The following is a 57,671-nucleotide window of genomic DNA, read 5'->3' as shown; positions in this document are numbered from 1 at the left end:
CGACTGACGCGCGACGCGCGCCGCCGTGCGGAGCCGTTGCCGTGCGCGCGGGAAGGTGCGATTCGCGCGGTCGCCGCGACCCCTGCTCCGCGAGGACACTCTGCGCGCGCGTTCAGCACGCTCGAGCGATCGCGGAACCGGCGGCGACCATCGCGCCGAAGTGAGTGTGGGCATATATGCCCGCTGACCAGAGGTTTCTTCGTCTTTCGGGCGGTGTCGGCCTATGATTCTGAACGGAGATTCCGTTATATAGGAGGTCAGTGTGTCGGAGAAGCCGGGTTTCTTTCAGCGCCCCATGTCGCGCATCGTCGGCGCGGTGATCGGAGGTGTGGCGCTCGTGGTCGGGATGGCGGTGGGAGCCGCCATCGGCGCGTCCGGGCAGGCGGACCAGGTGCAGGAGCTCGAAGCGGCGAACGCGCAGGTTTCGGAACGGCTCGAACGGGCACAGGTCGCTGAGAAGGAGGCGGAGTCGGTCGCCGTTGCGGCGGGCGAAGAGGCCGACGAGCTGCGCACGCAGGTCACTGAACTCGAGAACGAACTCGCCTCGGTGACGAAGAAGGTCGGCGAGCAGCGGGAGAAGGCTGAAGAGGCGACGGCTCTCGTGGCGGAGCGCGATGCGCGCATCCAGGAGCTCGAGGCGCAGATGGCCGCGGCGGTCGCTCCGCAGAGCGATGCGTCGCAGCACGACGCCACGCAGAGCGGCGGATCCGCGTCCACCGGGCCATTCCAGAACTGCACCGAGGCGCGCAGTGCGGGGGCGACTCCTCTCTATGCGGGGAATCCGGGTTACGGATCCCACCTCGATCGCGATGGCGACGGTGTCGCGTGCGAGTAGATGTGTAGCGGGCGGTCACAGCGATCGTCCGGGTTCCCTCCCTTTTCCTGGGGCAGAGCGCCGTCGGAACGCGCTCATGAGCTGGTGGGTGGGGCGGCGGTGATCTCGGCGGGCGGGGCGGGCTGAGTGTTGCGCCGAAGCGGGGAATACTCTTCCTGCGGGCCTGTTGTACTTGATACAGATGCGCTCAAGTCGGTAAACTTGAGGCGTAGGCACTCAAGTATCAGGAGGGCTCATGGCCAGCTTCCCGCAGGACGGCTTCGACGACTTCCTCGCCCGCTATCTTCAGGGCGAGCGCGCGAGGCAGTCGCGTTCGTTCGACCTCACCCGCTTCCTCACGAAGCGCACGCAGGAGACCCTGCAGCGTGCCGGGGCGTTCGCGCTCGGCCGCGGCCAGCGCGAGCTCGATGCGCTCCATGTGCTGCGCGTCCTGCTCGACGACGAGACAGTGGCGGGCGCGGCGGCGCGCGCGGGCGCCGATGTCGATGCGCTGAAGAGCGCAGCGGAAGACGGCCTGCCGGCATCCGGGGAGGCCGTCGACGCCGACAACGCATCGCTCACGGCCGCCGTCCAGCGCGCGCTCTTCCACGCGTACCAGGTCGCACGCTCGTCGGGCTCGACGTACATCGAGCCCGAGCACATCTTCTTCGCGCTCGTGCTGGCACAGGACACCGCTTCCGGCCGCATCCTCGCGTCGGGCGGCGTCACGCCCGAATCGCTGACGCAGTCGGCGCGCGAGCAGATGCAGCCGACCGGTGCGCCAGCGCGCGAGCAGGGCGAGGCCGAGTCGATGCTCGCAAAATACGGCGTCGACCTGACGGCTCGCGCCGAAGAGGGCCTGATCGACCCGGTGATCGGCCGCACGGACGAGACCGAGCAGACGATCGAGATCCTCTCGCGGCGCACCAAGAACAACCCCGTGCTGGTCGGCGAGGCCGGCGTGGGCAAGACGGCGATCGTCGAGGGTCTCGCCCGTGCGATCGTCGCGGGCGAGGTCCCGGAGCAGCTCAAGGGCAAGCGCGTGATCTCGCTCGACCTGCCCGGCATGCTCTCGGGCGCGCGCTACCGCGGCGACTTCGAAGAGCGGCTCACCAAGACGATGGAGGAGGTCGCAGGCAGCACGGATGACCTCATCCTGTTCCTCGACGAGATCCACACCGTCGTCGGCGCGGGCGCGGGCGGCGACGGCGCCATGGACGCCGGCAACATCCTCAAGCCGCGCCTGGCCCGCGGCGAGCTGCACCTCGTCGGCGCCACGACGCTGAAGGAGTTCCGCACGATCGAGAAGGACGCCGCCCTCGCACGCCGGTTCCAGCCGGTGACGGTCGGCGAGCCGTCGATCGACGACGCGATCGAGATCCTCCGCGGTCTGCGCGACGCGTATCAGGAGCATCACCGCGTGGTCTACACCGACGACGCGCTGCGCGCGGCCGTCGAGCTGAGCGACCGCTACCTCACCGAGCGCGTACTGCCCGACAAGGCGATCGACCTGATCGACCAAGCCGGTGCGCGCCTGCGCCTGCGCACGGGCCCGGCCGTCGACACGAGCGGGCTGATGCAGAAACTCGCCGAGCTCGAGGCCGACAAGAACGCGGCCGTCGCGGCGGAGCGGTACGAGGACGCCCTGCGCATCCGCGACGAGATCGCCGAGACGCAGCGGGCGATCGATCAGGCGGGGTCCGCCGACCTGACGATCGGTGAGGCCGAGATCGCCGAGGTCATCAGCCGCGCCACGGGCATCCCCACCAGCCGCATCACGGAGGGCGAGCGCGAGCGCCTGGCCGGGCTCGAGTCCGAGCTGCACGAGCGCGTCGTCGCGCAGGACGACGCCGTCGCGGCCGTCGCCCGCTCGATCCGGCGCAGCCGCACGGGCATGGGCGACGCGCGCCGGCCCGTCGGCTCGTTCCTCTTCCTCGGCCCGACGGGCGTGGGCAAGACGGAGCTGGCCAAGGCGCTCGCCGCGAGCCTGTTCGACGACTCCACGGCCGTCGTGCGGTTCGACATGAGCGAGTTCGGCGAGCGGCACACGGTGTCGCGCCTGGTCGGCGCCCCTCCGGGATACGTCGGCTACGACGAGGCGGGCCAGCTCACCGAGCGCGTGCGCCGCAACCCGTACTCGATCGTGCTGTTCGACGAGATCGAGAAGGCGCATCCGGATGTCTTCAACCTGCTGCTGCAGGTTCTCGACGACGGGCGCCTGACCGACGGCCAGGGCCGCACCGTCGACTTCCGGAACACCGTGATCGTGATGACGTCGAACCTCGGCAGCGAGTACCTCGCGGCCCGCGGCGGCGCGATCGGCTTCTCGGCGAGCGGCTCGGAGTACGACGAGCAGGACTTGCGCGATCGCGTGATGGGCAAGCTCCGCGAGGCGATGCGACCGGAGTTCCTGAACCGCATCGACGAGATCGTGATGTTCCGCAAGCTCGGCCGCGCCGAGCTGCAGGAGATCGTCTCGCTCCTGCTGGGCGCGACGCGCGACCGGCTGGCCGCGCGCGACATCGCGCTCGACGTCGCGCCGGCGGCGATCGAGTGGCTCGCCGAGCACGGCTACGAGCCCGAGTACGGCGCGCGGCCGCTGCGCCGCCTCATCCAGCGCGAGATCGACGACCGCATCGCCGACCTCTTCGTCTCGGGCGACCTCGTCGACGGCGGCGCCGTGCGCGTCGACGCCGCGGGCGGCGAGCTCACCGTGACGGCGCCCGAGGAGCTGCCGCTGGCCGCGTAGGCCGGCACGGGAGCCGCGCCTGTCGTTCATCCGGATGGACGACAGGCGCGGTTTCGTATACGCGGGATAACGGATTGCGCGCAATCCGAGACACGCGGCGCCTCCGGCGCTATCTTGAACCTATGAATTCGCTCACAACCGCGCAGTCCGCTGCCCACACCGCGACGATGTACGACGACTCAGGCATGGGGGTCCTCGGCGTGCTGCTCGCCGGGATGGGAGTCGCGAGCTGGCTCGTGATCGTCGCGCTCTACGTGCTGGTCGCGATCGGCCTGTGGAAGATGTTCGCGAAGGCGGGCCTGCCGGGCATCCTCGGCATCATCCCGATCGTGAACCTCGTCTTCCTGCTGAAGATCGCACGGCTGAACATGTGGCTCGCCCTTCTGTACCTCGTGCCAATCGCGAACATCGTGCTGGCGATCATCGTCGCGCTCAAGGTCGGCCGAAACTTCGGCCACGGGGCGGCCTTCTCGGTCTTCCTGCTCTGGCTGTTCCCGGTCATCGGCTACCTGATCGTCGGCTTCGGCGGCGACCAGTACCGCCCGGTCGAGCCGCGCCCGGCGTACTGACGACTCGCGCGAGCGCCCCGGTCCGATCGGACCGGGGCGCTCGTCGTCGCGGCAGGGCGGGCCGGCGTTTTCGCGCGCGGGCGGCCGCGGGCATAGCATCGGTTCGCCCGGGCGCAGTCGCGGGTGCGAGGGGAGTGAGTGTGTCGGGAACCGAGATCCTGCGGCTGGAAGCCGTCGACGTCGTCCGGAGCGGGCGCCGGATCCTCACGGGGATCGACCTCGCCATCCGCTCGGGGGAGCATTGGGCGCTGATCGGAGCGAACGGCGCGGGCAAGTCGACGATGCTCAGCATGTGCGGTGCGGAGCAGCACCCGACGCGCGGCAGCGTGACGGTGCTGGGGCACCAGCTCGGCCGCGTCGAGATCCGCAAGCTGCGCGAGTCGATCGGGCACGTCAACCCCCGCCTGCAGATCCAGCCGCGGCTGACGCTCACGCAGGTCGTGCTCACGGGCGCGACGGGCACGGCGTCGCTCATGAACCGGTGGGAGCCGGATGACGCGCTGATCGCGCGCGCCGGCGAGCTGATCGAGCTGCTCGGGCTCGGCGCGAAGCGCGACGTCGTCTGGGCGACGATGTCGCAGGGCGAGCGGGGTCGGGCGTTGATCGCGCGGGCGTTGCTGAACGACCCTCCGCTGCTGCTCCTCGACGAGCCGTCCACGGGGCTCGACGTCGCCGCGCGCGAGCAGCTGCTCGAGACGCTCGACCACCTGCACCACACCCATCCCGACCTCGCGACCGTGCTGGTGACGCACCACATGGAGGAGCTGCCGGAATCCACGACGCACGCGGCCCTCATCAAGGACGGCCGCCTCACCGCCCAGGGCCCGGCGACGGACGTGCTCACGACAGAGCGGGTCTCGGACGCGTTCGACCACGCCATCCGGATCGACTACGCCGACGGCCGCTGGCAGGCCCGCGCCGGGCGCGCGGTGCTGCTGGCGTAGACCGGGGGCGGGCGGCGCCTACGATGGATCGGTGAGCCGAAAGATCATCCTCGACGTCGATACGGGCATCGACGACTCCCTGGCCGTGCTGACGGCGGCCGTGTCCATCCGGGTCGACCTGGTCGGCTGCACCACGACGTGGGGCAACGTCGACGTCGAGACGGCGACGCGCAATACCGCTGCGCTGCTCGAGCTCGCGGAGATCGACGGCGTGCCCGTTGCTGCGGGTGCCGCAGGGCCGCTGAATGGCGCGGCGCCCGGCTACGCGCGCCACGTGCACGGCGACGACGGGCAGGGCGGGCACGCGCTCGACCTCGACGGCGTTCCGGTGTCGGGCGAGACGGCGGCCGAGCTGATCATCCGGCTCAGCCACGAGCACGCCGGCGAGCTGCACCTCGTGGCCGTCGGGCCGCTGACGAACCTCGCGCTCGCGCTCGAGGCCGACCCGACGCTGCCGGAGCGGGTGCCCGAAGTGACGATCATGGGCGGCGCGTTCGGCGTGCCCGGCAACATCACTCCCGTCGCTGAGGCGAACATCATCGGCGACCCGGAGGCCGCCCAGCGCGTGATCGATGCGGCGTGGTCGTGCACCTTCGTCGGGCTCGACGTCACGATGGAGCACCTGCTCACGGAGGAGCACCGGGCGCAGCTGAACGCGGGCGGCGAGATCGGGCGGCACTGCGGGGCCATCCTCGACCACTACTTCGACTTCTACGCCGACGTCACGGGCACGCGCTGCGCCGCGAACCACGACGCGCTCGCGCTCGGCGTTGCGTGCGGCAAGGCGGCGCTGGGCCTCGCCCCGACCGTCCGGATGCAGATCGACACGACCGACGGCCCCGGTCGCGGCCAGACGATCGCCGACCGCCGCCCGATGTACGAGGGGTGGCCGACCCCGCGCGGTGCCCGCCACCGCATCGCGCTCGAGGTCGACGAGGGGTACACCGACTGGATGGTGCAGCTGCTCGCGGCGGCGTGATCGGTATCGCAGTTGTGACGCCTGAATCCACGGGAATCGAGCAACAAGTGAGATAGCGACGGGCGGGGCCGGGTCAACCCAGGCGGCCGCGCGACGTCAGCGCAGCGCGCACGCGCGCGGCGAGCTCCTCGGGGCGGGCGTAGAGGTCCGCGGTGATCTCGATGACGATCCAGCCCGCGGCGCGCAAACGCGCGAGGCGCTCCACGTCGTGTGCGTAGGTGTCGGCGTGCTGCCGGCCCTGGTACTCCAGCGCGATGCGCTGCTGCTCGTACACCATGTCGACGCAACCGAGGAAGGCCCCTTGCCCGTCGAAGACGTCTCGGTTGAGGGACGGTTCGGGCAGCCCGGCGGCCAACAGGATCAGGCGGGAGCCCGTCTCGCGCGGCGACCACGAGTCGAGCCGCGTCAGGCTCAGCGACTGTCGGAGCCGCGCGGCGCCCCGCCTCTGGCCCGCGTCGAGAGCTCGCCGCATCTGCTCGGGAGTCGCTAGCGGCGGGCGGCCAGGAGAGGGGCGCCCGACCCCTTCGCGCCAGACACGGCAGATGTGGTCGCCGAGGGCGGTGAGGTCGGCGACGCTCCACGCACCCAGCGCGGCCCAGGTCGATGCCGGGGAAGTGACGCGCAGCCCGTTCTTCGTGCACACGGTCGTGAGCCGTCGGTCCAGACGGTGTCCGCGGACTCCGGCCATCCGGCGGACAGAGCCTTCGTGCACCGACACGTGCAGCACGCCGAGGTCGCTCCGGGCAGGGAGGGGAGCGCTCCAGATGACCGCAGCGGTTTCGTGGCTGAAGAACTCATCGGGGCGCAGTGCGGTTGCGAGGTCGCGCGCCCGGAGCAGCAGCTCTGTCCGTGCGGCGCGCGGATCGCTCGGGTATCGGCTGGGAAGCTCTCTGGCGGTACGCACACCGCGGAACGGCGCAGCGAGGTCCCGACCGCGCAGCCGCGACCGCGTGACGCCGAGCTCGCGCGCGTGCGCACACGTGAACCGTTCGCCGAGCTCGGCGGGAATGCGGGTGCGTCGCGGCATGGCACCACGGTGTCACCCCGCAGCCCCGGACCGGCGTTGTCCACACCCCGGTTCACCCCGGGGACCGGATTATCCCCAAGCGATCTGCATCGCTATCGCAGTTGTTGCGCCAGAACCGGGCGCTGTACCGCAACGAGTGAGATAGCGATGAGCGCGGCGGCGCCTGCGGCGGGTGTCCCTCAGGCGATCGCGTCGAGGGGCACCGCTGGGTCGGCGAGGCGAGCGTCCGACACCTCGACGCGGTCGCGGATGAGCCGCTGCACCTCTTCGTTGACGTCCCAGACATTGACGTTCATGCCGGCAACGACGCGGCCGGCTGCGACCCAGAGCGCGACGAACTCGCGAGCGTCGAGGTCGCCGCGGACGATCACGCGGGCGCCCGGCATCAGCGGCGCGTAGCCCGAGAACTCCATGCCGAGGTCGTACTGGTCTGTGAAGAAGTAGGGGATGTCGTCGTGCACGGCGTCGCCGCCGAGCATGTTCGCCGCCGCGACCTTCGCGGTCGCGATCGCGGTCGCCCAGTGCTCGGTGCGCAGCCGCTCGCCGAGCACGGGGTGCACGGGGTTCGCGCAGTCACCCGCGGCGAAGACCCCCGTCACCGACGTGCGCATGTGCTCGTCGACGAAGACGCCGCCGTCGACGGCGGCCCCGGCGGTCTCGGCGAGCGCCGTGTCCGGAACCGCGCCGATGCCCACGATGGCGAGGTCGGCGGGGATCGTCTCGTCGCCCGCGCGCACGCCCGTCGCCGCACCGTCGGGACCCGTCTCGATCGCCGTGACGCGGCGGCCGGGCAGGAACTCGACGCCGTGCTCGCGGTGCAGCCGCAGGAAGACATCGCCCATCTCGTCGCCGAGGGCCTTCGCGAGCGGCACGCGGTCGGGGGAGAGGATCGTGACGTCGTTGCCGAACTCGCGCGCGGCGGCAGCGGTCTCGAGCCCGATCCATCCGGAGCCGACGACTACGACGCGGCGCCCTCCGTCGCTCAGCTCCGCGCGCAGGGCGTCGGAATCGTCGAGCGTGCGCAGCCGCCGCACGTTCGGCGCGTCGGCGCCTGGCACGTCCAGCCGGCGCGCGGCAGCACCCGTCGCGAGGAGGATGCGGTCGTACGAGAGCTCGGCACCGCTGTCGAGGGCGACGACGCCGCCGCCGATGCGGTGCGCCGGGTCGCCCAGGTGCAGCGTGACGCCGTGCGCGGCCTCCCAACCGGCCTCGTGCGCGTAGACGGCGTCGAGCCCTTCCCTGCCGAGCAGGTAGCCCTTCGACAGCGGCGGGCGCTCGTAGGGCCGCCGCGCCTCGGCCGTGACGAGGTCGATCTCGCCCTCGAATCCGCGCTCCCTGAGCTCTGCAACGGCGGTTGCGGCCGCGAGGCCGCCTCCGATCACGACGATGCGCATGATGACACCTTCTTCCCGAGGGGTCTGCTCACGCTATCGCCGGCGGCGCTCACGGGGAACCCCCGCGGGCGCCGGTCAGCCGCGGCGCGCGGTGTACTGCTCCCGGATGACGGGGCGCGGGTCGGTCGTCGGCTCGCCCAGGAGGCTCACGGGCCACTCGGGGCGCGCGCCCGTGAGCGCCCATGCCGCCTGCAGCGCCGCCCCGGCGGCGACGTACTCGCCGGGCTCGGGGCGGGCGACGGGGGCGTCGAAGACCTGGGCAGCGATCGCCGCGACGGCCTCGCTCTGGGCCGCGCCGCCGATCAGCAGGATGCGCTCGGCGTCGACGCCGTGGCGGCGCACGGCGTCGAGGCCCTCCGCGAGCCCGCACAGCACGCCCTCGATCGCGGCGCGCGCGAGGTTCTCGCGGGTCGTCGACGCGAGCGTCATCCCGAACAGCGTCGCGGTCGCGTCAGGCAGGTTCGGGGTGCGCTCTCCCTCGAACCAGGGCTGCAGCACCAGGCCGTCGGCGCCCGGCACGGCCGCGAGCGCCAGGCGTGCGAGCTCGCCGTGGTCGACGCCGAGCAGCCGCGCCGTCGCGTCGAGAACACGGGCGCCGTTGATCGTCGTCACGAGCGGCAGGAACCGCCCCGTGGCATCGGCGAAGCCCGCGACAGTCCCCGTCTCGTCGCGCACGGCGACGTCGGTGACGGCGGCCACGGTCCCGGATGTCCCGATCGAGACCACGACATCGCCCGCGCCCGCACCGAGCCCGAGCGCGGCCGCCGCGTTGTCGCCGGCGCCGGCCCCGACGCGCATCCCGTTCGGGCCGTCGACCGACTCGTCCGGTGCGAGGACGCGCGGCAGGACGACGTCGCTCGCGTCGCGGCGCAGCGCGCGCGAGAGCAGGTCGAGGTCGTACTCGCCCGTCGTCGGGTCGAAGTAGTTCGTGCCGCTCGCATCCGAGCGGTCGGTGACGAGCTCGGTCAGCACGGCCCCGTGCTCCGATTCGCCCGCGGGGCCGTACCCGCGCAGGCGCCAGGTCAGCCAGTCGTGCGGGAGTGCCACGGCGGCGACGCGCGCCGCGTTCTCCGGCTCGTTGTCGGCGAGCCAGCGCAGCTTCGTGGCCGTGAACGAGGCGACGGGCACGAGCGACGTGCGCTCGGCGAGTGCGGCGCGGCCGACCTCGGCGATCAGGTCCTCGGCGGCACCGGCCGACCGGGTGTCGTTCCAGAGCAGCGCCGGCCGGATGACGCGGCCATCGGCGTCGAGCGCGACCATGCCGTGCTGCTGGCCGCCGACGGCGAGCGCGGCGACGTCGTCGAGCCCTCCCGCCTCGGCGATCGCCGTCTCGAGGGCTGCCCACCATTCCTGCGGGTCGACCTCGGTCCCATCCGGGTGCGAGGCGCGCCCCTGGCGCACGATGGCGCCCGTTCCGAGGTCGCGGATGATCAGTTTGCAGCTCTGCGTCGAGGAGTCCACACCGGCAACGAGTGTCATAGCCCCGAGCCTACCGAGGTGCGGAACGAAAACGTTATTCCTTCAGGCGCACGAGGCGCTCGTGGCCCGATTCGCTCAGCTCGGCGATCTCGTCGTGCGAGCGCAGGAAGGCGTTGAACGAGCGGAAGCCGAGGCCCTTCTCGCTGAACGACGGGTCCATGCGGCGCATGTGCTGCTTCACGGCGGAGGCGTGCAGCCACTCGGCGTCGTCGTTCTTGTCGCGACCCCCGAGCTCGAGCGCGCGGTGCAGCAGTTTCGCCGCCGACTCGGCGGGGTCGGGCTCCGGCTCCTCTGCGGGCTTTCGGCGCCGCCGGCGCGGCTTGGCCTCCTCGGCCGCCGGCGCGTCATCGGGCTTCGTCTCTTCGGCTTTCGCCGCCGGCTTCTTGCGCTTCGGCTTCTCGGGCATGACGACGCCGGGGAGCGTGTCGTAGGCATCGAACTCGTCACAGGCGGCCGCGAGCGACTTCGCGGTCGAGCCGGCGACGCCCACGCCGACGACGTGCCGGCCGAGGCGACGGACGCGCTGGGCGAGGGGGACGTAGTCGCTGTCGCCGCCGACGATGACGACGTGCGTCAGGTCGGGCAGGCGGAACATGTCCTCCACGGCGTCGACCGCGAGACGGATGTCGGCGCCGTTCTTCGCGTACGCGGCCGCGGGGAACAGCTGCACGAGGTCGACGGCGCGGGCCACGAGCTGCTGGCGGTAGTCGGCGTTCACGGGCGACGACCAGTCGGCGTACGCGCGCGTGAGCACCATCGTGCCGAACGACGAGGCGTAGTCGATGATCGCGCCCACGTCGATCCTGGCGATCTGCAGCCGCTCCGCGATCTCGGGGTCGGAGGCGTCCTCCGCGATCTTCGCGCGGTCCCTCGAGTACGCGTTGCGGCCATGCACGCGGTCGTACCAGCTCATCACGATGTTGTCGAAGTCGAGATACACCGCAACGCGAGGGTCAGCCATACCTCCGACCCTACTCCGGCGCCCCTGGGGGACTACACCACCCGGTCGAGCGCCTGCCTCAGGTCGTCGATCAGCTCCGCGGGGTCTTCGAGCCCGATCGAGAGCCGGATGGTCGCGAACGAGATGCCGGCATCGGCGAGCTGCTTGCGCGTCATGTGGTTGTGCGTCATCGTCGCGGGGTGGCACGTGAGCGTGCGCGCGTCGCCGATGTTGGCGACGATCCGGATGACCCTCAGCGCATCGAGCACCCGCTCAGCCCGCGCGTAGTCGGCCTCGTCGTCGCCCGTGGAGTGCAGGTCGAACGCGTACACGCTGGGCACGCCCGCGGGCAGCAGGCGCTCGGCGTTCTCGTGCCACGGATTGCCGGCGAGGCCGGGGTGGTGCACGGCGGCGACGGCCGGGTGGGTCGCGAGGAACTCGGCGACCGCGAGACCGGACGCGGCGTGGCGGTGGACGCGGAGGTTGAGCGTCTCGATGCCCGTGAGGATCTGGAACGCGTTGAACGGGCTGAGCGCGGGGCCGAGGTCGGCGATGTACTTCGACTTGATGAGCGTCGTGAAGGCGGCCTCGCGGCCGAAGGCCTCCCAGAGCGCGACGCCGCCGAAGCGGAAGCGCGGTTCGGTCAGCTGCGGCCACTTGGCAGGCTCCGCGCCGAAATCGAAGGTGCCGAGGTCGACGACGACGCCGCCGAGCGACGTGCCGTGGCCGCAGAGGAACTTCGTCGCGGAGTGCACGACGAAGTCGGCGCCCAGCTCCTTGGGGCGCTGCAGCACGGGCGTCGCGACGGTGCTGTCGACGACGAGCGGCACGCCGGCGGCGTGTGCGATCTCCGCGACGGCAGGCATGTCGAGGACCTGCGCGACGGGGTTGGCGACGCCCTCGGCGAAGAACGCGCGCGTCGTGGGGCGCACGGCCGAGCGCCATGCGTCGAGGTCGTCCTGGTCGACGAACGTGACGTCGATGCCGAAGTCGGCGAACGTGTCGTGGAAGAGGTCGACCGACCCGCCGTAGAGGCTGCTCGACGCGACGATGTGCCCGCCGCGGCCCGCGAGCGCGAGCGTCGCGACCGTGGTGGCCGCCTGGCCCGACCCGGTCGCGGCCGCCGAGACACCGCCCTCGAGCTCGGCGATGCGCTTCTCGAGCACCACCTGCGTCGGGTGCGAGTTGCGGCTGTAGATGAAGCCCTTGCGGCGCAGCGCGAACCGCTCGCGCGCCTCACGCAGGTTTGCGAACTGGTACGCCGACGACTGGTGGATCGGCACGCCGACCGTCTGGTGGGTGTGCTCGGCCGGCTCGTACCCCGCACCCAGCTGGGCGGTGACGAAGCCCGCGGGAAGGTGCGTCTGATCCTCGGGATTCACCCCGACATCCTCTCAGCCGCGCCGTATGCGCGCGAACCCCGGTGTAACCGGGGGTCACGCGCGCACGGAACCGGTCCGGGCCGCGGTCGCGGCTTCAGAGGATCAAGGGATTCCGGGTCGACAGCGCGGGAAAATAGCTGAAGTCGCGGTCGGCCGTCCACAGTTCTGAGACGCCGTGCGACAAGCAGATCGCGGCGATGCGCGCATCGTGGACTTTTGGGCCGCGGGCATCGGATGCGTCGAGCAGGCCGGAGAGCCGGGTGAGGTGGTCGGGTGCCTCGGAGAGGAGCGTCGCCGAGGGCAAGCTGCACAGCTCGCGCATCGCCTGCATAGCCAGGGCCGTCGGTGACGGCGGATCGTAGATTCGAGGATGGGTCGACACAGCGAGGAACTCGTGAACGCAGGGCCACGGCAGGCCGAATCGCCGCCCTGATGCGGCGAGTTCCTCGACCGCCGTGCGAGCGCGTTCGTGGTGCGGGCTGTCTTCGCGATGAGCGTAGACGAGGACGTTCGTATCGAGGGCGATCACGATGGCAACCCGTACCCCAGTTCGGTCCATATGCTCGGCTCCACGCCGGGCACGAGGCCGTGCCCGGACACCGTGACGAAGGAGAACGGGTGGGTGGCGCCATGACTCTTTCTGCTCTCGACCGCCGTGTGCAGACCGTCGATCACGAGTTCGCGCAACGTCGTGCCCTGGGCGCGCGCTATCTCGCGGGCCTCAGCGGCGAGTGCGTCGGGCAGATCCACAGTGGTCTTCATACAGGTAACTGTATCAGTGCGCCTGTACTCCCGTACTGCGGGTCTGTCAGTGGGCGGAGCGAGGCGCCGCCGAAAGCCCGGAAGCCGAGGTCGTCGGCCTTCGGACCCGACGCAATTGTGGCGATCCCGTGCGGGTGAACTCCGGCGCAACGGGGAGTCACGGTGGCCCGAGTCAGTTGTCGTGCTCGAACGCGCGCTCGTGCTCACGGGCGTAGCGGATGCGGTCGTTGCCGACGCCCTGGGGGACCATGGGCCAGACCATCGCGTCTCCGCTGACCACGAAATCGATCACAACGGGGCGATCATTGATCGCCAGCGCCGAGTGGATCGCCCGATCGATGTCGACCTCGCGCTCGACTCGCATCGCCGCACAGCCATACGCGTCGGCGAGGCGGACGAAATCTGGGATGCGGACCGATTCATGGCCGGTGTGCAGAGCGCTCTGCGAGTAGCGCTCGCCGTAGACGAGCGTCTGCCACTGTCTGATCATCCCGAGCGCCGAGTTGTTGATGATCGCAACCTTGATCGGGATGCCGTTGATGGCACACGTCGCGAGCTCCTGGTTCGTCATCTGGAACGATCCGTCTCCGTCGATAGCCCAGACGACGCGCCCGGGTTCAGCAGTCTTGGCACCCAGAGCCGCGGGGACCGCGTAGCCCATGGTTCCTGCTCCGCCGGAGTTGATCCACTGACGGGGCCGCTCGAACGGGAGGAACTGCGCTGCCCACATCTGATGCTGTCCGACCCCCGCGGTGTAGACGGCTTCCGGCCCGGTGAGCTCCCCGATGCGACGGATCACGTGCTGGGGTGCGATCAATCCGTCGCTGGTTGGTGCGTAGCCCAGCGGGAACTCCCGTTGGAGCCCGTGCAGTCGTGCCCACCACGACGACAGGGTCCGCGGGGCGCTTCCGGACACAGCTCGCACCGCCTGAGTGAGCTCGGGCAGGGCCGCCCGCGCATCGGCGACGATCGGCACGTCTGCGCGTCGGATCTTGGAGATCTCGGCCGGGTCGATGTCGATGTGGACGACCCTGGCGTTGGGGGCGAACAGAGATGCGTCACCCGTGACGCGCTCGTCGAATCGCGTGCCGATCGCGACGATCAAGTCTGATTCCTGCAGCGCGAGCACCGCTGGCACGGTGCCATGCATACCCGGCATTCCGAGATTGAGCGGGTGCGAATCGGGAAAGACGCCTCGTGCCATCAACGTCGTCACCACGGGAGCGCTCACCAGCTCGGCGAGCTCCACCAGTTCTGCCGCCGCATCGGCGCGTATGACGCCGCCACCGACGTAGAGCACAGGTCTTTTCGCGCGCCCGATCTCGTGTGCCGCGCGGCCGATCTGCGTCGAGCTCACCCGCCCGAGGTTGTCGTCGGCCGTGTCGTGGCCCGGGGGAGGCCAGACGAAGTCGGCGGATGCCGTCAGGGCGTCCCTGGTGATGTCGACCAAGACGGGGCCGGGGCGGCCGGTGTGCGCCAGCCGATATGCCGCACAGAGCACCCGCGGGATATCCGCGGCAGCCGTGACGACCGTCGAGTGTTTGGTGATCGGCAGCGTGATCCCCTCGATGTCCGCCTCCTGGAAAGCGTCTGTTCCCCTCAGCTCCGAACGCACCTGCCCCGTGATGACGAGCAGAGGCACAGAGTCGGATTTGGCATCCATGATGGGCGTGACGAGGTTTGTCGCGCCGGGGCCGCTCGACGAGAGCGCGACGCCGACCCTCCCGCTGGCCGCTGCGTACCCCTCGGCAGCGTGGCCGGCGCCCTGCTCATGACGCACGAGAACGTGTCGCAGTGAGTGCGAACGCGTCAGAGCGTCATACACAGGCAGGACTGCGCCGCCCGGGATGCCGAAGACGTCGGTGATGCCGAGGAGTTCGAGAGTGCGCACCACGGCTTCGGCACCGGTGAGTACGGGGCGGGCACTGGGCGGGTGGCTGCGTCCTACAGGGACACGTGAGGGCCGCGGATCAGGTGAGGCAGGCACGCCGGAAACGGCAGCGCTGAAAGAGGGCATGGAAACAGCTCCTGGACGCAGATGTTCACCACTGACGTCGCTGCCGCAGAGCGCGACGATTTGCGGCGAAGGCGAGAGATGAGCGGCGCAGGCGTGTCGGGATGGAGACTGCCCGTGATGCGCGCACCAGCCGCGGATGTCGTCTCGCGGTGTGGCGGCGGCGTGATCGCCGTGGTGGCCGACAGTGTCCAGGGTAGGAGGCACCGGCTTCTGCTGAGCGTAGCACCCGTCCGGCGAGCTCGATGGGCCGCGGGGCGTGCCGGCAAGTCGGCGTCCGACGGCCTTGCGGGGGCGATGATTTCGCCGGCACCGCTTACGTCAGGGCAGTGGCGAGGGAGGCCAGATGGGCTCGGCTCCGTTCCGCCGCGGCGCGGGAGTCGCCTCGCGTGATGGCTTCCGTGAGCGACGCGTGGGTGTGCTGGTCGTCGTCGCCGCCGTACTCGCCCCTGATCCGGAGCATGTCGATCATCGCCTGTCGGAGGCGCGGCGTGAAGCCGTCGAACAGATCGAGCAGAATCGGGTTGTGCGCCGCGGCAACGATGGCGCGGTGGAATGCCGTGTCGGCGTCGACGTGGTGTTCGATGCTGTCTCGTCGCTCCTGCCTGGCACCGAGCGCACGTCGGATCGCACGGAGATCCGCTGGCGTGCGGCGAGCGGCGGCGAGGGCGGAGGCCTCGGTCTCGATCGCGATGCGGGCCTCGATCACGGCGACGATGTCGGCGTGTTGCAGGGCCCGTTCCCGGTCCTCGCGCACGTCGAGCGCGGTGACGAAGACCCCGGAGCCCTGGCGGGTGGTCAGCACGCCGCGGCCGGCGAGTTGGCGGATCGCCTCCCGCACCGTGGTGCGTCCGACCCCGAGCTGTGCGGCGAGAGTCGTCTCACCGGGGATCTTGGAGCCGAGCGTCCACTCGCCCGTACGGACGCGGTCGAGCAGCACATCGGCCGCCTGGTCCGCCATGGAGGTCCGTCTCACCTGTGCCATCCTCGACCTTCCTGTCTGCTTGTCTGCGGAGTTGTGCTAGATTCTACGCATGTTCGTCCGGGCTCTTCTCCTTCTTCGCCGCCACGGCGGGGCCTAGCACGATCGGCTCCCCGTCGTGGAGCCGAGGGCTGTGCCGGTCACCCGACCAGAAGAAGGAACACCTCGCATGACCACGACGACTTTCCCCTCCCTGTCCACTCCGGCGGGTGCCGTGCCGGCGGCCGCACCCTCGTGGAATCGGCAGCGGCATTCGCAGATGCCGTCCCACAGGTACCGCGATGCGTACTCGCGCGTCGAGGTGCCGCTCGCCGCTGCGGATCGTCAGTGGCCGAACAGGAGGCTCGAGGCGGCACCGCTCTGGGTCCCCGTCGACCTGCGCGACGGCAACCAGGCCCTCGCGGAGCCGATGGACCCGGCACGCAAGCGTCGCTTCTTCGAGCTGATGGTCGCCATGGGCTACAAGGAGATCGAGGTCGGCTACCCGTCAGCGTCCCAGACGGACTACGACTTCGTCCGCCTCGTTGCGGACGCGGCGATCGCACCGGATGACGTGACGATTGTGGTGTTCACCCCGGCCAGGCGCGACCTGATCGAGCGGACCGTCGCCTCGATCCAGGGCATCACGAACCCCGTGGTGATCCACATGTACACGGCGACGGCGCCGACGTGGCGCGAGACGGTGCTCGGGTACGACCGGGCGGGGCTGAAGGAACTGATCCTGGCCGGGGCTCGCGATGTGCTCGGACTCGCCGGAGGCATACCGAACGTGCGGTTCGAGTTCAGCCCCGAGGTCTTCAACCTCACCGAACCCGAATACGTCATCGACATCTGCGACGCCGTCACCGAGCTGTGGGGTGCGACGCCGGAGCGGCCGGTCATCCTGAACCTCCCGGCCACGGTCGAGATTGCCACTCCCAACGTGTACGCCGATCAGATCGAGTACATGCACAAGAATCTCGCACGCAGAGACGCGGTGATCCTGTCGGTGCACCCGCACAACGACCGCGGCACGGGGATCGCGTGCGCCGAGCTCGCCGTGCTCGCGGGCGCTCAGCGGGTCGAGGGCTGCATCTTCGGAAACGGGGAGCGCACGGGGAACGTCGATCTCGCCACCTTGGCGCTGAACCTGCATGCGCAGGGGGTCGACCCGATGATCGACTTCTCCGACATCGACGAGATCCGCCGCACGGTCGAGCACTGCAACCGGATCGAGGTTCATGCGCGGCATCCGTACGTCGGCGACCTCGTCCACACGGCGTTCAGCGGTACGCATCAGGACGCGATCAAGAAGGGCTTCGCCGAGCACCGCGCCCGCGCCGTCGCGGAGGGACGGCGCGAAGCGGAGGTGGAATGGCGCGTACCTTACCTGCCGATCGATCCCGCCGACATCGGGCGCAGCTACGACGCGGTCATCCGAGTCAACTCGCAGTCGGGCAAGGGCGGCATCGCCTACGTGCTCGAGAGCGAGTACGGAATCGAACTGTCCCGCCACGCGCAGATCGACTTCGCCCGCCGCGTTCAGGCGCACACCGAAGCATCGGGCACCGAGATCACCGCGGCCGAACTGCGGTCCCTCTTCGAAGGGGTTCGCGACGACACGGCCGATGACGCAGGGCGCACGATTCCGTCGTAGCGCGCGTCGCTGAACCTGGACCACCGCGCTCAGCGCAGTGCGTCGCCAGGTTCAGCACCGCGCTCAGGCGCCCTCGGGCTCGATGATCAGCTTGCCGATCGCGCCCTGGGCGAGGTCGCGGTGCGCGTCGGCGGCGCGGGCGAGACCGAAGCGGTCGCCGAGCTCGACGTCGAACGCCCCGGCGCCGATCAGGGCGAGGGTCACCGGCAGCGCCTCGGCGCGCCAGGCCTCCTGCTGGTCCGTGAGCGGGTGGGGCGAGCCGCCGCTGAAGGCCCGGATGCCGAGATCGTCGGCCTTGGCGCCCGACACGATCGTGGCGATGCGCTGCCGGTCGGCGAGGAGTTCGAACGACTGGGCGAGCACTTCGTCGGAGCCGAAGCCGTCGAGGATCGCGGTGACTTCGCCCGCATTGCGCACGCGTTCGACGAGGCCCTCGCCGTATCCGACGGGCGTCGCGCCGAGTTGGGCGACGCGGTCGGCGCGGCGGGCGCTCGTGGTCGCGATCACCTTCGCGCCCCACGACACGGCGAATTGGATCGCCGCCTGGCCGACCGAACCGGAGCCCCCGTGGATGAGGAGGGTGTCGCCGGAGCGCACCCCGAGCGACCGCAGCGCCTGGTACGCCGTTCCCGCGGGGATCCCGAGGGCCGCGCCCTGCTCGACCGAGACGCCATCCGGCAGCAGCGAGACGCCGCTCGCCTTCACCGCCGTCTCGCTGGCATACGCGCCGACGCCGTCGCCGATCGTGGCACCGCCGAACGCGACGGGGTCGCCCACGCGGAAGCCGTCGACGCCCTCGCCGACCGCCTTGATGAATCCGGCACCGTCGAAGCCGACGCCGCGCGGCTTGTCGAACGCGGCGCCTGGTCGGATGCCCGCCCGCAGTTTCGCATCGATGGGGTTGACGCCCGCCGCCTCGACCTCGACCACGACCTGCCCCGGCCCGGCGACGGGCTCCGGCACCTCGTGGAGTTCCAGGACCTCTGGTCCGCCTACTGCACTGTACTGAACCGCCTGAGTCATACCCCGAGCCTAGTAGCGCCCGACGGGGTCGGGCATGGGGTTTCGCCGGCGGACTCGTCCGGGTGGCTGCTACGCCTCTTCGCCCATGACGCGCCGCGTCAGTGCGGTGACGTCGCGGTCGAGGCCGTCGAGGCGGCGGTCGACCGTTTCGAAACGGGCGTTCATCACGCCTTCGACGCGGGCGATGTCGGCGCCTAGCGCCCTGATCTCGCCGCGGAGTTCGTGCCGCACCTCGCCGATCTCGCCGAGGAGTTCGTGCCGCACCTTGCCGACCTCGGCGCGAACGGTGCGCAGCGTCAGGCTCAGGGTGAGGGTGAGCACGCCGATGAGCACGGTCGAGAACGTGCCGATCAGCACCCAGATCTGCGGGTCGTTCACGTCCATGCCCTCCATTGTCGTCGATGTCCGTGCGTCTGTCACCGACGCTGCCGACGTCCGTCCCCGGGCGGAAGCCCATCTCGGCGGATGTGGAGACGCAACCATCCGATCCGCCGGTTGTGAGGGAGACGACGAAACGGGTGCCGCCGATCGTCCGGGGCACCCGTTCCACACGGCGTCAGTGCGCGATCAGTCGAACAGGTCCGTCTTCAGGAGGGCGAACATGACGGTGTGCACGCGGTCACGGAGGCCGGCTCCGACGCCCACCGGGTCCTCGTCGTAGACCTCCTCGACCTGCTTCACCGTGCCGTTTCCGAGTACGGCGAGCATGAGGTCGTTGCCGTAGCGCACCGCCAGGGCCGGGTCCATGAACCCGCCGAGCACAGCATCCGACGACACGACGCCGTCGAAGCCCCACTCGTCGCGCAGCACGTCCTGCAGCAGCGCCTCGCTGCCGCCGGCCCAGCGGCCGCCGATGTTGATGAACGAGCTCATGGCGCCGCTCGCATCGGCTTCCTTGACCGTGATCTCGAACGGCTTCAGGTAGATCTCGCGCATCGCCTGCTCGTCGACGAACACGTTCACACCGGTGCGCGCGCTGGTCTCCTGCTCATTCAGGGCGAAGTGCTTCATGAACGTCAGCACGTCCCTGCTCTGCGCGCCCGAGACCATCGCGGCGCTCATCCTGCCCGACAGCAGCGGGTCCTCCGAGTAGTACTCGAAGTTGCGGCCGCCGAACGGGGTGCGGTGGATGTTCATCCCCGGCGCGTACCAGCCCTCCACGCCGTATGCGTTGGCCTCGGCGCCGACGGCCTCGCCCATCTCGTAGGCGAGATCCTCGTTCCAGGTCGAGGCGATCACGACCTCGGTGGGGAAGGACGCCGCGGTGAGCTCACTGAACAGCGCATTCAGGCCGGCGGGGCCGTCGAGCAGTGTCGCCGACGGCACGCCGAGCCGCTCGACCGGCTCCGTCGTGTACGCGCCCTTCGAGAAGATCGCGATGAGCTCGTCGCGCGTGAACTGGTCGAGGAACTCCTCCCACTGCGGGTCGTCGTACTCGAGGCCCTGGAGGTCTTCGAGCATGATGCCGTTGTCGGCGCCGTAGGTCGGCTCCTCGCCCTCCGTCTTCTCGAACGTCGGGTTCATGAACTCGAGCAGCTCATCCGAGGCCGTCGTCTCGACGTCCGACGAGTCGGGGTAGGTGCCCTCCCAGTCGCTGCGCGACAGGTCGGTGAGGTCGCCGTCCGCGTACCCGAAGCGGTTCTCGAGCGCCGTGCCCGTCGCCTCGTCGGTGTCGTAGACCTGCTCGTCGAGCTCGATCGGGAACTCCGCGACCGGCGTGTGCACGTCGGTGCCGATCCGGATGTCGTAGGTGCCGGCATCCAGAACGTACGCGCCCGCACCCTCCGTGACCCACGAGGCCATGTCGCGCACGTCGAAGGTCACCGTGACCGTCTCCGAGGCGCCCGGCTCCAGCAGCGAGGTCTTCGCCGACCCGGCCAGCTCGATCGCCGACTTCTCGGGGCCGCCGGGGGAGTAGGGCGCGGAGGAGTACGCCTGCACGACGTCCTTGCCCGCGGTCTCGCCCGTGTTGGTCACGGTCACGTCGATGCTGATCGACTCGTCGTCCACGACGGGCTCTGCGGCATCCCACGAGAATTCGGTGTAGCTGAGGCCGTAGCCGAACGGGTACTGCACGGCGGCGGCATAGCCGTCCTCGTCGCCCTCGTAGCGCGTCTCGTAGTAGCGGTAGCCGACGTAGATGCCCTCTTCGTACTCGAACACGCCGCGCTCGGCGTTGTCGTACCGGAAGTTCCCGAAGTTCTCGGTCGCGGGCGCGCTCTCGATGTCGTACGCGTACGTGTCGGTGAGGTGTCCGGAGGGGTTGACCTCGCCGGTGAGCGTCTTGGCGAGAGACACGGCGCCCTGCGGGCCCGGCGTTCCGATCCACAGTGCGCCCGTGATCTCCGGGTACTCCTCGAGGAAGCCGAGCTCCATCTGGTTTCCCGAGTTGACGACGACGATCACGTCGTCGAACTCGCCCGTGACGAGGTCGAGGAGCTCCTTCTGCCCGCCGGTGATGCGCAGCTCGTCGGCGGTGAAGTCCGAACCCTCGGTGCCGTCGTTGCCGATCACGATCATAGCCGTGCCGGAATACTCCGCCGCCTGGTCGAGCACGGCGTCGGTGAGATAGTCGGGCGTCGGCTCCGTGCGCTTGGCCTTGCCGGTGAACATGCCGATCATCTGCTCGATGAAGCCGGTCGAGCCGGTCTCGGTCTCGGCGCCGGCATCCTGCGTCGCGGCGTAGAGGTCGCGGTTGTACTCGATCCCCTCGCCCTCGAGTGCGTCGTAGAGCGAGACCGCGGCCGACTGGTCGGCACCGCCGGAACCGCCGCCGCCGTAACGCAGGTTGAATGACTCGAAGCCGAAGACGTTGACCTTCTGCTCCGCCAGGGGCAGGGCACCGTCGTTCTCGAGCAGCACGATGCCCTCGTCCGAGATGCGGCCGGCGACATCGGCGCTGTTCTCGCGCGCCTCGACGCCCTCCGGCGTGGAGGAATCGGTGCCGAGCGCCGTCACGCGCTGCACATCGTTGACCGTCGGGGCGACGAGCACGCCGATCGTGATCACCGCGACGGCGAAGATGCTCCACCCGACGAGGCGGCGCGGACGGTGGGCGACCTTGCGGTGCACGCGCTCGCGGCGCTTGTCCTCGCGGCGCTCGCGGCGGGTCATCTCCGCCCGTCTGGCACTGCGGTCCGCTTTCGCCTCCTTCTTCTCCGCCTTCGCCGCGGCGCGGTCGGCGGGCTTCGCCGCCCTGCGCTCCTCCGGCGACATCGCCTTCAGCTCGGCGCGTCGAGCCCTGCGCGCGGCCTTTTCTTCGGCCACGCGCGCGAGCGCATCCTGCTTGATCTCTTTCCGAGTCGCCACGTTGCTTCCCTTTCCCTCTGTCACTTCTGTTCTTCCGAGTCCTTGCGCGATCGGCGCTTCGCCCGCCCGTGTGCGCGCCAGGCCGAGACGAACTGCCGCAGGCCGCGCCAGAATCTGCCGTTCACCATCACCAGCAGCGCGTCGAGCATCGCGTCGTCGACGGAGCCCGCCGACATGCGGGCGATCGACCGGAACGGGAGGTCGAGCGCGAAGCGCGTGTTGTTGGCCGCGTGCGGGCGACCGAGCAGCATCAGCACGTCGTGGCTGCGGTGGATCGCGGTGTGCAGCAGGCTCGCGAAACCGCCGCGGCCCTTCGTCTGCGCGACGATGTCGCCGCGCGTGAGCGGGCGATCAGCCGGCCACTCCGGTGACGGGAGCGCCCTGCCCAGCAGGCGCGCGTACTCGTCTGCGGGGACGCGATCGACCCGGCCGCTGGTGTAGTGCGGCAGCTCGGGCGCGGCGGGCATCGCGGAACCTGCGACCTCGAGCGGCGCGCTGAGCCGGATGTCGCGGGACGACGCCGCCGCGTGGATCGTGTACGCGCCGCCGACCGTGCGCCACTCGCCGGATGCCGCATCGAACACGTCGAAGGCGTGCTCCGCGTAGGCGATCTCGACGGTGGCGCTCTCGCCGGGACGCAGCGCCACCTTGGCGAAGCCGCGCAGCTCGCGCGGCGCGCGGAACGCGCCGTTCGCGGCATCCGGAGCCTCGACGTACAGCTGCACGACCTCCGAGCCGACCGTCTCGCCCGTGTTGGTGACGGTGACGCGGGCGGACGCGGGACCGGCGGTGAGGTCGGAGTAGGCGAACGTCGTGTAGCTCAGGCCGTGGCCGAACGGATAGCGCACGGGCGCATCGACCTTGTCGAAGTATCGGTAGCCGACGTAGATGCTCTCGCGGTGCTCGCTGGTCGCCTCGGTGCGACCGAAGCTCGCCGACGACGCGACATCCGCGTACCGGATCGGGTACGTCTCGGCCAGCTTGCCGCTCGGGTTCGCGCGGCCCGTGAGCACCTCGGCGAGCGCGCGGCCGCCGCCCTGGCCGGCGAGATAGCCGTGCACGATCGCGTCGACGTCGTCGGCGAAGGGCAGCTCGACGGGGGCACCGCCCGAAAGCACGACGACGATCCGGATGCCCAGGGCACCCAGCTCGCGCACGAGGTCGAGCTGGTTCCGGGCGAGGCGCATGTGCGCGCGGTCCACGGCCTCGGCCTCGGCCGACTCGTCCAGCCCCAGGAACAGCAGCACCGTTTCGGCGCGCTCGGCGAGGGCCACGGCGCGGCGGCGCAGGCGGCTCGATGGCGTGTCGCGCCGCGCGAAACCGCGCTCGAAGCCGACGATGTCGAGCTCGCTCTCGCGCAGAGCGTCGAGCGCGGAGTCGAGCCGCGTCGGGTTGACGAGCGAGCTGCCGGCGCCCTGGTAGCGGGGCGTTTCGGCGAAGTCGCCGATCACCGCGACGCGACCGGATGCGCGGCTCAGCGGCAGGGCGCGGCTCTCGTTGCGCAGCAGCACGATCGACTGCCGGGCGGCCTCGATCGCGAGCTCGTGATGGGCATCGTGGTCGGCCGCGGGCGCCTCATCGTCGGGTGCGGAGCGCTCGATCAGGGTGAGCACCTCGTCGACGCGCGCATCGAGGATCCGTTCGTCGAGCGCACCGGATTCGACGGCCGCGATGATCTCGCGGTCGGTGACGCCGTCGGTCGACGGCATCTCGAGCGCGTTCCCCGCGACGAGACCGGCGACGCGATCGTTGTTGCCGCCCCAGTCGGTCACGACGAGGCCGTCGAAGCCCCAGCGCTCGCGCAGCGTCGCCTGCAGCAGTTCGGCGTTCTCGTTGGCGTAGGTGCCGTTGACGCGGTTGTACGCGCTCATCACCGTCCACGGCCGACCCTCGGCGACCGCGATCCGGAAGCCCTCGAGGTAGACCTCGTGCAGCGCGCGCTCGTCGACGATCTCGTCGATGCTCATTCGGTGCGTCTCCTGGCTGTTCACCGCGAAGTGCTTGGCGCTCGCCGCGACACCACGCGACTGGATGCCCCGGATGAGCGCGGCGGCCATGCGGCCCGAGACCAGCGGGTCCTCCGAGAAGTACTCGAAGCTGCGGCCCGCGAGCGGGTTGCGTTTGATGTTCAGGCCGGGGCCGAGCAGCACGCTGACCCGCTCGGCGGCGGCCTCGGTGCCGAGGGCGCCGCCGACGCGCTCGACGAGCGCCGCGTCCCAGCTGTTCGCGAGCGTCGCCGCTGGCGGGAAGCACGTCGCGGGGATGCTCGCATTGAGGCCGAGGTGGTCGGCGGCGCCGCCCTGCTTGCGCAGGCCGTGCGGGCCGTCGGTGAGCATGATCGACGGGATGCCGAGGCGCTCGATCGGCTTCGTGTTCCAGAAGTTCGCGCCCGACATCAGGGACGCCTTCTCGGCGAGCGTCAGGGCGGCGCGGAGGTCGCGCGCGGCATCGTTGGTGGGCACGACACGGGAGTCTACCCGAAGTTCCACCACGTGGTGGAACTTCGCCGCTCCGTGAGTGAATACGATAGTCCTCGTGCCTGAAGACGACGACGCAGAGCCCCGCCCCACCGGCTATTCCTCGGGGCGCGCGACGAAGAAGGCGATCGTCGCCAGCGCCGCGACGGCCTTCGCGCAGCGGGGATTCTACGGAACGTCGCTGCGCAGCATCGCGCGCGAGGCGGGCGTCGATCACTCGACGCTGCTGCACCACTTCGGGAACAAGACCGCGCTCCTGCTCGCGGTGATCGAGTGGCACGACCAGCAGCAGCTGAAGGCCGCGGCGCCCCGCAGCCTGAGCGCGGAAGCGATCGCCGACGCCTTCACCCGCACGGCAGCGAGCAACCAGGCGACTCCGGGGCTGACCCAGCTGTTGTCGATCCTGACGGCGGAGGCGGGGGCCGAGGGGCATCCGGCCAGGGCCACGCTGCAGCGCCGGCACGGCCGCATCCGGACGGTCCTGACGCTGATGATCCGGCGCCAGCGCTCGAAGCTCGATCTCCCGGATGACGGGCTGCGCCCGGAGGAGCGCGCGGCGCTCGTCATCGCGACGTGGGATGGCCTGCAGCTCTATGACGCGCTGCACCCGGGCGAGCTGGACATCCCCGCGCTCGTCAGCCGGAGCCTTCGCGAGGCGTTCGGGCTGCCGGTTCCGACCGCGTAGGCGCTGCCGAACGCGAACCGGCCCTCCCGGTGCCCGCGAGGGGCATCCGGGAGGGCCGGTTCGGCGTCAGCGCGCGATCAGAACTGGTCGATCGCCGCGTTCAGCGTGGCGGACGGGCGCATGGCGGCGGCGGCCTTCGCGTCGTCCGGGCGGTAGTAGCCGCCGATGTCGACGGGCTTGCCCTGTGCGGCGATCAGCTCGTCGACGATCGTCTTCTCGTTCGCGGCGAGCTGCTCGGCGAGCGGAGCGAACGCGGCCGCGAGCTCCGCGTCGTCGGCCTGCGCCGCCAGCTCCTGGGCCCAGTACAGGCCCAGGTAGAAGTGCGAGCCGCGATTGTCGATCGTGCCGAGCTTGCGGCCCGGCGACCGGTCCTGCTCGAGGAACGTCGCCGTGGCCTTGTCGAGCGTGGTCGCGAGGACCTGCGCCTTGGCGTTGTCGGTCGACTGCGCGAGGTGCTCGAACGAGGCGGCCAACGCGAAGAACTCGCCGAGAGAGTCCCAGCGCAGGTAGCCCTCCTCGACGAGCTGCTGCACGTGCTTCGGCGCCGAGCCGCCGGCGCCGGTCTCGAACAGGCCGCCGCCCGCCATCAGGGGAACGATCGAGAGCATCTTCGCCGACGTGCCGACCTCGAGGATCGGGAACAGGTCGGTGTTGTAGTCGCGGAGCACGTTGCCCGTCACAGAGATGGTGTCGAGGCCCTGTCGGATGCGCTCGAGCGAGAACGTCGTCGCCTCGGCGGGCGCCATGATCCGGATGTCGAGGCCGGTCGTGTCGTGCTCGGGCAGATAGGCGTTCACCTTCGCGATGAGGTTCGCGTCGTGCGCACGGTTCTCGTCGAGCCAGAACACCGCGGGGGTGTTCGACAGGCGGGCGCGCGTGACGGCGAGCTTGACCCAGTCGCGGATCGGGGCGTCCTTGGTCTGGCAGGCGCGCCAGATGTCGCCGGCGGCGACCTCGTGGCTGAGCACCGTCTCGCCGGCACCGTTCACGACGCGGACGGTGCCGGCCGCGGCGATCTCGAACGTCTTGTCGTGCGAGCCGTACTCCTCGGCCTTCTGCGCCATCAGGCCCACGTTCGGCACGGTGCCCATGGTCGTCGGGTCGAGCGCGCCGTTGGCCTTGCTGTCGTCGATCGCGGCCTGGTAGACGCCGGCGTACGACGAGTCGGGGATCACCGCGAGGGTATCGGCCTCGGTGTTCTCGGCCGTCCACATCTTGCCGCCGCCGCGGATCATCGCGGGCATCGACGCGTCGATGATGACGTCGCTCGGCACGTGCAGGTTCGTGATGCCCTTGTCGCTGTTGACCATCGCGATCGCGGGGCCGGCGTTCAGCTGCGCGTCGAACGCGGCGCGGATCTCTTCGCCGTTCTCGAGCGAGGCGAGGCCGGCGTAGATCGCGCCCAGGCCGTCGCGGCCGCGGAGGCCGGCGGCGGCGAGGTCGGCGCCGTACTCCTCGAAGACGGGGGCGAAGAACGCCTCGACGACGTGGCCGAACAGGATCGGGTCGCTGACCTTCATCATGGTGGCCTTGAGGTGCGCCGAGAACAGCACGCCCTCGGCCTTGGCGGCGGCGACCTGCTCCGTGAGGAACTCGCGCAGAGCGGCGACGTTCATGAACGTCGCGTCGATGACCTCGCCGGCCTGCACCGGGAGGCTCTCCTTCAGCACCGTGACGTCGCCCGCGGCGTTGACGTGCTCGATCCGGAGCGTGTCGGCGGCGGGCGAGACGAACGAGGTCTCGTTCGAGAAGAAGTCGTCGTGGCCCATCGTGGCCACGCGGGTCCGGCTGTCGGCCGACCACGCGCCCATCCGGTGCGGGTGCGCCTTCGCGTACGCCTTCACGGCGCCCGGTGCGCGGCGGTCGCTGTTGCCCTGGCGCAGCACGGGGTTCACGGCCGAGCCCTTGACCTTGTCGTAGCGAGCGGCGATCTCGCGCTCGTCGTCGGTCTGCGGGTTCTCGGGCAGGTCGGGCACGTCGAAGTCGGCGGCCTGCAGTTCCGCGATGGCCGCCTTCAGCTGCGGCACCGACGCCGAGATGTTCGGGAGCTTGATGATGTTGGCGCTGGCCTCGCCCGCCAGCTCACCGAGCTCGGAGAGGGCGTCGCCGATGCGCTGGTCCTCGCTCAGGCGCTCGGGGAACTGCGCGACGATGCGGCCGGCCAGCGAGATGTCGCGCGTCTCGAAGTCGACGCCCGCCTTCCCCGCATAGGCCCGGATGATCGGCAGCAGCGAGTAGGTCGCCAGCATGGGCGCCTCGTCGGTGTGCGTGTAAATGATGGTGGACATACCTGTGGCGCTCCAGTGATCGTCGGATGTGCGCGGGACCTGCGCACGCGCGAATTGTCTCGATCTCAAGATACCTGAGGCGGCGGGGCGGCGCAGATCGGGTCAGTCGCGCAGCACCTTCTGGATGCGCTGGACCGAGACGGTCTCGGCCGTGCCGAGGCGCTGGGCGAAGAGGCTGACCCGCAGCTCTTCGAGCATCCACCGGGCGCGGGCGATCGGCTCCGGTGCGTGCGGCGCGAGGGGCAGCTCGCCGCCCGCCTCCCGGTACGCGGAGAACGCCTTCTCGTACTCGGTCATCCACGCGCGGTCGCGGCCGGGCTGGTCGGGGAGCGCCTCGAGGCGCATCCGGATGCCGTCGACGTAGCGGGGGAGGTGGCGCAGCCGCTCCAGCCCCGTCGCGACCACGAACCCCTTCGGCAGCAGCGCGTCGAGCTGCCCGCGCGCGTCGTTCAGCGCGCCGAGCAGGGTCATCGAGTTCGCATTCCTCATCGCGCGCTCGGCGGCGCGGGCGCCCGTGAGGATCTTCGCGGTGAGCGCGACGGTCTCGATCACGCGGTCGACGGAGCCGCGCGAGACCTCGTCGCGTACGGCCTCGAAGCCCGCGCGCGTGCGCACGTCGTCGTGGCGGGCGATCACGTCATCCGCGACCGCGGCCAGGCAGTCCTCGATCACGGCCTTGGGCGACGGGTAGGGGGACGCGGCCAGGGCGAGCCGCTCGTTCTGGCTGAGGTGCTCCTGCACGTACGAAACGGGCGACGGCACGTTCAGCAGCACGAGGCGGCGCAGGCCCGCGCGGGTGCGGCGGGCCGCCTGCTCGGCCGTCGCCTCGACCCGGACGGCGACCGAGGTCTTCTCGTCGACGAGGGCGGGGTAGCCGCGCACGACGCCGCCGGCGACCTTCTGGTCGACGCGCTCCGGCAGCTCGCCGAACGTCCAGTCGGTCAGCCCTGCCTTCTCGATCGCGGCGGGAGCGGGTGCGGCGGCCACGGCATCCGGGCCCTTCGCGCCGCGCGGGGGCGTGCCGCCCCGTTCGATCTGCCGGGCGACCGAGTCGCGGGCCTTCGCCGCGAGGCGCCGCTGCAGCTCGGCGAGGTCCCGGCCGGAGCCCGCGGCGCGGCCGCGCGCGTCGACGGCGCGGAACGACATCTTCAGGTGCTCGGGCACGCGCTCCATCTCGAACGCGCCTGCGTCGACGGGCTGGTTCGCCTGCTGCTGCACGAGGCGCGCGAGTGCGGTGGCGAGCGGCTGCGGGGGCAGGCCGTCGTGGTCCTCGGGGCCGGCGCCGGCCAGCTCGTCGGCGAACTTCTCGGCCCAGTCGGCGGCGGGCACGACGTGGCGCCTGAGGGCCTTCGGCAGGGCCTTCAGCATGGCGGTGACGAGCTCGTGGCGCTGCCCGGGCACCTGCCAGTCGAAGCCGGCGGGCTCGAGCGAGGCGAGCAGCGCGAGCGGGACGACGGCGGTGACGCCGTCATCCGGGGCGCCGGGCTCGAAGCGGTAGGCGAGGTCGAGCGTCTGGTCTCCCTGGCGCCACCGCGTCGGGAAGTCACCGGAGTCCGCCGACCGGTCGCCCTCGAGCAAGTGCTCCTCGCGCATCGTGAGCAGGTCCGGCGTGCGGGTGAGTTCGTCGCGCCACCACGCCTCGAAACTGCGCACATCGTATGCCTCGGCGGGAATGCGCGCGTCGTAGAACGCGTACACCGCCTCGTCGCCCGCGAGGATGTCGCGGCGGCGTTCGCGCTCCTCGACCTTCTCGAGCCGTCGGCGCAGCTCGGCGTTCTGCCGCACGAACCGGCCGACCTGTTTCGGCAGGCGGGCGGGGTCCCATTCGCCCTCGACGAGCGCGTGCCGGAGGAACAGCTCGCGCGAGGCGGGCTTGTCGACGCGCGCGAACTGGATGCGGCGGCGAGGCACGATCTCGACGCCGTAGAGCGTGACCTTCTCGTACGCGACGGCGGCGCCGGCGTCCTTCGACCAGTGCGGCTCCGAGACCTGCCGCTTCACGAGGTCGCCCGCGAGGGCCTCCGCCCATGCCGGGTCGATCTTCGCGACCGTGCGGGCGAACAGGCGCGAGGTCTCGACGAGCTCGGCCGCCATAACGGCCTTCGGTCGCGACCTCTTGAGGCCGGAGCCGGGGAAGATCTGGAACGAGACGTTCCTGGCACCGCGGTAGGTCGCACCGCGCGCGCGGTCGGCCCCGCCTCGGCCCCTCTCGCCCGTGCGAGCCTCGCGCTCGTCGAGCACGCCGATCTGCGAGAGCAGGCCCGACAGCAGCGCGCGATGGATCGCGTCGCCTGCCGGGTGCCCGCCCTCGGGCGGTGCCGCCGTCCGGTCCTTCCGCCGGGCGCCGGGCTCGCCGCGGCGCGGGCCGCGGTCGTCGCCTTCGCGCACGAACTGGCGCAGCTGGCGGTGCACGTCGAACCACTCGCGCACGCGCACGTAGTTGAGGAAGTCGCCGCGCACGAGGCGGCGGAAGGCGCTGGAACCGAGCTCGCGCTGCTTCTCGCGCACGTAGTCCCACAGGTTCAGCATGCTGAGGAAGTCGCTCGACGGGTCGGTGAAGCGCGCGTGCGACTGCTGCGCCTGCTCCCGCTTGTCCTCGGGCCGTTCGCGCACGTCCTGCAAGGACATGCCGGACACGATCGCGAGCACCTCCTCGCCGACGCCCTCGCGGGAGGACTCGATGAGCATCCGGGCGAACCGGGGGTCGATCGGCATCCGCGCGATGCGGCGGCCCGTCTTGGTGAGGGTCGGCGGGCGTCCCTCGCGCCCGAGCCGCACGGCGCCGAGCTCGACGAGCAGGTCGAAGGCAGCCTTCACGCCGCGCGAATCGGGAGGGGTGAGGAACGGGAACTCGGAGATGTCGCCGAAGCCCAGCGAGAGCATCTGCAGCACGACGGAGGCGAGCGAGGTGCGCAGGATCTCTGGGTCGGTGAACTCCGGCCGCCGCACGAAGTCGTCGTGCGCATAGAGCCGGATGGCGATACCGTCGCTCGTGCGGCCGGCGCGGCCCGAGCGCTGCTGGGCTGAGGCCTGCGAGACCGCCTCGATCGGCAGGCGCTGCACCTTCGCACGGTTCGAGTAGCGCGAGACGCGCGCCGTACCCGCGTCGATGACGTACTTGATGCCCGGCACCGTCAGGGAGGTCTCGGCGACGTTCGTGGCGAGCACGACGCGGCGACTGACGCCGGCGACCTTCGACGGCTCGAACACGCGGTGCTGCTCGGCCGCGCTCAGCCGTCCGTAGAGGGGGAGCACCTCGGTCGGTGCATGCCCCGAACGGAATGCACCGGACACGGCGTCGGCGGCGTCGCGGATCTCCGCCTCGCCCGGCAGGAAGACGAGCACGTCGCCCGGCGCCTCGCGGTCGAGTTCCTTGAGCGCCGCGACGATCGCCGAGACCTCGTCGTCGACGCTGTAGGGGCGCTCATCGACCTCCTCGGTCGCGGCGTCCGCGTCATCCGCGGCGGGCCCGGGGCGGGGTTCGTCGTCCTCGTCGTCGCTCGCGCCCGCGAAGGGGCGGTAGCGGACCTCGACGGGGAACGTGCGGCCCGAGACCTCGATGATCGGGGCCGGTTCGCCGTCGGCTCCCGCGAAGTGCGCGGCGAACGACTCGGGGTCGATCGTCGCCGAGGTGATGACCACCTTGAGATCGGGGCGCTCGGGAAGGATGCGGCGGAGGTAGCCGAGCAGGAAGTCGACGTTGAGCGAACGCTCGTGCGCCTCGTCGATGATGATCGTGTCGTAGCGAGTCAGCAGCCGGTCGCGGTGGATCTCGTTGAGCAGGATCCCGTCCGTCATGAGCGCGATCTGCGTCTCGGCCGAGACCTGGTCGGTGAAGCGCACCTTGTAGCCGACGACGCCGCCGAGCGGCACCTGCATCTCCTCGGCCACTCGTTCCGCGATCGTGCGCGCGGCAAGGCGGCGCGGCTGCGTGTGGGCGATCGCGCTGCGGCCGAGCTCGAGCGCGATCTTCGGCAGCTGGGTGGTCTTGCCGGAACCGGTCGCGCCGGCGACGATGACGACCTGATTGCCCCGGATGGCGTCGGCGATCTCGTCGCGGGCCGCGGAGACGGGGAGCTCGGGCGGGTACGAGATCACGGGAGACATAGCCCTTCAGCTTATCGCGATCGGGGGAACGGGCCCCGGTGCGTCCTCGCGGTCGTAGGCTGAATCCATGACTGTTCCCACTGTGAAGCTCAACTCCGGATACGACATCCCGCAGCTCGGTTTCGGCGTCTTCCTGGTGCCGCCGGCGGAGGCGGAGAAGGCCGTCAGCGAGGCGCTCGAGGTCGGCTACCGCCACATCGACACGGCGGCGATCTACAAGAACGAAGAGGGTGTGGGCGCGGCGATCGCCGCCAGCGGCATCCCGCGCGACGAGCTCTTCATCACGACCAAGCTCTGGAACGACCGCCAGGCGGGCGACGAGCCGAACGCCGCGATCGCCGAGAGCCTCGAAAAGCTCGGCCTCGACTACGTCGACCTGTACCTGACGCACTGGCCGGCGCCGAAGAACGACAACTACTCGCACGCGTGGCAGAAGATGATCGAGGTCCGCGACCAGGGCCTGACCCGCTCGATCGGCGTCTCGAACCACCTGCCGGAGCACCTCGACCGCATCGTCGCCGAAACGGGCGTCACCCCGGCGGTCGACCAGGTCGAGCTCCACCCCGCGTACCAGCAGGCCGACGTGCGCGCCTGGGGCGACGCGAACGGCATGAAGATCGAGTCGTGGGGCCCGCTCGGCCAGGGCAAGTACCCGCTGTTCGAGAACCCGGCCGTCGTCGCCGCGGCGGAGGCCCACGGCGTCTCGCCGGCGCAGGCCGTCATCCGGTGGCACCTGCAGCGCGGCACGATCGTGTTCCCGAAGTCGACGCGCATCGAGCGCATGCGCGAGAACTTCGACGTGTTCGGCTTCGAGCTGACGGCCGCCGAGGTCGACGCCATCACGGCGATCGATCCCGGCGACGGCTCGGGCCGCGTGGGCACGCACCCGAACGACCTGAACTGACGCTCCGCGACGAGGGCCGGGCATCCGACATCCGGGTGCCCGGCCCTCGCACGTTCGGGCGCCGTCAGATCCAGCCGGGCAGCCACATGTGGGCGCGCCAGAGCTCGTCCGGTTCGGGGATGCCGGTAGACAGCGGCAGGAAGAACGCCGCCGCGAGCGCGGCCGCGGCGAGGATCGCGATCGAGGCCGTGCGCCACGCGCGCCGCTGGCGGACGGCGTAGCGGCGGGCGTCGGCGATCTCCCCTGGCGTCGGCTCGGCGAGCAGGATGAGCTCGCGCCGCCGCGCGAGGTGCTGCAGCGCCATCGCGAGGGCGAGGCAGACGAACGGCAGCATCGCGATCGTATAGAACTGGAACGTCGTGCGGCTCGGGTACAGCAGCCACGGCAGCCAGGTGACCGCGATGCCCACGAGCGGCCAGGCCAGCGCGATCCGGCGCGTGCGCACGAGCCCTGCGATCAGGGCGACGATGGCCGCCATGCCCGCCCACCACGCGATCGGGTTGGGCAGGCTGCCGATCACGGCGATCCAGCCGTCTTCCGGGTTCCCGACCCACATCGCCGTCGGCCGCAGCAGCGGGGGCCACTGCCACGCGGGGCTCGCGTAGGGGTGGCCGGACGTGAGGCCGACGTGGAACGCATAGACCGACGACTGGTACTCCCACCAGGCCGCGAGCGGGTTCGCCGACGCGCCGCGGTCGTAGCCGCCGGATGTCGCGAACCAGCCCGTCCACGACGCCATGTGCACCGCGAGGGCGATCGGCACGAGCAGCGCGAAGCTGGCGGGGCCCTGCCGGATGATCGCGGCGGGCAGCCAGGTGCGGATGCCGGCGCGGCGGCGGTCGATCGCGTCGACCACGACGAGCCAGATGCCGAGGCCGGCGAGCGCGTACAGGCCCGACCACTTCACCGCCGTCGCCGCCCCGAGCGCGGCCCCCGCGGCGAGGACCCACGGCCGGCGCCACATCACGGGCCCGACGAGCTCCCCGGACGCCGCAGCGATGCGTCGCGCCGCACCCGCCCGGTCGAGCACGAGGAAGAGCACGGCCAGCAGGACGAACCACGCCAGGATGCCGTCGAGCAGGGCGACGCGGCTCATCGCGATGCCGAGGCCGTCGACCGCGAGCAGGCCGGCGGCCGCCGCCGCGACGGCGACCGAGCCGCTGAACCGGCGGGCCAGCAGGTAGAGCGTCGGGACCATGAGTGTGCCGATCGCGGCGGTCGCGAGGCGCCACCCCGCGGGGTCGCCGGGGCCGAGCGCCGCCATGCCGAGGGCGATCAGCCACTTGCCGAGCGGCGGATGCACGACGAACGCCCCCTCGGCCGAGAACCCGCCAGTGTCGCCCGCCTCGAACGCCGCGTTCGCGTCATCCGGCCACGTGCCCTCGTAGCCGAGGTTCCACAGCGACCAGGCGTCCTTGACGTAATAGGTCTCGTCGAAGACGAGCTCGTGCGGGTGCCCGAGGCCCGCGAAGCGGAGCACGAGCGCGGCGAGCGTGACGAGCGCGGGCGCAGCCCACTCCCACGCTCGGTGCCGCATCATCCGCTCAGCCTACGGCGAGGGCGCACGGCGCGGCGGCGCCGTCGACGCGCGCGGGATGAGCGTGGGCAGTGCCCGCGTCTCGGTGTGGGCCGGCGCGCCCATGAGGTCGAGCGCGCTCGCCGCGATCTGGTCGAACGCGGTGCGCACGGACGTCAGCGGCACGGGCATCATCGCCGCCAGGGGGATGTCGTTGTAGCCGAGGATCGAGACGTCGTCGCCGACCGTGAGGCCCGCGGCCGTCACCGCGGAGACGGCGCCGATCGCGAGGTTGTCGTTGGCGGCGAAGATCGCCGTCGGGGGTGCGGGGGCGGCTCCGAGCAGGCGGCGCGCGGCCGCGTTGCCCGCCTCGATCCCGTAGCCGGTCGAGATCACCCGGTCATCCGGCAGTTCGGCGCCCGCCTCCGCCAGGGCGCGGCGCGCGCCGCCGAGGCGGGCCCGTGCGCTCGACGTGAACCAGGGGCCAGTGATCACGGCGACCTCGCGGTGGCCGAGGTCGAGGAGGTGGCGCATGGCGAAGTAGCCGCCGGCGTCGTCGTCGCCGAGGGCCGCGGGGCTCGCGCCGTCGGTGCGCAGGGCCAGGGAGTGGGGGATGCCCCGTTCGCGCAGCGACGCGGGCAGCGTGTCGTCGAGCCGGGCGGTCGCGAGGATCACACCGTCGACGTTCCGGTCGAGCAGGGTCTCGGTGGCGCGCCGCTCGTCCTCGGGGTCGTCCCCGCAGGTGGCGACGACCGCGAACGAGCCGCGCGCCCTGGCGGCTCGTTCGATCGCCTCGTACGTCATCGCCATGACGTGGTCCGTCAGGCGCGGCACGAGCACGCCGACGGTTCCTGTCGCCCCGCGGCGCAGCCCCGACGCGAACACGTTCCGGCGGTACCCGAGCTCGTCGGCGACGCGGCGCACCCGCTCGGCGGCGGCCGAGCGCGACGGCGGCGTGCGGTCGTCGAGCACTCGGCTCACGGTCGAGACGCTCACCCCCGCGCCAGCGGCGACGTCCTTCAGCGTGACGACGCGGCGCTCCGGTGACTGCTCCATGGGGTCTCCTCCCGTGCCGTCATTCTGCCCGCTGCCTCGGATCCGGCCCGGATGGCGAACTCGAGTGTTGACATCCGGGTCTGTTGTGAATCATACTTGCAATCGTTCCTGCAAACGTTCCCGCAATCGTTCCCAACTGCAGGCGGCAATGAAGCTCCGATGAAAGGACAACACCATGACTCTCGACCTCCGCGGCCTGAACCCCGCACCCGTGACGCCCTTCACCGAGTCGGGCGACGTCGACTACGCCGCGATCGAACGGCTCGGCTCCTGGCTCGGATCGGTCGACGGCGTCAAGAGCCTGGTCGTCCTCGGCCACGCCGGTGAGGGCACGTTCCTCACGGATGACGAGCAGCTCGACGTGATCCGGGCGTTCGTCGCCTCGACGGACGGCCGCGTCCCGGTCATCGCCGGCATCACCAAGGAGGGCAACAGGACCGCCGGCATCGAGGCGAAGAAGGCGGTCGACGCCGGTGCGGCGGCCGGCCTCGTGTACCCGTCGCACGGCTGGCTGCGCTTCGGCTACCAGCAGGGCGCCCCGCAGGCCCGCTACCGCGAGATCTACGAGGAGTCGGGCCTGCCGCTGATCCTGTTCCAGTACCCCGACAACACCAAGGCGAACTACGACCTCGACACGCAGCTCGAGATCGCGGGCCAGGACGGCGTGTTCGCGACGAAGAACGGTGTGCGCAACATGCGCCGCTGGTACACCGAGATCCCCGCGCTGCGCGCCGCCCACCCCGAGCTGCAGATCCTCTCGTGCCATGACGAGTACCTGCTCCCGACCATGTTCGACGTCGACGGCCTGCTCGTCGGCTACGGAAACGTCGCGCCGGAGCCCCTGGTCGAGCTGATCAGGGCGGGCAGGGCCCGCGACTACGCGGCGGCCCATGCGATCCACGAGCGCCTGCTCCCCGTCACGCAGAACGTGTACCACCGCGGTTCGCACATGGAGGGTACCGTCGCACTCAAGTGGGGGCTCGTCGCCCGCGGCATCCTCGACCACGCGACGGTCCGGACGCCGCTCCTCCCGCTCGCCGACGGCGCCGAGGCGGAGATCGCCGAGGCGTTCGCGAAGGCGGAGCTCGGCAAGGCCCTCATCCCGGCCTGACGGGTGCGGGCGCCGCGGCCATGATCCCGCGGCGCCCCGACGGCCGCGTCGGCCGCAACGGCGCACCCCAGTCAACGATGACCCAGCGGCGACGGAGCCGCGGCCTCGACGGAGGAGAGCACGATGAGCGAGAACCCCAAGCAGCGCCACGCTTCCACGACACCGGGCACGGGGTACGGCAGGGTGCCGACCGAGACGATGCGCAGCATCGTCGACCGTCGGGGCAGCCGCAGGTCGTTCTGGCGCACCCTCGCGCTGGTCGGGCCGGCGTTCGTCGCCGGTGCGTGGCAGTTCGGGCCAGGCAACCTCACGACGGCCGTGCAGGCCGGGAGCGGGTATCAGTACGCGCTCGTGTGGGTGATCATCGTGTCGACGATCCTGATGATCTTCCTGACCGACATGAGCGTCAGGCTCGGCATCAAGTCGCCCGTCTCCCTGATCTCATCGATCAAGGATCACCTCGGTGCCTGGGTCGGCGTCGTCGCCGGCGTCGGGGTGTTCCTGATCGCGCTGTGCTTCTCGGTCGGGAATGCGGTCGGCAGCGGGCTCGGCCTGTCGATGCTGTTCGGCGGCAGCCCGATCATGTGGACCGTGATCTGCACCGCCGCGGTCGGCGGAATCCTGCTGCTCCGGCACGTCTACCGGCTCGTCGAGAAGGTCCTCGTCGTGGCCGTCGCGCTGATGGCGATCGCATTCATCTCGTCGGCGTTCATCGCGAACCCGGACTGGGCGGCTGTCGGCGCCGGCCTCGTTCCCACGGCGCCGGACGGCGCATGGGTCCTGATCATCGCGCTCGTCGGCACCAACTTCTCGGTGAACGCGGCGTTCTACACGGCGTACGGCACCAAGGAGAGGGGCCGCACGGAGGAGCAGTACCGCGACGTGACGGCGGTCGACACGATCCCCGGGATCGTCGCGCCCGGCGTGATGACGGCACTCGTGATCGTCGTGAGCGCCGCCGCCCTCGGCCACACGGGGGAGGCAGCCCCGACGATCCAGGCCCTCGCCGGGGTCTTCGAGCCGCTCGCGGGCCCCGTCGGCACGAAGATCTTCGCCCTCGGCTTCTTCGCTTCGGCGTTCTCGTCGATGCTCGCGAACGCGACAGCGGGCGGCACGATGCTCGCCGACGGCCTCGGCCGCGGCGCGTCGCCGAGCTCGAGGGCGGCCAAGCTGATCAGCGGCGCGATCCTGTTCTTCGGCATCGCGATCGCGGTCGGATTCCAGTCGTCCCCGATCCAGCTGATCGTCATCGCGCAGTCGCTCACGGTGCTCGTCGCCCCCGTCCTGGCGCTCCTGATCGTCGTGATGGCGAACCGCCGGTCGCTCATGCGCGAGATGCGGAACACCTGGTGGCAGAACGCCTTCGGCGTCATCGGGCTCGTCGCGGTCCTGGCGCTGTCGGTGCGGCTGGCGCTCAAGCTGCTCGGCTGATGGGTCCGCCGCGGCCCGCCGTCGGGAGCGGGCGGGCCGGGGCACGTACGCTGGTCGGGTGATCATCCTCGCCGCGACACCGATCGGGAACCTGGGCGACGCGTCGCGGCGGCTCGTCGATCTGCTCGAGTCCGCGACCGTGGTCGCGGCCGAGGACACCCGCATGACGCAACGGCTGTGCGCCGCGCTCGGCATCGAGAACCGGCCGCGGCTGATCGCGTTCCACGACCACAACGAGAAGCAGAAGGCGGGCGAGCTCGTCGAGCTGGCCCGCGAGCAGGACGTGGTCGTGCTCTCGGATGCCGGTATGCCGACCGTGAGCGATCCCGGCTACGGGCTCGTCGCCGCGGCGGCCGCGGCGGGCGTCGAGGTCACAGCGGTCCCCGGTCCGAGCGCGGTGCTGACGGCGCTCGCGGTCTCGGGCCTGCCGACGGACCGCTTCGCGTTCGAGGGATTCGTGCCGCGCAAGCCGGGGGAGCGCGCGCGTTTCTTCGGCTCGCTCGCCGGCGAGCGCCGCACGCTCGTCTTCTTCGAGGCTCCGACGCGCGTCGGGCAGACGCTCGCCGACATGGCGCGGGCGTTCGGCGGCGCCCGCTCCGCGAGCGTGAGCCGCGAACTCACCAAGCTGCACGAGGAGACCGCCCGCGGCACGCTCGACGAGCTCGTCGCGTGGGCTGCCGACGGCGTGAGGGGCGAGCTCGTCATCGTCGTCGCCGGCGCCGAGGAGCGCGAGGTCTCGCCCGACGACGCCCTCGCCCAGGTGCGCGTGCTCGTCGACGGCGGAGCGCGCCTCAAGGACGCCGCTCGAGAGGTCGCCGCCGCGACGGGCCTGTCATCGCGCGACCTGTACCAGGCGGCGCTCGCCGCACGCTGACGCGGGCGGCGAGATTGCGCCCCTGCAACGGGCACCCACGATCGCGTCAGTCCGAGGCGGCGGCACGCCGAGCCGGCTGTTGCAGCTCGCTGTCGGCGGCCGCCCAGTGCTCTCGCACAGCCGCGAGCGCCTCGGCGACGAGCGCCGTCGGACGGACGCCGCGCGGGAGCACGGCGGCAACCGGATTCTCGAGGCCGGGGTCCGGCAGTTCTCTGAACACGAGCGGTCGTCCTTCCGGACTGTGCGAACGCGTCTGCATCAGGATCGAGTAGGCAGAGCCTCGCCCTGCGACATTGTGGATCGCTTCGACGCTCGTGCTCCGCCACGGCACGAGAGGCTCGACGCCTGCGGCGGCGAATGCTGCGAGAGTGCGCTGCAGTGCTGGCTCTTCGTCCAGGAGGATCGCAGGGTGCTCGGCGAGCACCTCCAGGCTGAGGCCTGTGTGCGCGGCGAGCGGATGATCAGGGCTCATCACCGCCATACGCAGGGCATCGCGGAGGATCGTGGCGTCGAGCCCCGAGGCGAGTTGGGCGCGATAGATCACCGCGACCTGCGCGCGGCCGGCCAGGACCTCGTCCTGCACGTGCGATCCGGATGCCTCGATGAACCGCAGTGAGACGTCTGGGTGTCGCGTGCTGAACCACTCGATGAGCGCAGGCACAGTGTGCGGTGCGAGGGTGCGGTACACACCGATCGACAGCGTCCCCGTGAGGCGGCCGCGGCTCACCGAGACGACCGATGACACCCGCTCGACGTCGTCCAAGACGGTGCGCGCGTGCGACGCGACCGCCGCGCCCTCGGCCGTGAGCGCGATGCCGTGGCCGGGGTGACGGATGACGAGTCGCGCGCCCACTGTGCGTTCGAGCTGGGCGAGTGCGGTGCTCACAGCGGCCTGGGTGACTCGGCAGCTCCTGGCCGCGGCCGTCACGGAGCCCGTGTCGGCGATCGCGACGAAGTATTCGAGCTGCCGGAGCGTGATGTCAGCCATAACGTCACTTAATAGCACGCTTAACGACAATCAGTTGGACAGGTGGGTGGGACTGGACGAACGTAGTCGACAACGACGGAAGGACGACGACGTGACCACCACATCTGAGCCTCGAATCATCACGCTGGGCACCGCCGGTGGGCCGCGCTGGTGGGCCGACCATTCGGGCGCTCCGCGCTTCGGCATTGCGACCGCCGTCGTCGTGGGCGAGCGCTGGTACCTCGTCGACTGCGGAGACGGCGCCGGCCATCAGGCGAGCGCTGCCGGTCTGAAGATGCCCGACCTCGGCGGCATCTTCCTCACCCACATGCACTCCGACCACCTCGTCGATCTGCCGAGCATCGTGCTGTTCGGCGCATTCGAGCTGAAGAACCGGATGAGCGGCCCCATCGCGGTCGTCGGGCCGGGCGATCGGGGCCGACTGACTCCGCTGTCACCGCAGGCGGCATCGACGCCGCGCGCCGTAGCGCCGGAGCGTCCGACGCCGGGCGTCATGGGGCTCTTCGACGGGCTGTTCGCGGCCTTTGCCACTGACATCAACGATCGCATCTTCGACTCGCTCGCGCGCAGCCCGCGCGACACATTCGACGTCACAGAGATCGACCTCGGCGCTGTCAGCGGCTTCGACCCGGACACGGCGGTCTCCCCGCCGATGGAGCCCATCGAGGTGTTCCGCGACGACCTCGTCACGGTGACGGCCGTGCTCGTGTCGCATCATCCGATGGCCCCTGCCTTCGCCTACCGCTTCGACACCGATCTGGGCTCGGTGACGATCTCCGGCGACACAGCGCCGTGCGACAACGTCGTTCGGCTGGCACGCGACACGGATCTGCTCCTCCACGAAGCGATCGACCTCGACATCCTCGCCGCGCAGTACACCGACACGGACATGCTGAACGCGACGATGGCTCACCACAGGAGGTCGCACACGACTCCCGCGGACGCGGGGCGCATCGCCGCACGGGCGGGCGCCAAACGGCTTGCGCTGCACCACCTCGTGCCGTCGTACGCCCATCCCGAGGTCTGGCGCGATGCGCAGACCGCGTATCCGGGCCCCCTGACGATCCCCGACGATCTCGACATCCTGAGCTTCGCGCGAAGCGTACAGCCGGCGTCTGCCGGTGTGTGATCCATGCCGGCTCGATGGCGAGCCGGCGCATGCCTCGGACTGAGGCGGAAACCCGATTGAGGAGTCAACGATGACCAGCTCTCCGAACACGCAGGCGGTCGACACCGCCTACGCGGCATCCGGCAAGGACATGCGCCGCATCCTCGCGTCCAGCCTGATCGGCACGGCGCTCGAGTATTACGACTTCATCCTGTATGCCACAGCTGCGGGGATCGTGTTCAACCGCATCTTCTTCACGAGCCTCGACCCGACGACGGCACTCGTGCTGTCCTTCGCCACGCTCGCCGCCGGGTACGTCGCCCGGCCGCTCGGGGGCATCATCTTCGGGCACCTCGGCGACAGGGTCGGGCGCAAGGCCGTGCTGATGTCGACCATCATCGTGATGGGAGTGACCTCAACTCTGATCGGTCTGCTTCCGGCCACGGCTCAGATCGGCGTGTGGGCACCGATCCTCCTCGTCACTCTGCGGGTGGTGCAGGGCATCGCGGTCGGCGGCGAATGGGGAGGCGCGACGCTCGTCGGTTTCGAGAACGCCAAGAAGCACTCGCGCGGGTTCGCGTCGGCGTTCTCGTACATGGGCGCGCCGACCGGCACACTCGTGGGGACGCTGATCCTGGCGGGAATGGCGACGCTCCCCGATGAGCAGTTCCTCTCCTGGGGCTGGCGCGTGCCGTTCATCCTCTCCGCGGCCTTCATGATGATCGCGGTCTTCATCCGCCGTCGCGTGTCCGAATCGAAGGTCTTCGTGGAGGCCGTCGAGCGCGCGCCGCACCAGCGCAGGACGCCGCTCGTCGCGCTGGTCCGCGACCACTGGCGCCCGCTGCTGCGTGCTTTCACCGTCGGGCTGTCGGGGCAGGCGGCGCAGGGGCTGATGGGTGCGTGGGCAGTGGCGTACGTGGTGCAGCAGGCGGCGCACGAGCAGAGCCTCGTCCTGGTGCTGAAGGCGTCAGCGGCGGTCACGACGATCGTCTTCATCGTGATCGCGTCTCGGATGTCCGATCGGTACGGCCGTCGTCGCATCCTGATGTTCGGCAACATCCTCGGGATCGCGCTCGCGTACCCGATCATGCTGATGCTGGAGACGGACAGCGTCGTGCTGTTCTTCTTCGCGGTGTTCCTCGGTCTTTCGGTCGTGCAGGGGTTCTCGGCGGGCCCCTACGGGGCGTACGCCGGCGAGCAGTTCCCGACCTCGGTGCGGAACTCGGGTGTGTCCGTGGCGTATCAGTTCGCCTCGACCGCCGGAGCGGGGTTCACGCCGATGATCGCGACGGCGCTCGCCGCGACTGGTGGCGGAAGCCTCTGGTTGGTCGCCGCGCTCTGGATCGGATTCGCCGTCGTCAGCCTCGTCGGTCTGACCACGGGGAAGGACCGCTCTCGGCTCAACCTCACGGAGCTCGACGGCCGCACCGTCCTTCCGGGCGGAGCGTCCACCGCGGAAGCGCGGTCGGACGGCGCACGGTGAGGGCAGGGGGCGGTGCAACCTGTATCGGCCCCCGGGCCCTGCCAGCCGTACTTTCGTAGAATGGCGGGAGTATGCCCCGCACAGCGACTCCGCCCGCGTCGGGCGTCGGGCGCACCCGCCGTGCGGTCGCCGAACAGCTGAGCCGCTTCGTCGCATCAGACCCCGGCTTCAGCCGCCTGCGCAGCGCATCGTTCGCCGTGCTCGCCGTCGGCCTCGCCCTGCTGGCGGAGTGGCTGTTCTTCCGCGGGTTCTCGCCCATGGCGGTTCCCGCCGATTCCCCTGGCGCCGGCGCGGCGAACCGCGCCGCGCTCGTGATGGCGATGATGGCCGGCGCCATGGTCGCCATGGTGTCGAGCTTCGTCGGCCCGATGTTCGACTCGCTCGGCAGGGCGATCGGCGCCCTGCTGGTGGTGCCGACCGCGATGTGCGCCGGCGCCGCCCTGGGCCTCCTGCTCGCGCCGTGGCACGTCGCGGCGCTCGTCGTGATGGTCGCGATCCTGGGGGCCGCCGGGTTCCTCCGAAGGGCGGGAGCCTGGGGCTTCGGCATCGGCCAGGGCCTGTTCATGGGCAACTTCTTCGGCGTGTTCCTCTCGCGGCTGACCGACATCTCGGGGATCGGGTGGATCGCGGCCGAGCTCGCGATCGGTGCCGCTGTCGCGATCGCCGTGCACGTGCTCGTCACCCACCCCAGCCGCCGCGGCGTGGTCGCCAGGCTGCGCCGCTCCTTCCGCGGCCGCGCCGACGGCGTCGCCGCCGCGACGATCGACGTGCTCGACCACCCGGCCTCGGCCAGAGCGCGGCGGCGGGCCCACACGCAGCTCGTCCGGATGAACGAGACCGCCCTGATGATCGACGCGCAGCTCGCGGAATCGACCCGGCTGCCCGTAGGCACGACCGCGGCCGAGCTGCACGCGCAGGTGTTCGCGGCGGAGGTCTCGCTCGCGAACGCCGCTCGCTTCGCCCGCACCGTCGCGCCGATGGGTCTGCCGGATGACGCAGGCGCGCTCGCGCGCCGCGCGATGGCCGCGATCGGCGGCCGCGACGCGGATGGCGTCTCGGCGGCGGCCGAAGACCTGCGCGGGTGGCTCGCGGACCCAGGGAATCGCGCGGGCATCGACGAGACGACCGCCGTCGTGCTGCATCGCTTCGCGAGCAGCGTCTCCGACTACGCCGATGTCGCCTCCGGCCGCGGCCTCCTCGCTCCCTCGGCCGGCGACGACGGCGCCAGGAGCGGATCCGAGGGCGCCGACGCGGCACCCGACCCGGGAGCGAGCGCCGGTTCCCGCGGCACGGGAAGCGCTGCGGCGTTCGAACCGGCCGTCGAGCTCTTCGGGGGCTGGCTGCCCGGTTCGTCCAGCGTGAGCGCCACCGCGAGCGAGGAGAAGCTCCGGCAGCGGTCGGTGCGGCTGCACCCGTCGACGCGCCTCGGCATCCAGATGACGGTCGCGGCCGCGGCGTCGGTGACCATCGGCTCCCTCGTCGCCCCCGACAAGTTCTACTGGGCCGTCATCGCGACGTTCGTGACGTTCATGGGCGCGAACAACGCGGCCGAGCAGGTGCGGAAGGGCGCGCTCCGCGTCATCGGCACCGTCGTCGGCGTCGTCATCGGTTCGGCGCTCGCGCTCGCCATCGGCGATCATCCGGGGGCCGCCATCGTCGCCATCCTGGCGTCGCTGTTCATCGGGCTCTACCTCATGCGGGTGAGCTACGCCGTCTTCACGTGCGCCCTCACTGTCGTGATCGCGCTGCTGTACATGCAGCTCGCCCAGTTCTCGGAGGACCTGCTGGCGCTGCGCCTGCTCGAGACCGTGATCGGCGCCGCCGTCGCGGTCCTCACGGTGGTGCTCGTGCTGCCGCTGCGCACGGGCAGGGTCGTCCGCGTCGCGACGCGCGAGTTCCTCGACGCGCTCGGCGAGCTCATCGGCCCTGCGGTGCTGCGCTTGCGCGCCACCGGTTACGACGAGCAGCTGCTCAGCGCGACCCGCAAGCTCGACGCGGCGTTCCAGACCCTCGAGGCGTCGACCGCGCCGAGCCGCGCGCTCATCCGGGTGCCCGGTTCGCTCGGCGGCGAGAACCAGCACTGGTGGGCGGCCGCGAACGCGGCGCACTCGCACGCCCGCAACCTCGTCGCCGACACGCGGCGCGTCCCGCGGATCTCCGGGGAGGCGGACGAGGCGCTCGCCGACGCGGCCCAGGTGATGCTGTCGTCGATCAACGAGCTCGCCCGCGCGCTCGGCGAGCACCCCACGAGCCGCGCGTACACGCGCACGGCGTCGCGCTTCGAGCGCGTCGCGGCCTCGCTCGGCGACGGCGACCGCGTGACGCTGCGCCAGCTCGCGCTGCGCGACCTCCAGCTCGTCGACGGCGCCCTCGCATCGCTGGCCCTGGCGGCGGGTGTCGAGGTGCGGTCGCTCAGCGGGGGCGAGCGCGCCTGATCGCCGGGGCGGCGCCGGCGGTATACGGCACAATGGCGTGGTGACCTCCCTCCGCCGAATCACCGCAGTCGCCGCAGCACTCGCCCTCCCCACCGTCGCGCTCGCCGCCTGCGCACCGGGCGACGACGGACTCTCCGATGCGGTCGGCGAACTGACGACAGCTGTCGAGACGGGCGACGTGACGGGCTTCGACACCGCGGCGGAACAGCTCGTCGGCTACCCCGCCGAGGTGACGGCGGCCGAGCCAGTGCGGGAGGGGGACACGGCGACGGTGGACCTCACGGTGACCCGCGAGATCGAGGGCAATGAGTGGAGCTACGAGGTGCCGGCCGAGCTCACCCTCGACGCCGACGCGGGGTGGCAGGTCGCCGAGACGCCCCAGCTCATCGCGGACGGGCTCGAGGAGGGCGAGACGATCGTCGTCTCTCGCGAATACCCCGAGCGCGCCGGCATCGTCGGCGCCGAAGGACGGGAGATCGTGGCGGAGCGGCCCGTCACGCGCTACGGCCTCGACAAGAGTTGGGTCGACCCCGATCAGGTCGCCTCCAGCGCGCGCCGGATCGCGAAGGCGCTCGGCGTCGATCCGGACGAGCTGGCGGGCCGTGCAGCGCAGATGGGCGACGCGGCGTTCGTCGAGGCGATCGTGCTGCGCCCCGAGGACGCCGCCGAGCGGGTGCCGGATGACTTCGCCGAGATCCCCGGCGCGAACGCCGTCGACGACACGATGTTCCTCGCCCCGACGAGCGGCTTCGCCGGCGACCTGCTCGGCACGGTCGGCGAGGCCACGGCCGAGGCGATCGAGGAGTCGGACGGCGCCGTGCGCGCCGGCGACGTGATCGGGCTCTCCGGCCTGCAGGCCGCCTACGACGAGCAGCTGCGCGGCACCCCCGCAGTGACGGTGAGCGCCGTCTCGGGCGAGGGGGAGGGCGAGCAGCGGCGCACGCTGGCCGAGTGGCCGGCCGAGCCCGCCGAGCCGCTCGCGACGACGCTCGACGTCGGAACGCAGATGGCCGCCGACGCGGCCCTCGCCGAGGTCGGCGGAGGTGCGTCGCTCGTCGCGATCCGGCCCTCGACGGGCGCCGTCCTCGCCGCGGCGAACAGCCCCGAGACCGGGGTGTTCTCGGCCGCGACCGTCGGCCAGTACGCTCCCGGTTCGACGTTCAAGGTCGTCACCTCGCTCGCGCTGATCCGCGGAGGAATGAGCCCGGACGACGCGGTCACCTGCGCCGACACCGTCACGGTCGATGGCTACGAGTTCCACAACTACGGCGGATACCCCGCCGCGATGACGGGCGAGATCACCCTGCGGGAGGCCGTCGCGAACTCGTGTAACACGGCGATGATCTCGTCGCGCAACCGGATCGACGGCGTGGCCCTGCAGCAGGCCGCCGCGTCGCTCGGCCTCGGCACAGGTGCCGAGCTCGGCTTCCCGGCCTTCCTCGGCGATGTGCCGGTGCCCGAGGGTGAGACCGAGTACGCCGCCGACACCATCGGGCAGGGCACGGTTCTCGCGAGCCCCCTCGCGATGGCGACCGTGGCGGCGTCGGTCGCGGCGCAGGAGACCGTCCAGCCGCACCTGATCGAGGAGCAGGCGGATGCCGGCGGAGCGGCCGCGAGCACGGGCGACGACGCGGGCTCCGGCGCCGACGGCGACGCGGGCGAGCAGGGCCCGCCGCTGACGGAGGAGGAAGCGGAGACGCTCCACAGCCTGATGCGCTCGGTCGTGGCCGACGGCTCCGCCTCGGCCCTGAACGGCGTCCGGCCCGAGGTCGCCGCCAAGACCGGCACGGCCGAGTACGGGGAGCCGGATGCCGAAGGCGACCTGCCGACGCACGCGTGGATGATCGCGACCCAGGGTGACCTGGCGGTGGCGGTGTTCGTCGAGGACGGCGACTCGGGCGCCGACGTCGCCGGCCCGATCGTGGCCGGCTTCCTCGCGGGCATCTGATCACCGGGGAGCCTCGGCCCGGGTGACATCATCCGCGCCGTACCGATCGCCGATCTCGGCGCGTCATCTGCGACGGCGGCGGTGTTCTCGCACGGATCCGCGTGCGTGAAACTCGCAGTCGCGGAGCAAATAGACTGCAGGGGTGACTTCCGGCGGTTCGTTCTACATCACCACGCCCATCTACTACCCGAGCGATGTGCCCCACATCGGCCACGGGTACACGACGGTGGCGGTGGACGCGCTCGCCCGCTGGCACCGCCAGGCGGGCGACGACACCTGGATGCTCACAGGAACGGACGAGCACGGCCAGAAGATGATGCGCGCCGCCGCGGCGAACGGCGTCTCGCCCCAGGAGTGGGTCGACAAGCTCGTCGCGAACGAATGGTTCCCGCTGCTCGAGACGCTGAACGTCGCCAACGACGATTTCATCCGGACGACGCAGGAGCGCCACGAGGAGAGCGTGAAGGCGTTCATCCAGGCGATCTACGACCGCGGCTACATCTACGCGGGCGAGTACGAGGCGCTCTACTGCGTCGGCTGCGAGGAGTTCAAGCCCGAGAGCGAGATCGTGCAGGGCACCGGCCCGTTCGAGGGGCTCAAGGTCTGCGCGATCCACTCGAAGCCGCTCGAGCTGCTGCACGAGAAGAACTACTTCTTCAAGCTCAGCGAGTTCGCCGACGATCTGCTCGAGCTGTACCGCACGCGCCCCGACTTCATCCAGCCTGAGTCGGCCCGCAACGAGGTCGTCGCCTTCGTGCAGCAGGGCCTGAAGGACCTCTCGATCTCGCGCAGCGCGTTCGACTGGGGCATCCCGGTGCCGTGGGACGACAGCCACGTCATCTACGTCTGGGTCGACGCGCTGCTGAACTACGCGACGGCGATCGGCTACGGCTCCGACGAGGAGAACTTCGCCCGCCGCTGGCCCGGGTACCACGTCGTCGGCAAGGACATCCTGCGCTTCCACGCCGTGATCTGGCCCGCGATGCTGATGGCGGCGGGCGTCGAGGTGCCGCGCGGCGTCTTCGCGCACGGCTGGCTGCTCGTGGGCGGCGAGAAGATGTCGAAGTCGAAGGCGACGGGCATCGCGCCGGCGACGCTCGTCGACACCTTCGGCAGCGACGCGTACCGCTTCTACTTCAGCTCGGCGATCGCGTTCGGCCAGGACGGCTCGTTCTCATGGGAGGACATGGCGGCCCGCTACCAGGCCGAGCTCGCGAACGGCTTCGGCAACCTCGCCTCGCGCTCGATCGCGATGACGCAGAAGTACTTCGGCGGTGCGGCGCCCCAGCCGGGCGACTACACGGATGCCGACCTCGCGATCCAGGAGCTCGTCGCCGAGGCGGCGACGTCGGCCGACGCCGCCGTCGAGCGGTTCCGGATGGACCAGGCGATCGACGAGATCTGGAAGGTCGTCGACGCCCTCAACGGCTACATCACCGAGAGCGAGCCGTGGGTGCTCGCGAAGGACGAGACCCAGCGCGATCGCCTCGCGACGGTGCTCTACACGTGCCTCGAGGGGCTGCGCGCCCTCGCCGTGCTGCTCTCGCCGGTGATGCCGGACGCCACGGGCAAGCTCTGGGGCGCGCTCGGCGCGTCCGCGCTCGGGGAGCTCGGTGCGCAGCCGATCCGCGAGGCCGGCACGTGGGGCGTGCTCCCCGTCGGAGCCGAGACGGAGAAGCTGCAGCCGCTGTTCCCGCGCGTCGACGCGGAGTGATCGTGGCTGCGGGCAACGCGGAGGCGGGGGACAGCGCCCGCGACACGTACGTCGAGAAGCGTTCGTCGAAGGGTCGTAAGGACCTCTCGTACCCCGAGCCGCCGGAGCCGCTCGCGGTTCCGGTGTACGACAACCACTGCCACCTCGACATCGTCGACGGCGACGACCCGCTCACGCTCGCCGAACAGCTCGACCGGGCGGCGACGGTCGGCATCGCGGGCGTCGTGCAGGCGTCGGGAGACATCGAATCGTCGCGCTGGGCCGCGGACGCCGCCGACCGCGACCCGCGCGTCCTCGCCGCCGTGGCGATCCACCCCAACGACGCGCCCGCGTACGCCGAGCGGGGCGAGCTCGACGACGCGATCGCCGAGATCGCCTCGCTCGCCGGGCGCGAGCGGGTGCGGGCGATCGGCGAGACCGGCCTCGACTTCTTCCGCACGGGGGAGGAGGGGCGGCCCGCGCAGTACCGATCCTTCGAGGCGCACATCGCGCTCGCGAAGGAGCACGGGATCGCGATGCAGATCCACGACCGCGACGCGCACCGCGAGGTCCTCGACACCCTCGTGCGCGAGGGGGCACCGGAGCGGACGGTGTTCCACTGCTTCTCCGGTGACGAGGCCATGGCGCTCGAGGCCGCCGAGCAGGGGTACTGGCTCTCGTTCGCCGGCAACATCACGTTCAAGAACGCGCAGAACCTGCGCGACGCCATCGCGGTCACGCCGCGCGAGCGCATCCTCGTCGAGACCGACGCGCCGTTCCTGACGCCCGTGCCGTACCGCGGCCGCCCGAACGCGCCGTACCTCGTGCCGCTCACGATGCGGTTCATCGCGGCCGAGCTCGGCTGCGATCTCGACGAGCTGTGCGACCAGGTCGCGCGCAACACCCGCGAGGTCTACGGCGACTTCGCCTGACGCGCATATTCCGGCGGCGGCATGCAGGCGGCTCCTCGGGAACGCCCAGGCCCGGCGTTTGCGTGCCCGCGCCACGGGTGACAGGATTTGAACGGTTCGGTTGCCGGGTGCTGAACTTCAGGTGAACTCTCACCCGGTTGCTCGCGCGCACGCGCAATTCATCCTTCAGGAAGGCGGCCGGTGGAAACCGCTTCGCTCATCGTGCTGCTGGTCATCGCGCTGGCGCTCTTCTTCGACTTCACGAACGGCTTCCACGACACGGCCAATGCGATGGCGACGCCCATCGCGACGGGCGCGCTGAAGCCCAAGACGGCCGTCACCCTCGCCGCGCTGCTCAACCTCGGCGGCGCATTCCTCTCGACAGAGGTGGCCAAGACGGTCTCGGGCGGCATCATCCACGAGGACCAGATCTCGTCCGAGCTGTTCCCGCAGCTGATCTTCGCCGGGCTCATCGGCGCCGTCAGCTGGAACATGCTGACGTGGCTGCTCGGCCTCCCGTCGAGCTCGTCGCACGCCCTGTTCGGCGGCCTGATCGGTGCGACTCTCGTGGGCGTCGGCGCGAGCGGCGTCGACTTCCCCGTCGTCATGAGCAAGGTCATCCTGCCCGCGCTCATCGCACCGATCACCGCCGGGGTCATCGCGTACCTCGTCACGAAGCTCGCCTACGTGCTCACCCGCCGCTACGACGGCAAGCCGGACGGTCGCAGCGGCTTCCGCATCGGCCAGATCTTCACGTCATCGCTCGTCGCGCTCTCGCACGGCACGAACGATGCGCAGAAGACGATGGGCATCATCACGCTCGCGCTGATCGCGGTGGGCTGGCAGTCGCCCGACCACCACGAGCCGCCGCTGTGGGTCATCTTCGCGGCAGCCAGCGCGATCGCGCTCGGCACGTACATCGGCGGCTGGCGCATCATCCGGACGCTCGGCAAGGGCCTGACCGACGTCAAGCCGGCGCAGGGCTTCTCCGCCGAGGCGTCGACGGCCGCGACCATCCTCGCCTCGAGCGCGGTCGGCTTCGCCCTGTCGACGACGCAGGTCGCCTCCGGCTCCGTCATCGGCTCCGGCCTCGGCCGGCGGGGGTCGACGGTCCGCTGGCGCACGGTCGGGCGCATCTTCGCCGGATGGGTCGTCACGCTCCCCGCGGCCGGCGCCGTCGGCGCCGCCTGCGCGCTCGTCGTGGTCTGGCTCGGGACGGTCGGCGTCGTCGTCGACGCCGTGCTCGCCGTCGCGATCATCCTGGGGCTGTTCCTGCGTTCGCGGCGCGACGCCGTGACGTCGAAGAACGCCATGAGCGCCGTGAGCGAGTCGGGCACGGCCGTCGAGCTCGAGGAGAACCCTCCGCCGACGCGCCGGGCGCAGCGGATCGCCGAGCGTCGCGCCGCCGAGAAGGCGGAGCGGAAAGCGGCGAAGAGGGCCCGAGAGGCCGAGAAGCAGAGGAAGGGCGAGCGATGAGCATCGACTGGGCCGCGTTCGGGCTGGTCTTCGTCGTCGCGCTGGCGGCGGCCGGGCTGCTCGTCGGCTTCTACGCGCTCGGCCTGCGCCTGCGCGCTGCGAGCGGCCGGATCCCCGTCGTCGCACCCGCCGAATTCGAGGACGCGATCGCGGTCACGACCGAGAAGCAGCGCCGGAAGGACGAGAAGGCCGCCGCGAAGGCCGCGAAGAAGAACCCCCTCACCGAGGCGCAGAAGCGGGCGGCGCTCGTCGGCTCGTATGCGAGCTTCGCGATGTGCGGCCTCGCTGTTCTCGCCGGGCTCCTCCTCATCGTGTTCGGCGAGGGGCACTGAGCCGAGGCGAGCCCGTCCGGATGAGAGACTGGACCGGATGGCCACCTCACTGATCGACCGGATCGACTCCGCAGGCTCCGACCCCGACGAGGTGTACGACGCGTTCGCGTCGTGGGCCGCCGACGGCGGCACGACGCTGTACCCGGCGCAGGACGAGGCGGCGATCGAGCTCGTCTCCGGCAACAACGTCATCCTCGCCACCCCGACCGGCACGGGCAAATCGCTCGTCGCGATCGGCGCGCACGCCGTGAGCCTGGCGCGCGACGGCGTCAGCTACTACACGGCGCCGATCAAGGCGCTCGTGAGCGAGAAGTTCTTCGCGCTCGTCGACATCTTCGGGGCCGACAACGTGGGCATGATCACGGGCGATTCGTCGGTCAACGCCGACGCCCCGATCATCTGCTGCACGGCCGAGATCCTCGCGAACATCGCGCTCCGCGAGGGCTCGGGCGCCGACGTCGACATGGTCGTGATGGACGAGTTCCACTTCTACGGCGACCGCGAGCGAGGCTGGGCGTGGCAGGTTCCGCTGCTGCTCCTGCCGCAGGCGCAGTTCCTGCTGATGTCGGCGACGCTCGGCGACACGACCGCGATCGAGGAGGACCTCACCCGCCGCACGGGGCGTGAGACGACGCTGGTCGCGGGCGCCGAGCGACCCGTACCCCTGCACTTCTCGTACGAGACGCACCCGGCGCACGACGTCGTGCAGCGCCTGATCGACGAGACCGAGGTGCCCGTCTACATCGTGCACTTCTCGCAGGCCGCCGCCATGGAGCGCGCCCAGGCGCTGACGAGCGCGAAGATCACCACGCGCGAACAGCGCGACGAGATCGCCGCCGCGATCGGCGACTTCCGCTTCACGACGGCGTTCGGCAAGACGCTCTCGCGCCTCGTCCGCAGCGGCATCGGCGTGCACCACGCCGGCATGCTGCCCCGCTACCGCCGCCTCGTCGAGACGCTCGCACAGCGCGGCCTCCTGCGGGTTATCTGTGGAACCGACACCCTCGGCGTCGGCATCAACGTGCCCATCCGGACGGTGCTGATCACCGCCATGAGCAAGTTCGACGGGCAGCGGATGCGGCGGCTCAGCGCCCGCGAATTCCACCAGATCGCCGGGCGCGCCGGCCGGGCCGGCTACGACCCCTACGGCAACGTGATCGCGCTCGCACCCGAGCACGACATCGAGAACGCGCAGGCGCTGCGCAGGGCGGGCGACGACCCCAAGAAGCGCAAGAAGGTGCAGCGCAAGAGGGCGCCGGAGGGCTTCGTCTCCTGGAGCGAGGAGACGTTCGAGAAGATCCGGGGTGCCGAGCCCGAGGCGCTGCGCCCGCAGATGCAGGTCACCTCGGCGATGCTGATCAACGTCATCGCCCGCGGCGGCGACGTGTTCGGCAATGTGCGCTCGCTCGTCTCCGACAACCACCAGCCGCGCGCGGAGCGATACGCCCTCGCGCGCCGGGCGCTGGCCCTGTTCCGCACGCTCCGCGACGCCGGTGTCGTCGAGGTCGCAGGCTCCGACATCCGGCTCGTGGTCGACCTGCAGGCGAACTTCGCGCTGAACCAGCCGCTGTCGCCGTTCGCGCTCGCGGCGATCGACCTGCTCGACCCCGAGGATGCCGCGGGCGCCGCCGGCAGCGGGCACTACGCGCTCGACGTCGTCAGCGTGATCGAGTCGACGCTCGACGACCCGCGGCAGATCCTCGCACAGCAGCAGTACAAGGCGCGCGGCGAGGCCGTGGCGGAGATGAAGCGCGACGGCCTCGAGTACAACGACCGGATGGAGGCGCTCGAGGAGATCACCTGGCCGAAGCCGCTCGCCGAGCTACTCGAGCAGGCCTACTCTGTCTTCGCGTCGAGCCAACCGTGGGTGCGCGACTTCGAGCTGAAGCCGAAGTCGGTCGTGCGCGACATGTTCGAGCGCGCGATGAGTTTCGCCGAGTTCGTCAACCACTACCAGCTGGGCCGCAGCGAGGGCCTCGTGCTGCGCTACCTCTCGGACGCATATCGCGCGATCCGGCAGACGGTTCCGGAGGACGCCCGCACCGCCGAGCTCGAAGACATCGTCGAGTGGCTCGGCGAACTCGTCCGTCAGGTCGACTCGAGCCTCGTCGACGAGTGGGAGGCGCTCGCCGCCGGCACCGATGCGCTTCCGGGCGAGCCCGACGCGCTGCCGCCGGCGCCGCCGTCGCTCGTGGCGAACACGCGAGCGTTCACGGTGCTGGTGCGCAACGAGATGTTCCGCCGCATTCAGCTGGCCGCGGCCGAGCGCGACGCCGAACTCGAGCAGCTCGACCCGGATGTCGGCTGGCCGGCCGTTCTCGACGCCTACTACGGCGATCACGACGAGATGCTCACGGGCGGCCCGGCCCGCTCGCCGGCCCTGTGCCGCATCGATGCGTCGGAGCGGGGCGTGTGGAAGGTCGAGCAGGTCATCGACGACCCGGCGGGCGATCACGACTGGCGCATCCGCGCCACCGTCGACCTCCTCGAGTCGGACGCGCAGGGCGAAGCGGTCGTCGAGGTGACCTGGGCCGGGAGGCTGTGAAGCACGACGTCTCCTACTGGCCTCGCAATGCCGGCAGGCACCGAGTCATGCCTTCTTCGGTCGCTTCGCGTGCTGCGACACGTTCACGTCCTCGCCCCTCGGAATTCGCCGAGGCGCCGATCTGAATCCTCGCCGCTTGCGCACCGTGCTCGGAGGCCCAGGGTGTTGTGTATATTGTCCCCCGTTTGGCCTACAGACGCGCAACCCCATCGGGCCCTAGCATGCAGGAAGGCGCCAAGTATGGGCCTTGTTTCGAGATATGAGTGGGGAGAGAGCATTGAATACTGTACGCCTCCGGTATGCGACTTTCATTGCACTGGCTGTCGCGATCCTGACTTTCGGAATTTCCCCAAGCGCTTCCGCAGACACGTGGACTGGATAGGGGGACAATTTCAAGACCAAGCAGACGTGCACAAATCGAGGCGTGTACCTGTTGAAGGCGCAACCGTACAACGCGAGGTTCCTGGATTATCACTGCCAGGGAAGTCACATCCCGGGGCGTTGGTCCCTTCTCATGCTCATCGATGACCCATACGGGTGCTTCGCGGCGCGAGCGGATCAGTCGCGCATCGTCAGCACCGATACCGTCGATCAGATTGTGGTTCCCGCGGACTGCTGAACAGGCCACGGCGGCGCGCTCGACATCTTCGTGATCGTCTCGACGGACGAATCTGAGAGCACGGAAGGATACCCGATGGCGTCTCTGGACTCATTCTCCCGGCAACGAATCGAGCGTCTCCTGCTTTCCACGTGGCCCACTTTGCCAGATGAGGCGGATGCCTTGCTGAGCAGCGCTGCCGATCGGTGGACAGACGGCTCTAGTGAGGGCATCGTGATCTCTCCAGTGGCGATCAATCTGTACGAGGGCCGCGTATGTGCTTTCAGCTGGTTCGCGACCTACCCCGACTCGACGCGGCTGATCGAAGCACATGACGAACTGGCAGACGTGATATCAGGTCTGTTGGGGGCCGCGGTGTTTCAGGAGCGTGGCGACGATCACTCTGAATACTGGGTGACACCGCGGTTTGCGATCGAGACATACGCGCACGACGTCTCAGGGCGCGCAGACAGCGGTGGACTCGTTCCGACACTGCAGGTCAACGTCGCGGACGCCGCATTGGCTGCGTTGCAGGAGGCGGATGCGCGTCGTTCGGTCTGACCTCGCGCCGTGGCCGCGGTTCGAGATCGGCGGGTCCAGACCCCATCCGCACGTGCGAATGCGATCAGCCGGACGAGACGGCTGCGGCAGTGAGGGCTCGCCGGGGCCCGCACGCAGGGCGAAGCGGTCGTCGAGGTGACCTGGGTCGGGAGACTCTGAAGCCGCTCCCACGCGCGGGTGTCGCCCGGGTCGCTGTGGCGGCGAGCGCGGGCGCGGGGTGATAATTGCCCGATGGATAACGCTGCCGATTGGCTCGCCGCGAACGGCGACCTGTTCTGGACCTGGGTCGTGCTCCCGGTCGTGATCGCCCTCGGGCTCTACCTGACCATCCGGTCGGGCGTCGTGCAGTTCCGGATGATCCCCGAGATGTTCCGCACGCTCACGGACCGCACTCCCCGCGACGAGGCGGGTGAGCGGCAGTCGGTCTCGGCCTTCCAGGCCTTCACCATCTCGGCGGCCTCTCGCGTCGGCACGGGCAACATCGCGGGCGTCGCCACGGCGATCGCCGTCGGCGGCGCGGGCGCGGTGTTCTGGATGTGGCTGATGGCGTTCATCGGTGCCGCGTCGGCCTTCGCCGAGTCGGCGCTCGCGCAGCTGTTCAAGGTGCGGGGGCCCGACGGTTTCCGCGGCGGCCCCGCCTACTACATGCAGCGCGGGCTCAAGGCGCGTTGGATGGGCGTGTGGTTCGCCGTCATCCTCATCATCTGCTTCCCCTTCGCGTTCAGCTCCCTGCAGGCGAACACGATCTCGGCCTCCGTGTCCGGCGTGTTCTCGTCGTTCGCCGGCCCGGACGTCCTGGCCTGGCTGCCCTGGATCACGGGCATCGTCGTCGCGGCGCTGACGGCCCTCGTCGTCTTCGGCGGGGTGCGCCGCATCGCCTCCGTGAGCCAGACGCTCGTGCCCGCGATGGCGCTGGCGTACCTGCTGCTCGGGCTCGCGGTCGTCGCGGTGTCGTGGGAGCAGATCCCCGCGGCCGTGGCGTCGATCTTCACGCAGGCGTTCGGGTTCAACGAGGTGGTCGGCGCGACGTTCGGCTACATCGTTCTGACCGGCATCAAGCGCGGCATGTTCTCGAACGAGGCGGGCCTCGGGTCCGCGCCGAACGCGGGGGCGAGCGCCGCCGTCACCCACCCCGTCAAGCAGGGCCTGGTGCAGTCGCTCGGCGTCTACTTCGACACGTTCCTCGTCTGCTCGATCACGGCCTTCATCATCCTGACCGGCGCCCCCGACCTCGCCGGCGGCGCCGTCGGAATCGACCTCACGCAGCAGGCGCTCAGCAGTACGCTGGGCGACTGGTCCCTCACGGCCCTCACCGTGATCATCTTCCTGCTCGCGTTCAGCTCAATCATCGGCAACTACTACTACGGCGAGGCATCGATCGAGTTCATCTCGACCAAGCGCTGGGTGCTCGTCGCGTACCGGACGCTCGTCGTCGCGGCGGTCCTGATCGGCTCGGTGCTCTCGGCCGGCGTCGTCTGGAACTTCGCGGACGCCGCGATGGGCTTCATGGCGATCACGAACCTGATCGCGCTGGCGCTGCTGTCCGGCCTCGTCTTCGCACTGCTGCGCGACTACCTGCAGCAGCGCAGGGAGGGCAGGGACCCGGTGTTCACGCGCGACCGCCTGCCCGGCGTCGACGGCATCGAGTGCTGGCACGACGAGTTCAGCGTGACGGGTCCCCTGCCGACGCAGGGCCGGCGCTGAGCCCGGCGCGCCGGCAGCGGCTCGACGGCGGCCCGGGCCTGAGCGCTCGCCGGAGGCGGCTGTGAGCCGGCGCAGGGGATAATGGCCCGATGACAGTGACGCTGCTCGGGGCCGCCGAGATCCGCACCCTCGCCGCCGGGCTCGACGTCACGCCGACGAAGAAGCTGGGCCAGAACTTCGTCGTCGACGCCAACACGGTGCGCAGGATCGTGCACGCCGCCGGCGTCACGGACGACGACCGCGTCGTCGAGGTCGGGCCCGGCCTCGGCTCGCTGACGCTCGCGATCCTCGAGACCGGCGCGTCCGTCACGGCCGTCGAGATCGACCGCAGGCTCGCGGCGGAGCTGCCGGCGACGGCGAGTGCGCACGGCGTTCCGGACGGGGCTCTGACGGTCGTCGCATCCGACGCGCTCCGCGTGACGGAGCTGCCGGGCGACCCGCGCGTGCTCGTCGCGAACCTGCCGTACAACGTCTCGGTGCCCGTGCTGCTGCACTTCATGGAGACGTTCGCCGCGCTCGAGCGCGGCGTCGTCATGGTGCAGGCCGAGGTCGGCGAGCGCCTCGCGGCCGACCCCGGCAGCAAGGTCTACGGCGCCCCGAGCGCGAAGGCCGCCTGGTACGGGCGCTGGCGCCTCGCGGGCCACGTCTCGCGCCAGGTGTTCTGGCCGGTGCCGAACGTCGACAGCGTGCTCGTCGGTTTCGAGCGCGCCGAGGAGCCGCGGGGGAGCGAAGCCGAGCGGCTCGCGACCTTCCAGGTGATCGACGCGGCGTTCCAGCAGCGCCGCAAGATGCTCCGCCAGGCGCTGGCGGGCGTCTGGGGCACGTCGGCAGCGGGGGCCACGGAGGTGCTCGAGCGCGCGGGCGTCGCCCCGACGGCGCGGGGAGAGCAGCTCACGGTCGCCGACTTCCACCGCATCGCCCTCGCCGCCGAGTAGGAGACCCGCGACACGTTCCGGCGGGACCGGGACGGGGTCAGTAGAGTGAGGGCATGAGCCTCGCCGAGCCGTTCCCCAGCGTTCGCGTGCGGGCGCCCGGCAAGATCAACGTGTACCTCGAGGTCGGGCGGCTGATGCCCGACGGCTATCACGATCTCGCGACGGCGTTCCAGGCCGTCTCGCTGTACGAGGACGTCACGGCGACGCACGACGACGATTTCGTGATCGGATCGATCACCGGCACCGTCCCGCTCATCGGGGTGCCGAAGGACGACCGCAACCTCGCGCTCGCCGCCGCGAAGCTGCTCGCGGCCGAGACCGGCTACCACGGCGGCGTGCGGCTCGACATCGCGAAGGACGTCCCGGTCTCCGGCGGCATGGGCGGCGGGTCCGCGGACGCGGCGGCGGCGCTCGTCGCCTGCGACGCGCTGTGGGGCACGGGGCTCACCTCGGGCGACCTGCACGCGCTGGCGGCCCGCCTCGGCGCCGACGTGCCGTTCGC

Annotated in this window: 43 protein-coding genes (2 of these 43 cut by a window edge); 25 read left to right on the top strand and 18 right to left on the bottom strand. The window is 70.8% G+C overall.

Annotated elements, in window-relative coordinates; all coding sequences use genetic code 11:
* The 6 genes from C0010_RS10110 to C0010_RS10085 all read left to right on the top strand — a co-directional run.
* Positions 1 to 7, top strand: the 3' end of a protein-coding gene (locus tag C0010_RS10110; RefSeq protein WP_105566952.1) for a PH domain-containing protein. The gene continues 575 nt to the left of window position 1, outside the view; 7 of the gene's 582 nt are visible here — the last part of the coding sequence; the start codon falls outside the window, past its left edge; it ends in the stop codon at positions 5 to 7.
* 255 nt (positions 8 to 262) lie between these two features.
* A complete protein-coding gene (locus tag C0010_RS10105) occupies positions 263 to 835 on the top strand; it encodes an excalibur calcium-binding domain-containing protein (protein ID WP_232531904.1) in 573 nt (190 codons plus the stop codon).
* 235 nt (positions 836 to 1,070) lie between these two features.
* Positions 1,071 to 3,563: an ATP-dependent Clp protease ATP-binding subunit gene (locus tag C0010_RS10100; RefSeq protein ID WP_105566950.1), complete on the top strand. Its 2,493-nt coding sequence runs from the start codon at positions 1,071 to 1,073 to the stop codon at positions 3,561 to 3,563.
* A gap of 122 nt (positions 3,564 to 3,685) precedes the next feature.
* A complete protein-coding gene (locus tag C0010_RS10095) occupies positions 3,686 to 4,132 on the top strand; it encodes a DUF5684 domain-containing protein (protein ID WP_232531902.1) in 447 nt (148 codons plus the stop codon).
* Positions 4,133 to 4,272: 140 nt separating this feature from the next.
* Positions 4,273 to 5,076 (top strand): ABC transporter ATP-binding protein, encoded by an 804-nt coding sequence (locus C0010_RS10090; protein ID WP_105566949.1) that lies wholly within the window; start codon positions 4,273 to 4,275, stop codon positions 5,074 to 5,076.
* Between the two features lie 31 nt (positions 5,077 to 5,107).
* Positions 5,108 to 6,055: a nucleoside hydrolase gene (locus C0010_RS10085; protein ID WP_105566948.1), complete on the top strand. Its 948-nt coding sequence runs from the start codon at positions 5,108 to 5,110 to the stop codon at positions 6,053 to 6,055.
* A 73-nt stretch (positions 6,056 to 6,128) separates the two neighbouring features.
* Here the strand turns inward: C0010_RS10085 and C0010_RS10080 are convergent, their stop codons facing one another.
* From C0010_RS10080 to C0010_RS10040, 9 genes are all read right to left on the bottom strand, one after another.
* Positions 6,129 to 7,082: a DUF559 domain-containing protein gene (locus C0010_RS10080; RefSeq protein WP_105566947.1), complete on the bottom strand. Its 954-nt coding sequence runs from the start codon at positions 7,080 to 7,082 to the stop codon at positions 6,129 to 6,131.
* Between the two features lie 179 nt (positions 7,083 to 7,261).
* Entirely contained in the window at positions 7,262 to 8,476 is a 1,215-nt protein-coding gene (locus C0010_RS10075; protein ID WP_105566946.1) for an NAD(P)/FAD-dependent oxidoreductase, read from the bottom strand.
* Between the two features lie 75 nt (positions 8,477 to 8,551).
* Complete coding sequence (locus tag C0010_RS10070) at positions 8,552 to 9,955, bottom strand: xylulokinase (protein WP_105566945.1); 1,404 nt, start codon at positions 9,953 to 9,955, stop codon at positions 8,552 to 8,554.
* A 34-nt stretch (positions 9,956 to 9,989) separates the two neighbouring features.
* Entirely contained in the window at positions 9,990 to 10,916 is a 927-nt protein-coding gene (locus tag C0010_RS10065) for an NYN domain-containing protein (RefSeq protein WP_105566944.1), read from the bottom strand.
* A 32-nt stretch (positions 10,917 to 10,948) separates the two neighbouring features.
* Positions 10,949 to 12,277 (bottom strand): O-acetylhomoserine aminocarboxypropyltransferase/cysteine synthase family protein, encoded by a 1,329-nt coding sequence (locus C0010_RS10060; RefSeq protein WP_105566943.1) that lies wholly within the window; start codon positions 12,275 to 12,277, stop codon positions 10,949 to 10,951.
* 94 nt (positions 12,278 to 12,371) lie between these two features.
* Positions 12,372 to 12,806, bottom strand: a complete 435-nt coding sequence (locus C0010_RS10055; RefSeq protein ID WP_105566942.1) for a TA system VapC family ribonuclease toxin — start codon at positions 12,804 to 12,806, stop codon at positions 12,372 to 12,374.
* Entirely contained in the window at positions 12,803 to 13,039 is a 237-nt protein-coding gene (locus C0010_RS10050; protein WP_105566941.1) for a DUF2191 domain-containing protein, read from the bottom strand. The genes C0010_RS10055 and C0010_RS10050 overlap by 4 nt, the downstream gene beginning before the upstream one ends.
* A gap of 172 nt (positions 13,040 to 13,211) precedes the next feature.
* A complete protein-coding gene (locus C0010_RS10045; RefSeq protein ID WP_105566940.1) occupies positions 13,212 to 15,056 on the bottom strand; it encodes an acetolactate synthase large subunit in 1,845 nt (614 codons plus the stop codon).
* A gap of 313 nt (positions 15,057 to 15,369) precedes the next feature.
* Positions 15,370 to 16,038 (bottom strand): FadR/GntR family transcriptional regulator, encoded by a 669-nt coding sequence (locus tag C0010_RS10040; protein WP_105566939.1) that lies wholly within the window; start codon positions 16,036 to 16,038, stop codon positions 15,370 to 15,372.
* Positions 16,039 to 16,204: 166 nt separating this feature from the next.
* Between C0010_RS10040 and C0010_RS10035 the strand changes: the two genes are divergently transcribed.
* Positions 16,205 to 17,671: a 2-isopropylmalate synthase gene (locus C0010_RS10035; protein WP_105566938.1), complete on the top strand. Its 1,467-nt coding sequence runs from the start codon at positions 16,205 to 16,207 to the stop codon at positions 17,669 to 17,671.
* A gap of 63 nt (positions 17,672 to 17,734) precedes the next feature.
* On the opposite strand, the gene C0010_RS10030 is transcribed toward C0010_RS10035, so the two are convergent.
* The 4 genes from C0010_RS10030 to C0010_RS10015 form a co-directional block, all read right to left on the bottom strand.
* A complete protein-coding gene (locus C0010_RS10030) occupies positions 17,735 to 18,694 on the bottom strand; it encodes an NADP-dependent oxidoreductase (protein WP_105566937.1) in 960 nt (319 codons plus the stop codon).
* A gap of 69 nt (positions 18,695 to 18,763) precedes the next feature.
* On the bottom strand, positions 18,764 to 19,078 hold the full coding sequence (locus tag C0010_RS10025) for a hypothetical protein (protein ID WP_105566936.1): 315 nt from the start codon (positions 19,076 to 19,078) through the stop codon (positions 18,764 to 18,766).
* 183 nt (positions 19,079 to 19,261) lie between these two features.
* Positions 19,262 to 22,003, bottom strand: a complete 2,742-nt coding sequence (locus C0010_RS10020) for a glycoside hydrolase family 3 protein (protein WP_105566935.1) — start codon at positions 22,001 to 22,003, stop codon at positions 19,262 to 19,264.
* Positions 22,004 to 22,023: 20 nt separating this feature from the next.
* Entirely contained in the window at positions 22,024 to 24,465 is a 2,442-nt protein-coding gene (locus tag C0010_RS10015) for a glycoside hydrolase family 3 C-terminal domain-containing protein (protein ID WP_198410836.1), read from the bottom strand.
* 73 nt (positions 24,466 to 24,538) lie between these two features.
* Here C0010_RS10015 and C0010_RS10010 point away from each other — a divergent pair, with 73 nt between their 5' ends.
* A complete protein-coding gene (locus C0010_RS10010) occupies positions 24,539 to 25,165 on the top strand; it encodes a TetR/AcrR family transcriptional regulator (RefSeq protein ID WP_158685429.1) in 627 nt (208 codons plus the stop codon).
* 77 nt (positions 25,166 to 25,242) lie between these two features.
* Here the strand turns inward: C0010_RS10010 and C0010_RS10005 are convergent, their stop codons facing one another.
* Both C0010_RS10005 and hrpA read right to left on the bottom strand, forming a co-directional pair.
* Positions 25,243 to 27,453: an NADP-dependent isocitrate dehydrogenase gene (locus C0010_RS10005; RefSeq protein ID WP_105566933.1), complete on the bottom strand. Its 2,211-nt coding sequence runs from the start codon at positions 27,451 to 27,453 to the stop codon at positions 25,243 to 25,245.
* 102 nt (positions 27,454 to 27,555) lie between these two features.
* Positions 27,556 to 31,560, bottom strand: coding sequence for an ATP-dependent RNA helicase HrpA (gene hrpA, locus C0010_RS10000; RefSeq protein WP_105566932.1), 4,005 nt, complete (start codon positions 31,558 to 31,560; stop codon positions 27,556 to 27,558).
* 67 nt (positions 31,561 to 31,627) lie between these two features.
* On the opposite strand from hrpA, the gene C0010_RS09995 reads away from it, so the two are divergent.
* Positions 31,628 to 32,464 carry an aldo/keto reductase gene (locus C0010_RS09995; protein WP_105566931.1) on the top strand — a complete coding sequence of 279 codons (837 nt, stop codon included), beginning with the start codon at positions 31,628 to 31,630 and terminating at the stop codon, positions 32,462 to 32,464.
* A gap of 64 nt (positions 32,465 to 32,528) precedes the next feature.
* On the opposite strand, the gene C0010_RS09990 is transcribed toward C0010_RS09995, so the two are convergent.
* Positions 32,529 to 34,004 carry a dolichyl-phosphate-mannose--protein mannosyltransferase gene (locus C0010_RS09990; RefSeq protein ID WP_105566930.1) on the bottom strand — a complete coding sequence of 492 codons (1,476 nt, stop codon included), beginning with the start codon at positions 34,002 to 34,004 and terminating at the stop codon, positions 32,529 to 32,531.
* 9 nt (positions 34,005 to 34,013) lie between these two features.
* Complete coding sequence (locus tag C0010_RS09985; protein WP_105566929.1) at positions 34,014 to 35,036, bottom strand: LacI family DNA-binding transcriptional regulator; 1,023 nt, start codon at positions 35,034 to 35,036, stop codon at positions 34,014 to 34,016.
* A 175-nt stretch (positions 35,037 to 35,211) separates the two neighbouring features.
* On the opposite strand from C0010_RS09985, the gene C0010_RS09980 reads away from it, so the two are divergent.
* From C0010_RS09980 to rsmI, 3 genes are all read left to right on the top strand, one after another.
* The gene (locus C0010_RS09980; protein WP_105566928.1) at positions 35,212 to 36,147 is read left to right on the top strand and encodes a dihydrodipicolinate synthase family protein; all 936 of its coding nucleotides are present in this window, start codon (positions 35,212 to 35,214) and stop codon (positions 36,145 to 36,147) included.
* A 123-nt stretch (positions 36,148 to 36,270) separates the two neighbouring features.
* Positions 36,271 to 37,578 (top strand): Nramp family divalent metal transporter, encoded by a 1,308-nt coding sequence (locus tag C0010_RS09975; protein WP_232531900.1) that lies wholly within the window; start codon positions 36,271 to 36,273, stop codon positions 37,576 to 37,578.
* A gap of 58 nt (positions 37,579 to 37,636) precedes the next feature.
* The gene (rsmI, locus tag C0010_RS09970) at positions 37,637 to 38,452 is read left to right on the top strand and encodes a 16S rRNA (cytidine(1402)-2'-O)-methyltransferase (RefSeq protein ID WP_105566927.1); all 816 of its coding nucleotides are present in this window, start codon (positions 37,637 to 37,639) and stop codon (positions 38,450 to 38,452) included.
* 46 nt (positions 38,453 to 38,498) lie between these two features.
* Here the strand turns inward: rsmI and C0010_RS09965 are convergent, their stop codons facing one another.
* Positions 38,499 to 39,440, bottom strand: a complete 942-nt coding sequence (locus tag C0010_RS09965; RefSeq protein WP_105566926.1) for a LysR family transcriptional regulator — start codon at positions 39,438 to 39,440, stop codon at positions 38,499 to 38,501.
* Between the two features lie 91 nt (positions 39,441 to 39,531).
* On the opposite strand from C0010_RS09965, the gene C0010_RS09960 reads away from it, so the two are divergent.
* The 13 genes from C0010_RS09960 to C0010_RS09895 all read left to right on the top strand — a co-directional run.
* Positions 39,532 to 40,569 (top strand): MBL fold metallo-hydrolase, encoded by a 1,038-nt coding sequence (locus C0010_RS09960; RefSeq protein WP_232531898.1) that lies wholly within the window; start codon positions 39,532 to 39,534, stop codon positions 40,567 to 40,569.
* A gap of 70 nt (positions 40,570 to 40,639) precedes the next feature.
* A complete protein-coding gene (locus C0010_RS09955) occupies positions 40,640 to 42,031 on the top strand; it encodes an MFS transporter (RefSeq protein ID WP_105566924.1) in 1,392 nt (463 codons plus the stop codon).
* A gap of 71 nt (positions 42,032 to 42,102) precedes the next feature.
* Positions 42,103 to 44,466, top strand: a complete 2,364-nt coding sequence (locus tag C0010_RS09950) for an FUSC family protein (protein WP_105566923.1) — start codon at positions 42,103 to 42,105, stop codon at positions 44,464 to 44,466.
* Between the two features lie 40 nt (positions 44,467 to 44,506).
* Positions 44,507 to 46,414: a penicillin-binding transpeptidase domain-containing protein gene (locus C0010_RS09945; RefSeq protein WP_158685427.1), complete on the top strand. Its 1,908-nt coding sequence runs from the start codon at positions 44,507 to 44,509 to the stop codon at positions 46,412 to 46,414.
* Positions 46,415 to 46,556: 142 nt separating this feature from the next.
* Complete coding sequence (gene metG / locus C0010_RS09940) at positions 46,557 to 48,128, top strand: methionine--tRNA ligase (RefSeq protein WP_105566921.1); 1,572 nt, start codon at positions 46,557 to 46,559, stop codon at positions 48,126 to 48,128.
* Between the two features lie 2 nt (positions 48,129 to 48,130).
* On the top strand, positions 48,131 to 49,039 hold the full coding sequence (locus tag C0010_RS09935) for a TatD family hydrolase (protein WP_105566920.1): 909 nt from the start codon (positions 48,131 to 48,133) through the stop codon (positions 49,037 to 49,039).
* A 180-nt stretch (positions 49,040 to 49,219) separates the two neighbouring features.
* Positions 49,220 to 50,494 carry an inorganic phosphate transporter gene (locus C0010_RS09930; protein ID WP_105566919.1) on the top strand — a complete coding sequence of 425 codons (1,275 nt, stop codon included), beginning with the start codon at positions 49,220 to 49,222 and terminating at the stop codon, positions 50,492 to 50,494.
* Complete coding sequence (locus C0010_RS09925) at positions 50,491 to 50,826, top strand: peptidase (RefSeq protein ID WP_105566918.1); 336 nt, start codon at positions 50,491 to 50,493, stop codon at positions 50,824 to 50,826. The genes C0010_RS09930 and C0010_RS09925 overlap by 4 nt, the downstream gene beginning before the upstream one ends.
* Positions 50,827 to 50,863: 37 nt before the next feature.
* Entirely contained in the window at positions 50,864 to 53,371 is a 2,508-nt protein-coding gene (locus tag C0010_RS09920; protein WP_105566917.1) for a DEAD/DEAH box helicase, read from the top strand.
* Between the two features lie 694 nt (positions 53,372 to 54,065).
* Positions 54,066 to 54,530: a hypothetical protein gene (locus tag C0010_RS09910; protein ID WP_105566915.1), complete on the top strand. Its 465-nt coding sequence runs from the start codon at positions 54,066 to 54,068 to the stop codon at positions 54,528 to 54,530.
* Positions 54,531 to 54,761: 231 nt separating this feature from the next.
* Positions 54,762 to 56,234, top strand: coding sequence for an alanine/glycine:cation symporter family protein (locus C0010_RS09905; protein WP_105566914.1), 1,473 nt, complete (start codon positions 54,762 to 54,764; stop codon positions 56,232 to 56,234).
* Between the two features lie 89 nt (positions 56,235 to 56,323).
* Positions 56,324 to 57,169 (top strand): 16S rRNA (adenine(1518)-N(6)/adenine(1519)-N(6))-dimethyltransferase RsmA, encoded by an 846-nt coding sequence (gene rsmA / locus C0010_RS09900; RefSeq protein WP_105566913.1) that lies wholly within the window; start codon positions 56,324 to 56,326, stop codon positions 57,167 to 57,169.
* A gap of 53 nt (positions 57,170 to 57,222) precedes the next feature.
* Positions 57,223 to 57,671 carry the 5' end (the start) of a 4-(cytidine 5'-diphospho)-2-C-methyl-D-erythritol kinase gene (locus tag C0010_RS09895; RefSeq protein ID WP_105566912.1) on the top strand. 487 nt of this gene lie beyond the right edge of the window, so the window shows 449 of its 936 coding nt (coding positions 1–449); the start codon lies at positions 57,223 to 57,225; its stop codon lies off the right edge, out of view.

Origin of the sequence: Microbacterium halophytorum (assembly GCF_002970975.1) — a bacterium.
Lineage (GTDB): Bacteria > Actinomycetota > Actinomycetes > Actinomycetales > Microbacteriaceae > Microbacterium > Microbacterium halophytorum.
Note: the sequence above shows the minus strand (reverse complement) of the source record. Positions and strands in the feature narration are given on the sequence as shown.

Bases quoted from the DNA above. Each gene is read 5' to 3' on its own strand.
- C0010_RS09995 (WP_105566931.1), top strand. From the start codon at position 31,628: ATGACTGTTCCCACTGTGAAGCTCAACTCCGGATACGACATCCCGCAG.
- C0010_RS09905 (WP_105566914.1), top strand. From the start codon at position 54,762: ATGGATAACGCTGCCGATTGGCTCGCCGCGAACGGCGACCTGTTCTGG.
- rsmA (WP_105566913.1), top strand. From the start codon at position 56,324: ATGACAGTGACGCTGCTCGGGGCCGCCGAGATCCGCACCCTCGCCGCC.
- C0010_RS10100 (WP_105566950.1), top strand. From the start codon at position 1,071: ATGGCCAGCTTCCCGCAGGACGGCTTCGACGACTTCCTCGCCCGCTAT.
- C0010_RS10065 (WP_105566944.1), bottom strand. From the start codon at position 10,916: ATGGCTGACCCTCGCGTTGCGGTGTATCTCGACTTCGACAACATCGTG.
- C0010_RS09910 (WP_105566915.1), top strand. From the start codon at position 54,066: ATGGCGTCTCTGGACTCATTCTCCCGGCAACGAATCGAGCGTCTCCTG.
- C0010_RS09925 (WP_105566918.1), top strand. From the start codon at position 50,491: ATGAGCATCGACTGGGCCGCGTTCGGGCTGGTCTTCGTCGTCGCGCTG.
- C0010_RS10005 (WP_105566933.1), bottom strand. From the start codon at position 27,453: ATGTCCACCATCATTTACACGCACACCGACGAGGCGCCCATGCTGGCG.
- C0010_RS09975 (WP_232531900.1), top strand. From the start codon at position 36,271: ATGAGCGAGAACCCCAAGCAGCGCCACGCTTCCACGACACCGGGCACG.
- C0010_RS09920 (WP_105566917.1), top strand. From the start codon at position 50,864: ATGGCCACCTCACTGATCGACCGGATCGACTCCGCAGGCTCCGACCCC.
- C0010_RS10075 (WP_105566946.1), bottom strand. From the start codon at position 8,476: ATGCGCATCGTCGTGATCGGAGGCGGCCTCGCGGCCGCAACCGCCGTT.
- C0010_RS10025 (WP_105566936.1), bottom strand. From the start codon at position 19,078: ATGGACGTGAACGACCCGCAGATCTGGGTGCTGATCGGCACGTTCTCG.
- hrpA (WP_105566932.1), bottom strand. From the start codon at position 31,560: ATGTCTCCCGTGATCTCGTACCCGCCCGAGCTCCCCGTCTCCGCGGCC.
- C0010_RS09955 (WP_105566924.1), top strand. From the start codon at position 40,640: ATGACCAGCTCTCCGAACACGCAGGCGGTCGACACCGCCTACGCGGCA.
- C0010_RS10030 (WP_105566937.1), bottom strand. From the start codon at position 18,694: ATGACTCAGGCGGTTCAGTACAGTGCAGTAGGCGGACCAGAGGTCCTG.
- C0010_RS09965 (WP_105566926.1), bottom strand. From the start codon at position 39,440: ATGGCTGACATCACGCTCCGGCAGCTCGAATACTTCGTCGCGATCGCC.
- C0010_RS10050 (WP_105566941.1), bottom strand. From the start codon at position 13,039: ATGAAGACCACTGTGGATCTGCCCGACGCACTCGCCGCTGAGGCCCGC.
- C0010_RS10045 (WP_105566940.1), bottom strand. From the start codon at position 15,056: ATGCCCTCTTTCAGCGCTGCCGTTTCCGGCGTGCCTGCCTCACCTGAT.
- C0010_RS09950 (WP_105566923.1), top strand. From the start codon at position 42,103: ATGCCCCGCACAGCGACTCCGCCCGCGTCGGGCGTCGGGCGCACCCGC.
- C0010_RS10095 (WP_232531902.1), top strand. From the start codon at position 3,686: ATGAATTCGCTCACAACCGCGCAGTCCGCTGCCCACACCGCGACGATG.
- C0010_RS10070 (WP_105566945.1), bottom strand. From the start codon at position 9,955: ATGACACTCGTTGCCGGTGTGGACTCCTCGACGCAGAGCTGCAAACTG.
- C0010_RS09980 (WP_105566928.1), top strand. From the start codon at position 35,212: ATGACTCTCGACCTCCGCGGCCTGAACCCCGCACCCGTGACGCCCTTC.
- C0010_RS10040 (WP_105566939.1), bottom strand. From the start codon at position 16,038: ATGGCACAGGTGAGACGGACCTCCATGGCGGACCAGGCGGCCGATGTG.
- C0010_RS09985 (WP_105566929.1), bottom strand. From the start codon at position 35,036: ATGGAGCAGTCACCGGAGCGCCGCGTCGTCACGCTGAAGGACGTCGCC.
- C0010_RS10080 (WP_105566947.1), bottom strand. From the start codon at position 7,082: ATGCCGCGACGCACCCGCATTCCCGCCGAGCTCGGCGAACGGTTCACG.
- C0010_RS10035 (WP_105566938.1), top strand. From the start codon at position 16,205: ATGACCACGACGACTTTCCCCTCCCTGTCCACTCCGGCGGGTGCCGTG.
- C0010_RS09990 (WP_105566930.1), bottom strand. From the start codon at position 34,004: ATGATGCGGCACCGAGCGTGGGAGTGGGCTGCGCCCGCGCTCGTCACG.